The sequence below is a fragment of the Micromonospora sp. NPDC003944 genome, from assembly GCF_053605225.1.
Genome location: NZ_JBSGIV010000048.1, coordinates 1 through 55,447, shown reverse-complemented (window position 1 = coordinate 55,447; position 55,447 = coordinate 1). Strand labels below are relative to the sequence as shown.

The 55,447-nt window shown below is 71.0% G+C and carries 46 protein-coding genes; 24 read left to right on the top strand and 22 right to left on the bottom strand.

Going from position 1 to position 55,447, the window contains the following annotated elements:
• Positions 1–41: 41 nt before the first annotated feature.
• Entirely contained in the window at positions 42–1,625 is a 1,584-nt protein-coding gene (cimA, locus tag ACWER9_RS22565) for a citramalate synthase (protein WP_452303714.1), read from the bottom strand.
• Between the two features lie 318 nt (positions 1,626–1,943).
• Between cimA and ACWER9_RS22560 the strand changes: the two genes are divergently transcribed.
• The 4 genes from ACWER9_RS22560 (at position 1,944) to ACWER9_RS22545 (ending at position 4,067) form a co-directional block, all read left to right on the top strand.
• A complete protein-coding gene (locus ACWER9_RS22560; protein ID WP_452303713.1) occupies positions 1,944–2,120 on the top strand; it encodes a hypothetical protein in 177 nt (58 codons plus the stop codon).
• Between the two features lie 2 nt (positions 2,121–2,122).
• A complete protein-coding gene (locus tag ACWER9_RS22555) occupies positions 2,123–2,653 on the top strand; it encodes a carboxymuconolactone decarboxylase family protein (protein WP_452303712.1) in 531 nt (176 codons plus the stop codon).
• 129 nt (positions 2,654–2,782) lie between these two features.
• Positions 2,783–3,241 (top strand): PRC-barrel domain containing protein, encoded by a 459-nt coding sequence (locus ACWER9_RS22550; protein ID WP_452303711.1) that lies wholly within the window; start codon positions 2,783–2,785, stop codon positions 3,239–3,241.
• A gap of 55 nt (positions 3,242–3,296) precedes the next feature.
• Entirely contained in the window at positions 3,297–4,067 is a 771-nt protein-coding gene (locus tag ACWER9_RS22545; protein ID WP_452303710.1) for a tyrosine-protein phosphatase, read from the top strand.
• Positions 4,068–4,118: 51 nt separating this feature from the next.
• Here the strand turns inward: ACWER9_RS22545 and ACWER9_RS22540 are convergent, their stop codons facing one another.
• Positions 4,119–5,216, bottom strand: coding sequence for a branched-chain amino acid aminotransferase (locus tag ACWER9_RS22540; RefSeq protein ID WP_452303709.1), 1,098 nt, complete (start codon positions 5,214–5,216; stop codon positions 4,119–4,121).
• A 161-nt stretch (positions 5,217–5,377) separates the two neighbouring features.
• The gene (locus tag ACWER9_RS22535) at positions 5,378–6,409 is read right to left on the bottom strand and encodes a 3-isopropylmalate dehydrogenase (RefSeq protein WP_452303708.1); all 1,032 of its coding nucleotides are present in this window, start codon (positions 6,407–6,409) and stop codon (positions 5,378–5,380) included.
• Positions 6,410–6,637: 228 nt separating this feature from the next.
• Between ACWER9_RS22535 and ACWER9_RS22530 the strand changes: the two genes are divergently transcribed.
• Positions 6,638–7,480, top strand: a complete 843-nt coding sequence (locus tag ACWER9_RS22530; RefSeq protein WP_452303707.1) for an FAD:protein FMN transferase — start codon at positions 6,638–6,640, stop codon at positions 7,478–7,480.
• A gap of 309 nt (positions 7,481–7,789) precedes the next feature.
• Positions 7,790–8,146 carry a hypothetical protein gene (locus tag ACWER9_RS22525; RefSeq protein WP_238671028.1) on the top strand — a complete coding sequence of 119 codons (357 nt, stop codon included), beginning with the start codon at positions 7,790–7,792 and terminating at the stop codon, positions 8,144–8,146.
• Between the two features lie 76 nt (positions 8,147–8,222).
• Here ACWER9_RS22525 and serA read toward each other — a convergent pair whose 3' ends face one another.
• From serA to ACWER9_RS22500, 5 genes are all read right to left on the bottom strand, one after another.
• On the bottom strand, positions 8,223–9,821 hold the full coding sequence (gene serA / locus ACWER9_RS22520) for a phosphoglycerate dehydrogenase (protein ID WP_452303706.1): 1,599 nt from the start codon (positions 9,819–9,821) through the stop codon (positions 8,223–8,225).
• A 389-nt stretch (positions 9,822–10,210) separates the two neighbouring features.
• Entirely contained in the window at positions 10,211–11,224 is a 1,014-nt protein-coding gene (gene ilvC / locus ACWER9_RS22515; RefSeq protein WP_357351788.1) for a ketol-acid reductoisomerase, read from the bottom strand.
• Positions 11,225–11,317: 93 nt separating this feature from the next.
• Positions 11,318–11,833, bottom strand: a complete 516-nt coding sequence (ilvN, locus tag ACWER9_RS22510; protein ID WP_124815780.1) for an acetolactate synthase small subunit — start codon at positions 11,831–11,833, stop codon at positions 11,318–11,320.
• A gap of 117 nt (positions 11,834–11,950) precedes the next feature.
• Positions 11,951–13,831: an acetolactate synthase large subunit gene (locus ACWER9_RS22505; RefSeq protein WP_452303705.1), complete on the bottom strand. Its 1,881-nt coding sequence runs from the start codon at positions 13,829–13,831 to the stop codon at positions 11,951–11,953.
• A gap of 188 nt (positions 13,832–14,019) precedes the next feature.
• On the bottom strand, positions 14,020–16,374 hold the full coding sequence (locus ACWER9_RS22500) for a putative bifunctional diguanylate cyclase/phosphodiesterase (RefSeq protein ID WP_452303715.1): 2,355 nt from the start codon (positions 16,372–16,374) through the stop codon (positions 14,020–14,022).
• A gap of 129 nt (positions 16,375–16,503) precedes the next feature.
• Between ACWER9_RS22500 and ilvD the strand changes: the two genes are divergently transcribed.
• The 4 genes from ilvD to ACWER9_RS22480 all read left to right on the top strand — a co-directional run bounded on the left by ilvD (position 16,504) and on the right by ACWER9_RS22480 (position 21,707).
• Positions 16,504–18,351 carry a dihydroxy-acid dehydratase gene (ilvD, locus tag ACWER9_RS22495; protein ID WP_452303704.1) on the top strand — a complete coding sequence of 616 codons (1,848 nt, stop codon included), beginning with the start codon at positions 16,504–16,506 and terminating at the stop codon, positions 18,349–18,351.
• 501 nt (positions 18,352–18,852) lie between these two features.
• On the top strand, positions 18,853–20,184 hold the full coding sequence (locus ACWER9_RS22490) for an AAA family ATPase (protein WP_452303703.1): 1,332 nt from the start codon (positions 18,853–18,855) through the stop codon (positions 20,182–20,184).
• Entirely contained in the window at positions 20,165–20,770 is a 606-nt protein-coding gene (locus ACWER9_RS22485; RefSeq protein WP_452303702.1) for an RloB family protein, read from the top strand. The genes ACWER9_RS22490 and ACWER9_RS22485 overlap by 20 nt, the downstream gene beginning before the upstream one ends.
• Before the next feature lie 103 nt (positions 20,771–20,873).
• On the top strand, positions 20,874–21,707 hold the full coding sequence (locus tag ACWER9_RS22480; RefSeq protein WP_452303701.1) for a hypothetical protein: 834 nt from the start codon (positions 20,874–20,876) through the stop codon (positions 21,705–21,707).
• Positions 21,708–21,798: 91 nt separating this feature from the next.
• Here ACWER9_RS22480 and ACWER9_RS22475 read toward each other — a convergent pair whose 3' ends face one another.
• Entirely contained in the window at positions 21,799–22,611 is an 813-nt protein-coding gene (locus ACWER9_RS22475; RefSeq protein ID WP_452303700.1) for a DUF4352 domain-containing protein, read from the bottom strand.
• Between the two features lie 494 nt (positions 22,612–23,105).
• Here ACWER9_RS22475 and ACWER9_RS22470 point away from each other — a divergent pair, with 494 nt between their 5' ends.
• Entirely contained in the window at positions 23,106–24,500 is a 1,395-nt protein-coding gene (locus ACWER9_RS22470) for a stress response protein (protein WP_452303699.1), read from the top strand.
• A gap of 90 nt (positions 24,501–24,590) precedes the next feature.
• On the opposite strand, the gene ACWER9_RS22465 is transcribed toward ACWER9_RS22470, so the two are convergent.
• Both ACWER9_RS22465 and ACWER9_RS22460 read right to left on the bottom strand, forming a co-directional pair.
• Positions 24,591–25,406 carry a DUF3152 domain-containing protein gene (locus ACWER9_RS22465; protein WP_452303698.1) on the bottom strand — a complete coding sequence of 272 codons (816 nt, stop codon included), beginning with the start codon at positions 25,404–25,406 and terminating at the stop codon, positions 24,591–24,593.
• Positions 25,407–25,571: 165 nt separating this feature from the next.
• On the bottom strand, positions 25,572–26,762 hold the full coding sequence (locus ACWER9_RS22460) for an ROK family transcriptional regulator (protein ID WP_452303697.1): 1,191 nt from the start codon (positions 26,760–26,762) through the stop codon (positions 25,572–25,574).
• A gap of 164 nt (positions 26,763–26,926) precedes the next feature.
• Here ACWER9_RS22460 and ACWER9_RS22455 point away from each other — a divergent pair, with 164 nt between their 5' ends.
• The 6 genes from ACWER9_RS22455 to ACWER9_RS22430 are packed head-to-tail and all read left to right on the top strand — an operon-like array spanning position 26,927 to position 31,926.
• A complete protein-coding gene (locus tag ACWER9_RS22455) occupies positions 26,927–27,655 on the top strand; it encodes an amino acid ABC transporter ATP-binding protein (protein ID WP_425774200.1) in 729 nt (242 codons plus the stop codon).
• A 19-nt stretch (positions 27,656–27,674) separates the two neighbouring features.
• Positions 27,675–28,643, top strand: coding sequence for a glutamate ABC transporter substrate-binding protein (locus ACWER9_RS22450; protein WP_452303696.1), 969 nt, complete (start codon positions 27,675–27,677; stop codon positions 28,641–28,643).
• 16 nt (positions 28,644–28,659) lie between these two features.
• Complete coding sequence (locus ACWER9_RS22445; RefSeq protein ID WP_357351818.1) at positions 28,660–29,304, top strand: amino acid ABC transporter permease; 645 nt, start codon at positions 28,660–28,662, stop codon at positions 29,302–29,304.
• The gene (locus ACWER9_RS22440) at positions 29,301–30,170 is read left to right on the top strand and encodes an amino acid ABC transporter permease (protein ID WP_452303695.1); all 870 of its coding nucleotides are present in this window, start codon (positions 29,301–29,303) and stop codon (positions 30,168–30,170) included. The genes ACWER9_RS22445 and ACWER9_RS22440 overlap by 4 nt, the downstream gene beginning before the upstream one ends.
• Entirely contained in the window at positions 30,167–31,186 is a 1,020-nt protein-coding gene (locus ACWER9_RS22435; protein WP_452303694.1) for an asparaginase, read from the top strand. Before ACWER9_RS22440 ends, ACWER9_RS22435 begins: the two co-directional genes overlap by 4 nt.
• On the top strand, positions 31,183–31,926 hold the full coding sequence (locus ACWER9_RS22430; RefSeq protein WP_452303693.1) for a copper homeostasis protein CutC: 744 nt from the start codon (positions 31,183–31,185) through the stop codon (positions 31,924–31,926). The genes ACWER9_RS22435 and ACWER9_RS22430 overlap by 4 nt, the downstream gene beginning before the upstream one ends.
• Positions 31,927–32,036: 110 nt before the next feature.
• Here the strand turns inward: ACWER9_RS22430 and ACWER9_RS22425 are convergent, their stop codons facing one another.
• Both ACWER9_RS22425 and ACWER9_RS22420 read right to left on the bottom strand, forming a co-directional pair.
• The gene (locus ACWER9_RS22425; RefSeq protein ID WP_452303692.1) at positions 32,037–32,591 is read right to left on the bottom strand and encodes a hypothetical protein; all 555 of its coding nucleotides are present in this window, start codon (positions 32,589–32,591) and stop codon (positions 32,037–32,039) included.
• Between the two features lie 218 nt (positions 32,592–32,809).
• Positions 32,810–35,254: a glycoside hydrolase family 2 protein gene (locus tag ACWER9_RS22420; RefSeq protein WP_452303691.1), complete on the bottom strand. Its 2,445-nt coding sequence runs from the start codon at positions 35,252–35,254 to the stop codon at positions 32,810–32,812.
• 112 nt (positions 35,255–35,366) lie between these two features.
• Here ACWER9_RS22420 and ACWER9_RS22415 point away from each other — a divergent pair, with 112 nt between their 5' ends.
• Positions 35,367–36,386 carry a LacI family DNA-binding transcriptional regulator gene (locus ACWER9_RS22415; protein ID WP_452303690.1) on the top strand — a complete coding sequence of 340 codons (1,020 nt, stop codon included), beginning with the start codon at positions 35,367–35,369 and terminating at the stop codon, positions 36,384–36,386.
• A 6-nt stretch (positions 36,387–36,392) separates the two neighbouring features.
• Here ACWER9_RS22415 and ACWER9_RS22410 read toward each other — a convergent pair whose 3' ends face one another.
• Positions 36,393–38,756: an EAL domain-containing protein gene (locus tag ACWER9_RS22410; protein WP_452303689.1), complete on the bottom strand. Its 2,364-nt coding sequence runs from the start codon at positions 38,754–38,756 to the stop codon at positions 36,393–36,395.
• Between the two features lie 217 nt (positions 38,757–38,973).
• Here ACWER9_RS22410 and ACWER9_RS22405 point away from each other — a divergent pair, with 217 nt between their 5' ends.
• Positions 38,974–39,366 (top strand): PH domain-containing protein, encoded by a 393-nt coding sequence (locus tag ACWER9_RS22405; protein ID WP_452303688.1) that lies wholly within the window; start codon positions 38,974–38,976, stop codon positions 39,364–39,366.
• On the opposite strand, the gene ACWER9_RS22400 is transcribed toward ACWER9_RS22405, so the two are convergent.
• Positions 39,360–40,286: a 2-hydroxyacid dehydrogenase gene (locus tag ACWER9_RS22400; RefSeq protein ID WP_452303687.1), complete on the bottom strand. Its 927-nt coding sequence runs from the start codon at positions 40,284–40,286 to the stop codon at positions 39,360–39,362. The two genes, ACWER9_RS22405 and ACWER9_RS22400, sit on opposite strands and share 7 nt — an antisense overlap.
• Positions 40,287–40,470: 184 nt before the next feature.
• Here ACWER9_RS22400 and ACWER9_RS22395 point away from each other — a divergent pair, with 184 nt between their 5' ends.
• From ACWER9_RS22395 to ACWER9_RS22385, 3 genes are all read left to right on the top strand, one after another.
• Complete coding sequence (locus ACWER9_RS22395) at positions 40,471–42,288, top strand: SpoIIE family protein phosphatase (protein ID WP_452303686.1); 1,818 nt, start codon at positions 40,471–40,473, stop codon at positions 42,286–42,288.
• Positions 42,289–42,369: 81 nt separating this feature from the next.
• Positions 42,370–43,542 carry a PQQ-dependent sugar dehydrogenase gene (locus tag ACWER9_RS22390; protein WP_452303685.1) on the top strand — a complete coding sequence of 391 codons (1,173 nt, stop codon included), beginning with the start codon at positions 42,370–42,372 and terminating at the stop codon, positions 43,540–43,542.
• A 59-nt stretch (positions 43,543–43,601) separates the two neighbouring features.
• Positions 43,602–45,224, top strand: a complete 1,623-nt coding sequence (locus ACWER9_RS22385; RefSeq protein WP_452303684.1) for a metallophosphoesterase — start codon at positions 43,602–43,604, stop codon at positions 45,222–45,224.
• Positions 45,225–45,270: 46 nt separating this feature from the next.
• On the opposite strand, the gene ACWER9_RS22380 is transcribed toward ACWER9_RS22385, so the two are convergent.
• The gene (locus ACWER9_RS22380; RefSeq protein ID WP_452303683.1) at positions 45,271–47,628 is read right to left on the bottom strand and encodes a transketolase-like TK C-terminal-containing protein; all 2,358 of its coding nucleotides are present in this window, start codon (positions 47,626–47,628) and stop codon (positions 45,271–45,273) included.
• A 122-nt stretch (positions 47,629–47,750) separates the two neighbouring features.
• Positions 47,751–49,250 (bottom strand): Asp-tRNA(Asn)/Glu-tRNA(Gln) amidotransferase subunit GatB, encoded by a 1,500-nt coding sequence (gatB, locus tag ACWER9_RS22375; RefSeq protein WP_452303682.1) that lies wholly within the window; start codon positions 49,248–49,250, stop codon positions 47,751–47,753.
• Positions 49,251–49,442: 192 nt separating this feature from the next.
• Here gatB and ACWER9_RS22370 point away from each other — a divergent pair, with 192 nt between their 5' ends.
• Positions 49,443–49,616, top strand: a complete 174-nt coding sequence (locus ACWER9_RS22370) for a hypothetical protein (RefSeq protein WP_452303681.1) — start codon at positions 49,443–49,445, stop codon at positions 49,614–49,616.
• Entirely contained in the window at positions 49,613–50,206 is a 594-nt protein-coding gene (locus ACWER9_RS22365) for a hypothetical protein (protein WP_452303680.1), read from the top strand. The genes ACWER9_RS22370 and ACWER9_RS22365 overlap by 4 nt, the downstream gene beginning before the upstream one ends.
• On the opposite strand, the gene ACWER9_RS22360 is transcribed toward ACWER9_RS22365, so the two are convergent.
• The 5 genes from ACWER9_RS22360 to ACWER9_RS22340 form a co-directional block, all read right to left on the bottom strand.
• Positions 50,191–50,820: a hypothetical protein gene (locus tag ACWER9_RS22360; protein WP_452303679.1), complete on the bottom strand. Its 630-nt coding sequence runs from the start codon at positions 50,818–50,820 to the stop codon at positions 50,191–50,193. The two genes, ACWER9_RS22365 and ACWER9_RS22360, sit on opposite strands and share 16 nt — an antisense overlap.
• The gene (locus tag ACWER9_RS22355; RefSeq protein WP_452303678.1) at positions 50,820–52,211 is read right to left on the bottom strand and encodes an AAA family ATPase; all 1,392 of its coding nucleotides are present in this window, start codon (positions 52,209–52,211) and stop codon (positions 50,820–50,822) included. The genes ACWER9_RS22360 and ACWER9_RS22355 overlap by 1 nt, the downstream gene beginning before the upstream one ends.
• 11 nt (positions 52,212–52,222) lie before the next feature.
• Positions 52,223–53,698 (bottom strand): Asp-tRNA(Asn)/Glu-tRNA(Gln) amidotransferase subunit GatA, encoded by a 1,476-nt coding sequence (gene gatA / locus ACWER9_RS22350; protein ID WP_452303677.1) that lies wholly within the window; start codon positions 53,696–53,698, stop codon positions 52,223–52,225.
• Between the two features lie 156 nt (positions 53,699–53,854).
• Positions 53,855–54,160, bottom strand: a complete 306-nt coding sequence (gatC, locus tag ACWER9_RS22345) for an Asp-tRNA(Asn)/Glu-tRNA(Gln) amidotransferase subunit GatC (protein ID WP_355498578.1) — start codon at positions 54,158–54,160, stop codon at positions 53,855–53,857.
• A 145-nt stretch (positions 54,161–54,305) separates the two neighbouring features.
• Positions 54,306–55,447, bottom strand: a 1,142-nt coding sequence (locus tag ACWER9_RS22340; protein WP_452303676.1) for an EAL domain-containing protein, incomplete at its 5' end; no start/stop codon positions are given.

Below are 55,447 nucleotides of genomic sequence, written 5' to 3'. Positions count from 1 at the left end.
CGGGGGGCGGGGGGCGGGGGGCGGGAGGGAAGGTGCGGGGGTTAGACCGGGGTGGGGGCTAGGCCGTAGGTTAGGGCGTCCACCAGGGCGTGCCAGCTGGCCTCGACCACGTTGGGGTGGACGCCTACCGTGGTCCAGTCCCGGCCGTTGCCGTTCGAGGTTTCCAGCAGGACCCGGGTGACCGCGCCGGTGCCGTGGCTGCCCTCCAGGATGCGCACCTTGTAGTCGGCCAGTTCGAAGTCGCGCAGCTGCGGGTAGTGCCGCTCCAACCCCACCCGCAGCGCCTCGTCGAGCGCGTTGACCGGGCCGTTGCCCTCGGCGGTGGCGATCACGCGTTCCCCACGTACCCGGATCTTGACGGTCGCCTCGGAGACCACCGCACCGTCCTCGCGGTGCTCGACCAGCACCCGGTACGACTCCAGGGTGAACGGACGGGCCGGGCCGCCCTCCGGCAGCTCGGATCGGACCAGCAACTCGAAGGACGCGTCGGCGGCCTCGAAGGACCAGCCACCCGCCTCCAGCTCCTTGACCCGCTTGGTGACCCGGGTCAGGGCGTCCGGCCTGCCGGCCAGGTCCAGGCCGAGCTCGCGACTCTTGAGCTCGACGCTGGCCCGACCGGCCATCTCGGTGACCAGGATCCGCATGTCGTTGCCCACCACCGACGGGTCCACGTGGTTGTAGAGCAACGGGTCGACCTTGATCGCGCTCGCGTGCAGCCCCGCCTTGTGGGCGAAGGCGGCGGCCCCGGCGTACGCCTGGTGGGTGTCGGGGGCGATGTTGGCGATCTCGGCGATGGCGTGCGAGACCCGCACCATCTGCGCCAGGCAGCCCTCCGGTAGGACGGGCATGCCGAGCTTGAGTTGCAGGTTGGCGACCACCGCGAAGAGGTCGGCGTTGCCCGGACGTTCGCCGTACCCGTTGGCGGTGCCCTGCACGTGGCGGACGCCCGCCTCCACGGCGGCGATGGTGTTGGCCACCGCGCAGGCGGTGTCGTTCTGGGCGTGCATGCCGAGCAGCCCGGCGTCGATCCCCAGCCGCTCGGTCAGGTCGAGGATCACGGCGGTCACCTGGGAGGGCAGCATGCCGCCGTTGGTGTCGCAGAGCACCATCCGCTCGGCGCCGGCGGCGAGCGCGGTCTGCACCACCGCGGCGCCGTACGCGGGGTCGTGCCGGTAGCCGTCGAAGAAGTGTTCGCCGTCGACGAAGACCCGCCGGCCCTCGCGGACGAGGTGGTCGACGGTGTCGTGGATCATCGCCAGGTTCTCCGCGCCGGTGGTGCGCAGGGCGCGTTCGACGTGCCGGGTGTCGGCCTTGGCGACAAGTGCCACCGCCGGGGTCTGCGCGTCCAGCAGGGCCCGCACCTGGGGGTCGTCCGCGACCGGGACGCCGGCCTTGCGGGTGGCGCCGAACGCGACGAGTACGGCGTGCCGCAGGTCCAACTCGGTGCGGGCGCGGCGGAAGAACTCGGTGTCCTTGGGGACCGCGCCCGGCCAGCCACCCTCGATGAAGCCGACGCCGAACTCGTCGAGCAGCCGGGCCACGGCCAGCTTGTCGACCACCGAGTAGGTGAGCCCCTCGCGCTGGGCGCCGTCGCGCAGTGTGGTGTCGAAGACCTGGAACGTCATCAGGATCCTTTCTCGGAGCAACAAAAAGACCTCCCGCGGGATGCGGGAGGTCTGCGCGCTCGGCAGAGGGGAGAGCCGGCGCGCTAGGTCGCAATAATCAGGGCGGTGCTGGTCACGATGGCCACTCTGCCACCCCTCACCGGCTTTTGGGAGGATCAATCCACATGACGGGACAGTTACTGAGGGTTCGTTCACCCCGAACCGCCGCTCGTGATCGGCTTCACAAGCCCACCAGGCCACTGATCAGCAGCACCAGCCATGCGGAAGCATCTGCAACGGATCCGATGACGGCCACCGCGCCGTCGCCAAGGAGGACCTGTGCTCACCGTCAGTGACCGCTTACCTGAGCACAGGCCCACCGCCTGCGTATCGTCGGGCGCCAACAACACGTCCAGGACGATCGACCACGTGTCCCACGAGGGCAAGTGGCGTGTGGTCTTCGTCGGGCCGATGAGCTGCACCGCCATCAGCCCGACGGAGATCGCCGGGGTCTGACCATGGGTCTGGACGCGATCACGGCAGCGCTGCCCGAGTACGCCAGGGACATCGCGCTCAACCTGAACTCCACCATCGGCGCCTCGCCGTTGACCCCGGCGCAGACCTGGGGCACCGCCCTGGCCTGCGCGGTGGCCGCCCGCAACCCGGTGGTGCTGCGCGAGATCGCGGACGAGGCACTCGGGCACCTCGGGCCGGAGGGTGTCGAGGCAGCCAAGGGCGCCGCGGCGATCATGGCGATGAACAACGTCTACTACCGGGCCAAGCACCTCATCGGCGACGAGCGGTACGCCTCGATGCCGGCCCGCCTGCGGATGCGGATCATCGCGAGGCCGGGCGTGGACAAGGGCGACTTCGAACTGTGGTGCTTCGCCGTGTCGGCGATCGCCGGCTGCGGCGTGTGCCTGGAGTTGCACGACAGGAAGCTACGCGCCAGCGGTTTCACCCGGGAGCAGCTGCACGACGCCCTGCGGATCTCCGCCGTGGTGCACGCCGCGGCGGTCACCCTGGACGCCGAGGCCGCGCTGGCCTGAGCGCGGTACGCCCCGGACAGGCCGATGCCGCACCTCGCGGGCGTCGGGCGGCTCGCCGTTTCCGGCCCCCGACGCTCGGGTAGCTCCTACGGGACATCAGGTGATCGGTGACAGTCAGGAGTGAACGGCATGGACAGGATCGATCCGCACGCCACTCACGCCGGGCCGGACCCGCTGCACGGCGGTGACCAGGGCTCGGTTCCCGGAGGGGCGCCGGCCGGCACGTTCGACCCCTGGCGCTACCGCGACCAGGCCGGCGTGGCCGACGCCGATCTGGTCGGCTACAAGGTCGAGGCCACCGACGGCGGAGTCGGCAAGATCGACAGCGCGAGCCACGAGGTGGGTGGCAGCTACCTCGTCGTGGACACCGGGCCCTGGATCTTCGGCAAGAAGGTGATGCTGCCGGCCGGCACCGTCAACCAGGTCGACCACGATCAGCGCACCGTCTCCGTCGACCGGACGAGGGACCAGATCAAGGCCGCCCCGGAGTACGACGAGACGAGCCACAGCGACCCGACCTACCGGGACCAGTTGGGTGGCTACTACGACGAGACGTACGGCGCGCTCCCACCCGGCACGGCACGGTGACTGTTCGACCCGACGGCCGGTGGGGCACCGCCCCACCGGCCGTTACCGTGTGACCGTGGACGCCACCGAGGACAATCGCCAGCTCTCGCTCCCCGCCACCTTCAACTTCCGCGACGTCGGCGGCTACGTCGGCCACGACGACCGCCCCGTTCGCCGGGGCCGGCTCTACCGCTCCGACTCACTGCACCGCCTCACCGAACAGGACCGGGACGCGTTCGCCGCGATCGGGATCCGCACCGTCGTCGACCTCCGTCGCCCCACCGAGGTGGAGCGGGACGGCCGGGTGCCGGCGTACCAGGGGCTGACCTACCGGAACATCCACCCGGAGCACGACGACTGGACGAAGACGCCGCACGAGGAGGGCGCCAGCCTGGCCCGGTACCTCGCCGACAGGTACGCCGACCTGGCCCAGACCGGCACCGCCGGGCTGGCCGAGGCGGTCGGGCTGATCGCCGACTCCGCCAACGCCCCGGTGGTGGTGCACTGCGTCGCCGGCAAGGACCGCACCGGCATCGTCTGCGCGCTGACCCTCGCCGTGCTCGGCGTCGACGACGACGACACCACCGCGGACTACGCGTTGAGCAGTGCGGCGTCGGCCCGGTACAGCGCCTGGCTGGCCACCGTCATGCCGAACGGGGCGGAGGTGCCGGCGCCGTTCCTGAGCTCCCCCGCCGAGGCGATGCAGATCTTCCTGGACGAGCTGCGCGCCGGGCACGGCTCGGTGGAGGCGTACCTGCGCCACGCCGGGGTGACCGACGAGCAGCTCGCCGCGCTCCGCGACCACCTGCTCGACGAGCCCGGCACGGCGAAGCCCACCGACACGTAGGACCGACTGCGCCGGCCCGTCCGGGTGGACTGGCCGGCGCGGTCACCGAGGTCAGAAGACCCGCTGCACCCAACCGTGCGGGTCGGCCGCCTTGCCCCGCTGGATGTCGACCAACTGCTGACGCAGAGCCATGGTGACCTGGCCGGGCTCGCCGCCACCGATCAGGAACTCACCCTCGGGGGAACGGACCCCACCGATCGGGGTGACCACCGCGGCGGTGCCGCAGGCGAAGACCTCCCGGAGGCGACCGCTGGCGGCGTCGGCCTGCCAGTCGGCGAAGCTGACCGGTCGCTCCTCGACCCGGTGACCGGCCGCGCCGGCCAGCGCGAGAACGGCGTCCCGGGTGATGCCCGGCAGGATCGTGCCGGTCAGCGGTGGGGTGACCACAGTGCCGTCGTCGTAGACGAAGAACACGTTCATGCCGCCCAGTTCGTCGACGAACCGGCGCTCCACCGCGTCCAGGAAGACGACCTGGTCGCAGCCGGCCTCGATGGCCTCCGCCTGGGCCGCCAACGAGGCGGCGTAGTTGCCGCCGCACTTGGCGGCGCCGGTGCCACCGGGCGCGGCCCGGGTGTAGTCCGGGGAGACCCAGACGGTGACCGGCTTGACCCCACCGCTGAAGTACGACCCGGCCGGTGAGGCGATCACCATGTAGAGGTACTCGTTCGCCGGGCGGACGCCGAGGAAGACCTCGCTTGCGAACATGAAGGGCCGCAGGTAGAGGCTGCCGTCCTCGTCGGTGGGGATCCACTCCCGGTCGATCTCGATGAGCTTGTGCAGCGAGTCGACGAACACCTCCGGCGGCAGCACCGGCATCGCCATCCGCTGCGCGGAGGTGGCGAAGCGGGCCGCGTTGGCGTCCGGCCGGAACATCGTCACGCCACCGTCGGCCGTCCGGTACGCCTTGAGCCCTTCGAAGATCTCCTGCGCGTAGTGCAGCACCGCGCTGGCCGGGTCCATCGGGATCGGGCCACGCGCCTCCACCCGGGCGTCGTACCAGCCCTTGCCGTCGGCGTAGCGGACGGTGACCATGTGGTCGGTGAAGACCCGGCCGAAGCCGGGGTTGGTCAGCAGCGCGGCCCGATCGGCGGCGGATACCGGCGCGGCATTCGGACGGATCTCGAAGTCGAGCATGTCACCACCGCTCATCGCGCTGACCTCCCTGGGGAACAACGGCATGCGGGACCGCACACCGACATGGCTGTACCAGAAACCTACCCCGAACGGTCGTTAAGCGGGTAGCGCCGGGTGGGCCGGACGGACTGCCCGGCCACGCCGACGTCGGGCCGGTCGCCGTTCGGGACGAGACGTCAGGCTACGGCGTGAGCGGCGAGCCGGTCGCCGACCTCTTCGGTACGCAGCGTCACACCCGGGACCCGGCTGGCCAGCTCGGCGGCGACCGCCGCGTTGACCCGGGCGGCGGACTCGCTGTGCCCGAGCTGCTCCAGCAGCAACGCGGCGGAGAGCACCGCGGCGACCGGGTCGGCGATGCCCTGCCCGGCGATGTCCGGCGCGGAGCCGTGCACCGGCTCGAACATCGAGGGGTACGCCCCCTCGGGGTTGATGCAGCCACTGGCCGCCAGCCCGATGCCGCCGGTGACGGCCGCGGCGATGTCGGTGAGGATGTCGCCGAAGAGGTTGTCGGTGACCACCACGTCGTAGCGCTGCGGCTGGGTGACCAGGAACATGGCCGCCGCGTCGACGTGCTGGTACTCGGTGGCGACGTCCGGGTGCTCGGCGGCGACCGCGTCGAACGTGCGAGCCCAGAGCGACCCGGCGTGGGTGAGCACGTTGGTCTTGTGCACGAGGGTGACCTTGCGCCGCTCCCGGCGGCCGGCGCGGGCGAACGCGTCGCGGATCACCCGCTCCACGCCGTGCCGGGTGTTCAGGCTCTCCTCGGTGGCGACCTCGGCCGGGGTGTCCCGGTGCAGGGAACCACCGGCGCCGGCGTAGAGCCCCTCGGTGCCCTCGCGCACCACCACGAGGTCGACCTCGCCCGGCTTCACGGTGTTCAGCGGGCCGGAAACCCCGGGCCAGAGGCGGGACGGGCGCAGGTTGACGTACTGGTCGAAGGCGAAGCGGAGCTTGAGCAGCAGCCCCCGCTCCAGCACACCCGGCGGGACCGTCGGGTCGCCGACCGCACCGAGCAGGATGGCGTCGTGCCCGGCCAGCTCGGTCAGCACCGAGTCGGGCAGCACCTCGCCGGTACGGTGCCAGCGGGCGGCACCGAGGTCGTACTCGGTGGCCTGCACGTCGGGCAGCACCGCGTCGAGGACCTTGCGCGCCTGCGCGACCACCTCGGGCCCGATGCCGTCCCCGGCCACCACCGCGATCCGCGCCACGACCGCACTCCTCTGCTCAACGGTTCCGTCCGGGCAACGGTACGTCGCCGTCCCGCCTCCCGGTACGGAGCGTCCATCATCTGGGAAGCGCGGATGCACAGCACCCTCTCAGCTGGGACTCATGGGGCGGTCATCTCCGCTGCCTACCGTAGTGGTCGGTGGGTCGCGGGGGCCCGCCGACCAACGGAGTCGCGCGGACGCGGCGCCACGTGCGAGGGGGCAGATGCGATGCGCATCGACGAGCAGCCACGGACCCGCTGGCCGGACCCGTCCGCGTTCCGCAACCGCCGGCCGGACCTCCGACTCGGCAGCCGCCGGCACCGGATCGACCCGACCGCCGCCACCGAGGGCCGGATCGCGGTGCAGCACACCGTACGCACCGCGACCGCGGAGTACACCCTGCTGCTCAACGCCCCCGAGAGGCTCGGCCGCCGGGGTGTGGGCGAGGCTCTGCGGGACAGCGTCGCCGAGCTGCGCGCCATCGACCTCACCTACGGCCCCAACCGACCGGAGAGCCTCGTCTCCCGGCTGCGGCGGGGCGAGATCAGCCCGGACTCGTACCCCCCGCTCGCCGACCTGGTAGACCGCTGCGCGGCGATGCGCGCGGCCACCGACGGGTGGTTCGACGCGTGGGCGGTGCCCGGCGGCTTCGACCCCGGCGGGCTGCTCGGCGGTTGGGCGGTGGAACGGGCCGCCGAGCGACTCCGGGCCGCCGGCATCCACGACTACGCCGTGCTCGCCGGCGCCGACCTCGTCGTCCGGGGCCGCGCGCCGCACGGGGGCCCCTGGCGGGTGGCGGTGCACCACCCGACCGCACCCGAGCGCGCGCCACTGGTGCTGGAGATGACCGCCGGCGCGATCGGCACCTCCGGAGTGACCGGGCGCCAGGGGCATGTGGTGGACCCGCACACCGGCGAGCCGGCCAACCACCTCGTCGCCGCCACCGTCGTGGGCCCCGACCTGACGTTCGCCGACGCCTACGCCACCGCGCTCTACGCCGCCGGAGCCACAGGCCTGACGTGGTTTCGGGGAAACTCCGACTATCGCGCGCTCTTCGCACACCGTCGCTGAGCGGAGCGCCGCCGCGATCGGCCCCCACGGTCTCGGCAACGACCGTGGGGGCCGGTCAGCGACGAGTGCGCGTGGCTCGCACAACCGAGGGGTGCGGACCGGTCGGGCCGGACGTCGACCGCGCCACCCGAAGACGGGTCGGCGCCGCGAACTCGGCCAGTGACCGCAGTGCGTACGCTAGCGAATCGACGCAACTCGACGCAAGAGTCTCCACACCGGACCGTCTCGAACGGAGACTGTGGCGATCGGTGGTTGACCGGCGGCGAGGCAGTTTCGACATGGTGAACGGCGGATGGCACGCTATCCGCCGTGAGTTTCGATCTGAGCGTGTGGGCCCTGGAGGACGGGGCGACGCCCGAGGACGTGCGGACAGCGGTCAACGGTTGCCGGCAGGGACGGCACGTGGACCGCTACCCCGACCCGCGGGTGGTCAGCTTCTACCGGGCGATCACCGCCTCCTATCCGGACCGTCACCCCGGCCCGAACAGTCCGTGGGCGGTGGCGCCGCTGCACGCGGCCCACGACCACGTCGAGTTGAACCTGCACCCGACCTGCGCGGACCAGGTGCTCCTCGACATCGAGCGGCTGGCCGGCGAGCACGGGCTGATGTTGTTCGACCCGCAGGACGGCTCGGTCTACCCGCCGCCGGCGCGACTGCACGGCTGACCTGACCGGCGGCGCGGACAGGACATGACGAGGGGCCCGGCGAATCGCCAGGCCCCCCTCGGTGTTTGGTCGTCTCCTACTCGTCGCGCAGGTCGGCGGCGCTTGCCGCCGTGGCGCCGATCGACTCGGCGGCCGACGTGAGCAGGTCGGCGCCGAGCGCCTGGTCGACGGTGAGCGTCATCAGCGTCTCGCCACCCGCCTCCCGACGAGCCACCTGCATGGCGGCGATGTTGATGCCCGACTCGCCGAGCAGGGTACCGACGGTGCCGACGACGCCGGGCCGGTCGGCGTAGCGCAGGAAGAGCAGGATGCCCTCCGCGCCGATCTCCACGTCGAAGCCGTCCACCTCGGTCAGCTTCAGGATGTCCCGCGCACCGGAGTGGGTGACCGTGCCGGAGACACTTACCGTCCGACCGTCGGGCAGCGCGCCGCGCACCGTGACCAGGGTCGGCTGCTCGGCCGTCTCGGCCAGGGTGGCGAGGGTGACCTCGACGCCACGCTCGGCCGCCAGGTGCGGGGCGTTGACGTAGGTGACCTGCTCCTCGACCACGGAGCTGAACAGGCCCTTGGTGGCGGCGAGCTTGAGCACCGACACGTCGTGGCTGACGATCTCGCCGCGTACCTCGACCGTGACGCTTGCGGCGACCCCGCCGGCGACCGCGGTGAAGGCCCGGCCCAGCTTCTCCGCCAACGGCAGCAGCGGCCGGACGTCCTCGGCGACCACACCGCCGGCCTGCACGTTTACCGCGTCCGGCACGAACTCGCCCTGCAACGCCAGCTTCACGCTCTTGGCCACGGCGAGACCGGCCTTGTCCTGCGCCTCGTGGGTGGAGGCACCCAGGTGCGGGGTGGCCACCACGTTGTCGAAGGCGAACAGCGGCGACGAGGTGCACGGCTCCTTGCTGTACACGTCGACGCCGGCCCCGGCGACCCGACCCTCGGCGATCGCGTCGGCGAGCGCCTGCTCGTCGACGAGCCCACCCCGGGCGGCGTTGACGATGCGGACGCCGGGCTTGACGATCGCCAGCTCCTTCTCGCCGATCAGGCCCACCGTCTCCGGCGTCTTCGGCAGGTGGATGGAGATGAAGTCGCTCTCCCGCAGCAGCTCCTCCAACCCGACCAGGCGGACGCCGAGCTGCGCCGCACGGGCCGGCTGGATGTACGGGTCGTACGCGATCAGCCGGGTGCCGAACGCGGCGATGCGAGACGCGAAGAGCACCCCGATGCGACCGAGCCCGACCACGCCGACGGTCTTGCCCTGCACCTCGACGCCTGTGTACTTCGACCGCTTCCACTCCCCCGCCTTGAGGGCGGAGCTGGCGCTCGCGGTGTTGCGGGCGACGGCGAGCAGCAGCGCGACGGCCTGCTCGGCAGCGGAGACGATGTTCGAGGTGGGCGCGTTGACCACCATGACGCCCCGAGCGGTGGCGGCCGGCACCTCGACGTTGTCCAGCCCGACACCCGCGCGGGCGACCACCTTGAGTCGCGGTGCGGCGGCGACCGCCTCGGCGTCGATCTGGGTCGCGCTGCGCACGATGACGGCGTCGGCCTCGGAGAGCGCCGAGAGCAGGGCCGGACGGTCGGTGCCGTCGACGTGACGGACGTCGAAGTCGTGGGCGAGCACCTCGATGGCGGCGGGGGCGAGTTCTTCGGCGATCAGTACGACAGGATTCATCGGTCCTCGTAGAGGTCGTGTTTGCGATCGGCCCGGGCCGCGAGGCGCCGCACTGCGCCCTGCGCTGATCCGTGCCGTGGCCGTCAGGTGCCGGCTGCTGCACCTACAGGCGATCGTAGGGGCCTCGCTCGTCGGCGTGTTCCGGTCTTCGGGGTGAGTGCCCTCACAGCGCGGCCATCAGCCGTTCACCGCACAGAAACGCGCCCCTCCCCGCGACCTTGCACTTCCTGTCGCGAACTAAGGGGCACTGTCCGACACATCGACATGCGGAAGTGCAAGATCCACGGGGGCGTGGGTGAAGGCCAGGGTGGGGGCATGTTGACAGCCCCGGGTTGCGCTGGGGAGAGCGCGACCCGGGGCCGTCGGAGAGGGAGCGTTTCGGCGCGCCGTCAGGCCGTCTCGGTGATCGGGCGGTCGACCCAGCTCATCATGCCGCGCAGCTTCTTGCCGGTCTCCTCGATCGGGTGCGCCGCGCCCTCGGCCTGCCACTTGGTGAAGTTGGGCCGGCCGGCCTCGTCCTCGGCGACCCACTCGCGGGCGAACTCGCCGGACTGGATCTCACCAAGAATCTTGCGCATCTCGTCCTTGACCCGGGAGTCGATGATGCGCGAGCCACGGGAGAGGTCGCCGTACTCGGCGGTGTCGGAGATGCTGTAGCGCATCTTCGCGATGCCGCCCTCGTACATGAGGTCGACGATCAGCTTCAGCTCGTGCAGGCACTCGAAGTAGGCGACCTCCGGGGCGTAGCCCGCCTCGGTGAGCACCTCGAACCCGGTCTGCACAAGCGCCGAGGCACCGCCGCAGAGCACCGCCTGCTCGCCGAAGAGGTCGGTCTCGGTCTCCTCGGTGAAGGTGGTCTTGATCGCGCCGGCCCGGGTGCCGCCGATCCCCTTGGCGTACGCGAGGGCGAGCGCGAGCGCGTTGCCGCTGGCATCCTGCTCGACGGCGACGAGGCAGGGCACGCCCTTGCCGTCGCTGTACTGGCGGCGGACCAGGTGGCCGGGGCCCTTGGGCGCGACCATCGCCACGTCTACCTCGGCCGGCGGCTTGATCAGGCCGTACCGGATGTTGAAGCCGTGGCCGAAGAAGAGCGCCTTGCCCGCGGTGAGGTTCGGCTCGATCGACTCGGTGTAGAGCTTGCGCTGTGCGGTGTCCGGCGCGAGCACCATGATCACGTCGGCCTCGGCGGCGGCCTGCGCCGGCGTGAGCACCCGCAGGCCCTGCTCCTCGGCCTTGGGACGGCTCTTCGAGCCCTCCGGCAGACCGATCACCACGTCGACGCCCGAGTCACGCAGCGACAGCGCGTGGGCGTGACCCTGGCTGCCGTAGCCGATCACCGCGACCTTCCGGGCCTGGATCAGGCCGAGGTCGGCGTTGTCGTCGTAGTACACCTCAACGCTCATGAGAACTTCCCTTTCGTACGACGGCCGGGGCGGCCCGTCGTGGTCTGTGCGGATGGATTCGCCGGCGGCCCGCCGGGGCCGACCGGCGGGGGGTCAGGCAGCCCTCAGTGCGGGACCGGCGGTGATCGAACGCGAACCGCGCCCGATGGCCACCAAGCCGGACTGGACCATTTCCTTGATACCGAAGGACTCGAGGTCGCGCAGGAGCGCGTCGAGCTTGTCCGGGGTGCCGGTGGCCTCGATGGTCAGCGTGTCCGGTGCGACGTCGACCACCCGGGCGCGGAACAGGTTGACCGTCTCCAGCACCTGCGACCGCGCGGAGCGGTCGGCGCGAACCTTCACCAGCAGCAACTCCCGGGCGACCGAGACCTGCGGGTCCAGTTCAACGATCTTGAGTACGTTGACAAGCTTGTTCAGCTGCTTGGTGACCTGCTCCAGCGGGGACGACTCCGCGTTGACCACGATGGTGATCCGGGAGACGTCCGGGTTCTCGGTCTCGCCCACCGCGAGGCTGTCGATGTTGAACCCGCGCCGGGAGAACAGGCCGGAGACCCGGGCGAGTACGCCGGGCTTGTTCTCCACGAGCACGGACAGGGTGTGCATGGTCACTGCTTCTCCTTTGGCATGCCCTCACGGCCCTCGCTGCGCTCGGTGCATTCGTTCATGACGGCGTCTCCTTCGTCATGCCCTCACGGCCCTCGCTGCGCTCGGTGCATTCGTTCATGACTAGATGTCATCCTCGTCGAAGACCGGGCGGACGCCACGGGCGAACATGATCTCGTCGTTGCTGGTGCCGGCGGCGACCATCGGCCAGACCATCGCGTCCTTGCCGACCACGAAGTCGATCACCACGGGCGCATCGTTGATCTCCATGGCGGCGGCGATGGTCTTGTCCACGTCGGCCGCGTTCTCGCAGCGCAGCCCGACGCAGCCCAGGGCCTCGGCCAGCTTCACGAAGTCGGGAATCCGGTGCTTGTGGGTGCCCAGCTCGGTGTTCGAGTAGCGCTCGTTGTAGAAGAGCGTCTGCCACTGCCGGACCATGCCGAGATTGCCGTTGTTGATGACGGCGATCTTGACCGGGATGCCCTCCAAGGCGCAGGTGGCCAACTCCTGGTTGGTCATCTGGAAGCAGCCGTCGCCGTCCACCGCCCAGACCACCGTGTCCGGCTTGCCGACCTTGGCGCCCATCGCCGCCGGCACCGCGTAACCCATCGTGCCGAGGCCGCCGGAGTTCAGCCAGGTGTTCGGCTTCTCGTACGAGATGAACTGCGACGCCCACATCTGGTGCTGACCAACCCCGGCCACGAAGATCGCGTCGGAGCCGACGATCTCGCCCAACCGCTTGATCACGTACTGCGGGGAGAGGGTCCCGTCGGCCGGCTCGTCGTAGCCCAGCGGGTAACGGTTGCGCAGGTCGTCGAGCTGCGTCCACCAGTCACCGAGGTCGGCGGTGCGCCCCGCCGACCGCTCCACGGTGACCGCGGCGATCAGCTCGTCGATGACGTGCTTGGCGTCGCCGACGATCGGCACGTCCACGTGCCGGTTCTTGCCGATCTCGGCGGGGTCGATGTCCGCGTGGACGACTGCCGCGTCCGGGGCGAACGAGTCGAGCTTGCCGGTGACCCGGTCGTCGAAGCGCGCGCCCAGCGCGACGATCAGATCCGCCTTCTGCAGGCCGTAGACCGCGGCGACGGTGCCGTGCATGCCGGGCATCCCCAGGTGCTGCTGGTGCGAGTCGGGGAACGCCCCGAGCGCCATCAACGTGGTGACGACCGGGATGCCGGTCAGCTCGGCCAGCCGGCGCAGCCCGTCGGTGGCACCGGCCTTGAGCACCCCGCCGCCCACGTAGAGCACGGGCCGCCGGGCGCCGGCCATCAGCCGCGCCGCCTCCCGGATCTGCTTGCCGTGCGGGTGCAGGGTCGGCCGGTAGCCGGGCAGGTCCAGGGTGGGCGGCCAGGAGAAGGTGGTCGGCGCCTGGAGCACGTCCTTGGGGATGTCGACGAGCACCGGGCCGGGCCTCCCGCTGCTGGCCAGGTGGAACGCCTCGGCCAGCACCCGGGGAATCTCCTCGGCGTTCTGGACGAGGAAGTTGTGCTTGGTGATCGGCAGGGTGATGCCCTGGATGTCCGCCTCCTGGAAGGCGTCGGTGCCAATCGACGGGCGGGCCACCTGGCCGGTGATCGCCACCATCGCCACCGAGTCCATGTACGCGTCGGCGATCGGGGTGACCAGGTTCGTCGCGCCCGGACCGGAGGTGGCGATGCAGACGCCGACCTTCCCGGTTGCCTGCGCGTAGCCGGTCGCCGCGTGCCCCGCGCCCTGCTCGTGCCGCACCAGGATGTGCCGGACCGTGGAGTCGTAGAGCGGGTCGTACGCCGGCAGGATCGCGCCGCCCGGGATGCCGAAGACGACGTCGACGTCGAGCGCCTCGAGGGACCGCACGAGTGAGCCGGCCCCGGAGACCTGGGTTGCGGCGACGGGTCGTACCGCCGGGGCGGCCGGGGTGGCCGGGCGCGCGGCGGCCTGGTCGACGTCGAGGGTCGGGTCGGCTGCCGCGCGGGCCCGGCGGGCGGTGTGGGCGAGGGTCTCGGGCGTGGGTCTCGTCATGGCGGTTCTGGCCTTCGGCTGGAGTGGCTGGTGGCTAGTCAAGCGATGCGACGCGGGCGGGGCCCGCCTCGCCAGGTTCCGATGGCAATAAAAACGGCCCTCGTGCAGATGCACGGGGCCAGCGCACTCTCGGTGAGGGAGAGTGCGCTCAGGTAAGTACTCGCAGCGACCGGTACGACGACATGCGGCTAAGCCTGACGCATCTCACGCGATGAGTCAACTGATCCCACATGTTGGTTGACGGAGGCCGGCGAGTCGGCCGGCGACGCGCCATCGACAGACGGGTTGAGCTGCCCGGACCCGCCCGAAGGGCGACGTGGCGCGGGCACCGGAGCGGGACGCGCGCCGGGCGACGTGGCGGCCTCCAGCATCGCCTCCAGGTGCTCGGCGGGCACCCCCCAGCCGAACAGCGCGCCCTGGCCGAACCGGCAACCGGCGGCCACCACCGCGGCCAACTCGGTCGGGTTCGTCACCCCCTCGGCGATCACCTCCAGCCCCAGCTGGTGGCCCAGTCGCATGACGATGTCGACCATCGGGGCGAACGCGGGCCCGTCCTGGCCGACCGGGCGGACCGGTTCGTGTTCGGCGACCAGACTGTGGTCGATCTTGAGAATGTCGATCGGCAGTCGGCGCAGCTGCCCCAGCGAGGAGTAGCCGGCCCCGAAGTCGTCGAGTGCGATCCGCACGCCGGTCAACCGCAACGCGGTGAGCCGCCGGATCAGCTCGTCCAGGTCGGTGGCGACCGCGTGCTCGGTGACCTCCAGCACCAGCCGCTGCGGCGGCACGTGGTGGGCGCGCAGCGCCTCGGCGACCTGGACCACGTACGCCGGGGCGTGCAGCTCGCGCGGGGAGACGTTCACCGACACCCAGACGTCGTGCCCGTCCGCGAGCCACCGGGAGAGCTGATAGCAGGCCTGGTGCAGCACCCAGGCGCCGAGCGGGGCGATCATGCCGCACTCCTCGGCGAGCGGGATGAACTCGTCCGGACGGACGTTGCCCAGCTCGGGGTGGTGCCAGCGGAGCAGCGCCTCAGCGCCGACCGGCCGCACCGACGGCAGCGACGCCACCGGCTGGAACGCCAACCGCAGCTCGTCGCGGTCGATCGCCCCGCGCAGCTCGTGCTCCACCGTCGTACGTCGGCGCAGCAGTTGGTCGTACGCGGCGTCGTACCGCTCGATCCGGTTCTTACCCCGCTGCTTGGCGTAGCGCAGTGCCAGGTCGGCGTGGCGCAGCAGCAACTCCACGTCCGGCTCGTCGGCCCAGTCGGCCACCCCGATGCTCACCGACAGGAAGACCGGACCCTCCGGCTGGTCGTACGGCCGGTTGATCACCCCGAGGAGCCGCTCGGCGACCCGGTCCGCCTCGACCGGCCGGCCCTGCATGAGAACGGCGAACTCGTCGCCACCCAGCCGGGCGGCCACGTCGCCGGGGCGCAGGTTGCCGCGCAGCCGCCGACCCACCTCGGCCAGCACGGCGTCGCCCACGTCGTGGCCCCGCATGTCGTTGACGTTCTTGAAGCCGTCCAGGTCGAGGCCGAGCAGCACACACGGGTTGCGGTCCGCGGCGTTGCGGTGCAGCGCGCGCAGCAGCCCGCGCCGGTTGGCCAACGACGTCAGCGGGTCGGTGTGCGCCAGCTCACGGAAGTGCGCCTCCCGCTCGGCCAGCCGGCCCGCGTACCCCCGGACGTCGCGCAGCGTGAGGTACTGCCGGGCCACCAGGGCGAAACCCTCCACGCTGCCGGCCACGATGCCCGCCGCGGTGAACCGGCCGTCCTGGGCGAGGTGGTACATCGCCGAGGCGGCCATCGCGAGCATCGGGGCGACCGCGTACTCCCCGTCGCTGCCGACCAGGTCCAGGTCGATCTGCCCCGGTCGGTCGGCCCGGTAGACGGTGAGCGCGACGGTCAGCAGGCCGGCGGCGAGCACCGCCGCGCCGGTCAGCGCCATCGTCGGCCCGGCCTGGCAGAGGCCCGCGCTGAGACCCAGCCCACCGCAGGTGACCGCGCTGATGCCGGCGCCCAGCGCGGCGAGCCGTCGACGTGGCGTGGCGGCCCGGAAGACGACGATCACGACGAGCCCGGCACCGAGCGCGGCGCTCACCGTGGCAAGCAGAATCGCCGGGCAGGCCATCGGGGTGGCGGCACCGAGCAACCGGGTGGGCTCGGAGAAGAGCACCCAACCGACGAACCACAGGGCCGCCGCCATGACCAACCCGTCCAGGGCGAGTCGGGCCGTGCCCGCCGCGGTGGCGGCCACTCCGGGCAGCCGGAGCAGACCGGCCGCGAAGGCCAAGCCGCTCACCGCCGTGCCGATCGCCACAGTTGTCGCCCAACCGGTGCGCTGCCCCTGCTCGTGGGCCCAGTGGTCGTTCGCGCTGAGCACGGCGACAAGCCCGGCCAGGAGGCTGAGCAGGGCACCCCCGGCGGCCCCCGCGAGCAGCAGGTGCGCTGGTCGACGCGGCCCCGTCCGCCGCCGGGCGACGACGGTCAGCAGCGCGGCGGCCACCGCGGCGACGAGCCCGCTGAGCGCCGCGACAGCGACCATGGCCGGTGGAAAATGCACGCCTCCAAGAGTGCCGGATGGGCGCACGCAATGGGGGGCTGAGTGTGCATCTGTTGGGACACGGCAGATACGGGGGTGGGCCGGCGCGTCGACGGTGTCATGCTGGTATGCATGCCTGAGCTGCGGTCGAGGACTTCCACACACGGTCGGACGATGGCCGGCGCCCGGGCCCTCTGGCGGGCCACCGGGATGACCGACGACGATTTCGGCAAGCCGATCGTCGCCATCGCCAACAGTTTCACCCAGTTCGTGCCTGGTCACGTACACCTCAAGGACATGGGTGGCCTGGTCGCCGACGCGGTCGCCGAGGCCGGTGGAGTGGGCCGGGAGTTCAACACCATCGCGGTCGACGACGGCATCGCGATGGGCCACGGCGGCATGCTCTACTCGCTGCCCAGCCGTGAGCTGATCGCCGACGCGGTCGAATACATGGTCAACGCGCACTGCGCGGACGCCCTGGTCTGCATCTCCAACTGCGACAAGATCACGCCCGGGATGCTGCTGGCCGCGCTGCGGCTCAACATCCCGACGGTCTTCGTCTCCGGCGGCCCGATGGAGGCCGGCAAGACGATGGCGATCGAGGGCGTCGTGCACAGCAAGATCGACCTGATCGACGCGATGATCGCCTCCTCGAACGAGGCGGTCACCGACGAGCAGCTCGGCGAGATCGAGCGCTCCGCCTGCCCGACCTGCGGCTCCTGCTCCGGCATGTTCACCGCCAACTCGATGAACTGCCTGACCGAGGCCATCGGGCTCGCGCTGCCCGGCAACGGTTCGACGCTCGCCACCCACGCCGCACGCCGGTCGCTCTTCGTCGAGGCCGGGCGGACCATCGTGGAGATCTCCAAGCGGTGGTACGACGGCGACGACGACTCGGTGCTGCCGCGTACTGTCGCCTCCAAGGCAGCCTTCGAGAACGCGGTCGCCCTGGACGTGGCGATGGGCGGCTCCACCAACACCGTGCTGCACCTGCTCGCCGCCGCCCGAGAGGCGGAGATGGACTTCGGCGTCACCGACATCGACGCGATCTCCCGGCGGGTGCCGTGCCTGGCCAAGGTCGCGCCGAACTCGCCGAACTACCACATGGAGGACGTGCACCGGGCCGGTGGCATCCCGGCGATCCTCGGTGAACTGGACCGGGCCGGGCAGCTCAACCGGGACGTGCACGCCGTGCACTCCCCCTCGCTGGCACAGTGGTTGACCGACTGGGACGTGCGCGGCGGCTCCCCCACCCCGACGGCTGTCGAGCTGTTCCACGCCGCCCCCGGCGGGGTGCGCACCGTCGAGCCGTTCTCCACCACCAACCGGTGGTCGTCGCTCGACACCGACGCGGCAGGCGGCTGCATCCGGGACCGCGAGCACGCCTACTCCGCCGACGGCGGGCTGGCCATCCTGCACGGCAACCTGGCTCCCGAGGGCAGCGTGGTGAAGACCGCAGGCGTGCCGGACGACTGCCTGACCTTCCGCGGTCCGGCGAAGGTCTACGAGTCGCAGGACGACGCGGTGACCGCGATCCTCGCCAAGCAGGTCGTCGCCGGGGACGTGGTGGTCATCCGGTACGAGGGGCCCAAGGGCGGCCCCGGCATGCAGGAGATGCTCTACCCCACCTCGTTCCTGAAGGGGCGCGGGCTGGGTCGCTCCTGTGCGCTGCTCACCGACGGGCGTTTCTCCGGTGGCACCTCCGGGCTCTCGATCGGGCACGTCTCGCCCGAGGCGGCCTCCGGCGGGCTGATCGCCCTGGTCCGCGACGGCGACGAGGTCGTCATCGACATTCCGAGCCGGTCGATCGAGCTGAACGTGCCCGCCGAGGAGCTGGAGGCACGGCGGGTGGCCGAGGAGAAGCGCGACAGGCCGTACACCCCGACCGACCGGCAGCGCCCGGTGTCGGCGGCGCTGCGCGCGTACGCCTCGATGGCCACCTCGGCCAGCGACGGCGCCTACCGTCGCGTCCCGGAGTGACCACCGGGGCCTGACCGACGATCCTCGTTCCGTCCGAAGGCCAGGCAGGTCGGGAGCTGCGGCGAGGAGGCGTACGCCGTCGTCGTGCCGGTGCACGGTGCCGCAGGCACGGGTGGAGCGCACGGTGATCAGCGCGATGACGGAGGTACGCGACGCCGCCCGCGCCGCGACACTCGCTCGCCGCTCCGGTACGCCTGCCCGGTCGGCCCGAGCACGTCGTCGTCGGCGACGAACCGGTCGCCGTATGGGGTGCACCCGCATGGCCCGGCCCTCGCCTTCCCCTTGCCGCCTGGCCAGCTACGTACGAGCAACCGCCACCTTCCGCTGAGGCTTCGGTGGTGGCTCGGGAGTCCTCGGACACCCACCCGTCTCGGGCTGCGCTCCACAGCTGCGGCCAATCGGCCCGCAACATGGCTCGCTCGCGCCGGCTTGGGTGGCCTTTTCGTGGTTTACTCGCAGGAACGAGCTTGTAACCGCCCACCAGGCAGGGCCTGACGACCAATGTTGCTGAGTTTCCGCTTCGCCAACCATCGCTCGTTCCGCGACGAGCATCAGCTCAACCTGACGCCGGTCTACAGCGATGCCAACGAGACCGACGAATCGGCTCCGAACGCGCTGCAGGTCGTCGGCATCTTCGGTGCCAACGCGTCCGGCAAGTCGAACTGCCTCGGCGCCTTGGCGTCCATGCGGGAGATGGTCGTGGAGTCGGACCGGGCGGTCGAACCGGGCGTGGGCTTGTCCCGAGAGCCGTTCCGGCTTGATCCGGAGAGCCGCACGCAACCCTCCCGGTACGTGGTGGACCTTGTGCTCGCCGGAGTCAGGCATACCTACGGCTTCCAGATCGACGACGACGGGGTGCGGGAGGAATGGCTCTACCACTATCCGTTGGGGCGTCGGCGGCGCGTGTTCGAGCGCGACGGCGATGTCTTCGCGTGGGGTGAGGAGTCCGGGCGGCGTAGCGATCTGGAGCAGATTGCCGGGATCACCGCGCCGACAGCTCTCTTTCTCAGCACGGTCGCCCGCTTCGGTCACAGCCGGCCCGAGCCCGATCCGACCAACCCGCAGCCACTGCACGAAACCTACAGGTGGTTCTTCCTGGCGGGCCAACGCACCGATCCCAATTCCGGGCTGACCGCCCTCGACGCCGGCGGCAGGTTCGACACCGAACATGGTCGCCGGCTGGTCGTCGGTCTTCTACAGGCCGCAGACGTGGGGATCGTCGACATGGTCGTCTCCTTCGGGCCGGACGACGAAGGGTCGGCGTGGTCCGATTCGCCCGCCCGGGGGATGCGCGAGCGGGTGAGGAGGGCCGCAGCGTGGGCGCTGCGTCCGCCACGCGTTCAGTTCGCGCACCAGGGCCCACACGGCACCGTGCTGCTCGGCCTACAGGACCAGTCAGCCGGAACCCGGCAACTATTGACGCTGGGCCTGCACGCCGCTGCGATGCTGCACTCGGGCGCAACAATGCTGATCGACGAGATCGACGCCAGTCTGCACCCGATCCTGACCGCGAAACTCATCAGCCTGTTCCGTAGCCCCAAGGCGAACCCCCTGGGCAGTCAGCTCATCTTCACCAGCCACGACGCCGCACTGCTGGGCACGCTGGACGCGGAGGAAATCTTGCGGCGCGACGAGATCTGGTTCGTGGAGAAGGATGACGAGGGTGCCTCCTCCCTGTATCCGCTGACCGACTTCAAGCCGCGCAAGGAGGGCGAGAACCGCCAACGGCGATACCTCAATGGCAACTACGGAGCGGTTCCGGACCTTTCGACGTATCTGTTCGAGCAGGCGCTCGCGGCACGAGGACCGGTGGATGGCGAAGCGACAGACTGACCAGCAGCAGCGCAACGGTCGGACGAGAATCGGCACCACCCGCGAAACCGACCTTCGTCGCAGGGTCTCCGTCAGGGAGCAGCGACAGACCATCCTCGCAGTCACCAACGGTGCAGCGACTGAACGGGTCTACCTCGAAGGGCTCCGGCATGAGCCGTGGCTGGTGCACCGCCTCGTCGTGGCGGTGGAGAAAGGCTCGCCCATCGACGCGGTCCGAGGCGCGGCTCGACGGCGTGACGCCAACGACTTCGATCAGGCGTACGTCGTCTGCGACGTCGACCACTACCCACCGGAGCTCTCAGAGCGAGAAGCGCAACGACATGCCGTGACTCTTCTCTGGTCGAAACCCTGCTTCGAAGTCTGGCTCATCCTGCACCTGGACTCGTGCACCCGTTATCTGGAAGACGCCGAGAGGGCGGCTGCCCTGCTTCGCAAGTATCTTCCCCACTGGAACAAGACCAGACCCGACTTCACCGACTTCCGCAACGGCATCGAGGCCGCCATCGGACGAGCCCAGACGCTTCCCCCTCCGCCTGCGGCAAACCCGTCCACCGCGGTGTGGCGGCTGGCGCTGGCTCTTCGTTAACAGGGGCAGTGCTCGGGCCAAAGGCGGTATCCCCGGATGGACGACGTGGGCTAGCGTGTCGTCGGTCTACTGGGGATCGCCCCAGATTCCTACGGGGGAAGGCATGTACGTGTCTCTGTGGAAGAAGCCCGCACTGGTGGCGGCCTCGGCGCTCACCGCGATCGCTGTCTCCGCCTGCGGCGTGACGTCCGGCGCGTCCGAGGCGCCGAAGCAGGCGAGCGCGCTGGAACTGATGGCCAGTGACATGAAGGGGTCGTTGCAGAAGACGGTCGAGGTCACCGACAAGACCGACTCGGTGACCGTGACGATGACGGGCACGATGGGTGGCCAGAAGATCTCGATGCAGGGCTTCCTGGACCTGGCCGACCCGGCCAAGGCCGAGATGAAGATGACGAACCCGGATGGCACCACGGCCGTCGTTCGAATGATCGGCGCGGTGTTCTACGTCGAGATGCCCGCGGAGAAGCGCGAGGGCCTGGGCGGGAAGCGCTGGATGAAGATGGACCTGACCGGCCTGAGCGAGATGGCGGGCACGAGCTTCAGCAAGCAGTTCGAGGACGCCGACCCGGTCAACCAGGTCAAGACGCTGCTCGCCCTCGAGGGCACGACGGTCGTCGGGCAGGAGACGGTGAACGGGGTGCCGACGGTCCACTACACCGTCACCACCCCCGTGGCGACCTACCTCAAGCAGATCGACGCCATGCGCCGTGAGTCCACCGAGGAGACGCTTGCCGCGCAGGGCGTCAAGGAACTGAAGATCGACCTGTGGGTCGACGAGCAGTACCGGCCGCGTCGGGCCGGCCTGTTGATGGGCAAGATGGGCGACATGGTGATCGACTACACCGACTACGGCAAGGCGGTGACCATCGAGACGCCACCGCCGGCCGAGACCGCCGATTTCGCCGAGATGCTGAAGGGCCTGACCGCTACCCGCTGATCAGTTGCGCAAGGCCAGCTGGTTGCCCCAGCGCCGTAACGACGAGGCCCCCGGCGTGCGCCGGGGGCCTCGCTCTTCACTCAGGTGACATTTACAGGGTCACGACGGCATCCTCGGCGAGGGTGAACAGCCCGGCGTCCAGGGTGATCGTCTTGAGCTTGGTGCCCTTCGGAACGTCGAAGAAGACGTTCGCGGTCACCGAGTTGCCCGGATTGATCTCATCGAGGAAACCCTGTCCGTCATCATTGCCGTAGATCCCGGCCTCGCCGTCAACCTCGTACTTTCGGCCACTCCCGTCCTGCGCGGAGATACTGCCGTCGGCGTGGAAGCTGTGCGCCTTCTTAGTAACGTTCTTGACCGTCACGCTGACTCTGCAGAACGCGCCCTGCGCCTTGGTGTTGAGGAACTCACTGCCCACCTTCGCGATCCCACATTTCACGCTCTTGACGGTGAACTCGAAATCACCGCCGCGCACCTTGTCGCCGATGCTGGCCGCTTTGGGCTTCGTTTCTGCGGGAGTCGCCGAAGTCTTGGCCGGTGTGGGTACGACCGCCTCGTCTGCCAGCGGCGCCGGGCTCGCAGCGGCGCTGTTCGTGGCGACGGGCGCATCACTGCCAACGGCGGCGGCGTCAACCTTCTTGTCATCGGCGGTAAGACTGACCACCATGGCGCTGCCACAGCAGAGCACCACGATGGCGCCGATCCCGATGAGAGTGGGCAACAGCCAGGACGCCCGCTTCTTCGGGGTAGGCGTTGGCGGGTACTGGTTGGGCGGAGGCGGAGACTGACCTACCGACGGCGGCGGGAACTGCCCAGCGTGCACCTGCGAGAACTGAGCCGTCGGCGGCATCGGCGGCTGGCCAACGGGCGACTGATTCTGGTTGGGCTCATTGGGGGCCGTCATCGAGTGGTGTCTCCCAGTTCGTTGATTGGCGCTACCGGCGCAAGAAGCGGAGTGATTTGCACAGTGCCATAGGTGCCGCAGGAACCAGCCCTCCGGTCGGTCCGGAATCAAACGACGAGGCAGCTCGGGAAAGCACCCGCTTCGGTGAGTTGATTGTCAGCCGTTTAGACATTCGCCGAACTCCGTGCAGCAGAGACCGCAGCGCGTCCCAGTGACGCCCTGCTCGGACATGCAACGTAACGACACCTCTTCAACGCCGATCCGGCACAGCCGGCAGACACGGTGGCGGCGCAGTCAACTACCAGACAAAAACGCGGCAAGAGACCGAACCTACGAGTCAAATTCCTCTCTCCGACGGCCGGCTATGGCCGGCCGGGTCGCCTGCCATTCGACTGGGTCAACTCTTTCGGTTCGTACGCGTCGACGGTCACGCCACTTATCACCCCGGCGCGCGAGTAACTTCTCGTACCACCGCCTTCACGAGGAGTTATCCCATGGCTGAGGAGACCTGGCTTGCTGCCCGCCTGATTCCCACATCGGGCATCAACGGAGCGGACGAACAAGAACGTCGGGCAACCTCTGCCTTACTTGCAGTCATGAGCGCGGTCCGGGAGTTCGGACGCGTCCTGACCCAGTCCTTCGGTGCGCCGGCCGGGACTGTGCAGACCTTCATCGAGGTCCCCTTCAATATCGGTAACCAGCAGTACTTCCCTGATGGCCTCATCCGCGTCACTCGGGGACAGCGACAATGGACCGCGCTGGTGGAGGTGAAGACCGGGAGCAACGCGCTGAAGCCTGAGCAATTGGAGGCTTACCTGGACATCGCCCGGGAACAGGGCTTCGACGCTCTCATCACTATCTCCAACGAGATCGCCCCCGTCCCGGGTCAGCACCCGACCGCCGTCGACCGACGGAAGTTGCGCAAGATCGCGTTGTACCACCTGCCCTGGACGGAGATCCTGACCCAGGCCGTGATTCAGAAGGAATATCGCGGTGTCGCCGATCCGGACCAGGCATGGGTCTTGGGTGAATTGATCAGGTACCTAGAGCACCCGCGTTCCGGAGCACTGGAGTTCAGCGACATGGGGCCGACATGGGTGCAGGTACGCGAGGGGGTGTCGGCTGGGACCCTCAGGGCCACCGACAGTGGCGCGGCAGAGGTGGCCGGCCGCTTCGACGCCTTGATCCGCTACGCCTGCCTGCGACTCGGCCGGCAGTTGGGCACTGACGTCACTCCCGCGCTGAGCCGACGTGACCTCGCCGATCCCACCGCGCGCACACAGGCTCTGGTCAGCCAACTCGTTACCACCGGAACCCTGGCCGGCGGCATCAGAATTCCAGGTGCGGTCGGCCCTCTCCAGGTCATGGCGGATCTGCGTGCGGGTCAGATCGTCTGCCACGTCGATGTCGACGCCCCTCGCACCGGCAGGTCCACCACAAGGGTGAACTGGCTAGTCCGACAACTGAGGGACGCGCCGGAGACAGTACGGATCGAAGCGTTCGCGATGCACGCCCGAGGGACTGGTGCGACGGATCTCCTACGCCGAGTCCGAGTCGAGCCGACGGTTCTCATCAGCGATCCCAGCCGCGAGCTACGAGCGTTCCGGGTCGCCCAGAGTGCAGTGGCGGGATCGAAACGCGGCAGCGGACGGGGCGCATTCATCGACTCGGTGCTGCATGCGATCGACGACTTCTACGAGCAGATCATCCAGAACCTGAAGCCGTGGATGCCCACGGCGCCGCGTCTCCGTACGCCAGAGGACATCATGCCTGTGCAGCCGGTCGCCGTGAGCCTCGTGTCCACCGCCATGTCCTCCCAGGACAACCCGGAGTTCGGGTCCACACCAGCGGTCGGTGGTCCTGATAGTGGGGGCCAGTCGGACGATTGAGTTCGGAGACGTTCAGCAACCGAAGTGAACGAATGTGACAGCCGCCCCGACGATCTCGATCTGAGTAGAGATCGGGGCCCGATCCACGAATCAGGACGGCGCCCACGGTCCGCTGACGAACTGGCCGTTGGCAGCGAACGGACTGACGTTGGGCAGGCACCCGCCCAGGCCCATCGTCTGGGTCATCATGACCGGCGCCGGCCTGCCGCGACCGCCGCACTTCATGTGGTTGAAGCCGAGGAAGTGGCCGAACTCGTGATTGATCACGCCGGCGTGGTACTCGTCGATGCTGACCGGATATCCCGGTGAGCCCTGGAGCCAGCGGCGCAGATTGATCATGATGGTCTTGCCGTACTTGCAGGAGTAGACGCCCTCGGTGTCGACGCCGCTCGCGCCGCAGAGCCGGTCCACTGTCCTCGGTGTCGCGAGCCGTACGTCGACGTCGAACGTTGAGGTGCCGACCCGCTGGAAGGACCAGGACGCCCGGTTCAGGTCTACCGCGGCGTTGGTCACTGGGTGCTGAGCCGAGGTGGCCCACCCGTTCGGAGCGGCAAGCACCTCCTCGATGCTCGCGGCGAACCGGGCCGGCTTCCAGGCGGGGATGTCACCCCAGGCGATGCCCTTCTCCACCGAGACGCTGTAGCGCACCCGCTTCTTGCCCTTGCCGATCACGCGACCGTTTCCGGTGGCGGTGGTGAAGGTGCCAGTGGCCCTGGTGGGGATCTGCTCGTCGCCCGGGATCCTCGCGGTGGGGCTGGAGGTCGGACCCGGCGTGGAACTTTGCGCAGTAGGGCCGGAGCGTGGGAGTTCGGCCTGCCCGGATGCGGGTGCCGTCGGGCCGCAGGCTGCGGTCGTCAACACCACTGCTATCGACATCGGCACCAGCAGCCGTCCGTTGATCCGCACGTCGAAACCTCCAGGAGCGATCACGGGTCGGTGAGGAACACCGGGAGGCTACGTGACTTCAGGTAAGGAAATTGTGAGGACGACCGGCAGCAGGACACGGTCAATACGGTGCATTTCCGGCGCGTTGTACAGGGTTGATGACGCTGGGTATCAGGGCAGGCGAGGTCAGGCGGCCGCGACGACGTGGTCGATCACCAGGTGGGCGGCGCCGGTGATGCCGGTGTCCTGGCCGGCGGCGACCCGTTCGATGAGCAGTGTCTGGGTGGCCAGGGGGAGGCACCGCTCGTAGAGGGTGGCCCGCATGCTGGCCAGCAGCGGCTCACAGTCGGCGAGCCGACCACCGATGGCCACCACCTGCGGGTTGAAGAAGTTGACCACCACGGCCAGGATCTCGCCGACGGCCCGGCCGGCCTGCCGGGCGAGGGCGGTGGCCTGCCGGTCACCGTCGTCGATCAGGCGGATCACCCCGGTCAGGTCGGAGACCGGTACGCCCTGACCGCGGAGCGCGGTGACAAGCGCGGCGCCGCTGGCGACCGCCTCCAGGCAACCGGCGTTGCCGCAGGTGCACGGAGGCGCGGGGTCGGCCACCACCCGGCAGTGGCTGATGTCCCCGGCCGAGCCCTGTGCGCCCCGGTGCAACCGTCCACTGGAGATGACGCCGGAGCCGATCCCGGTGCCCGCCTTGATGTAGACGGCGTGGTCCAACTCGGGGTGCGCGGTGCGGTGCGCGCCGAGCGCCATCAGGTTGGCGTCGTTGTCCACGATGACCGGCACGTCGACTCGGCCGGCGCAGAACGCGGCGACGTCGAAGCCGTTCCAGCCGGGCATCCGCGACGGGCTGACGATCCGCCCGGTGGCGTGCTGCACCGGACCGGGGATCCCGATGCCGATGCCCCGGAGCGCGCCGACCGCCGCGCCACCCGCCAGCGCCGAGCCACCCGCCACCGGATCGCTGGCGACAAGCGTGGCGACCTCGGTCAGCAGCGCGCCGAGCACCGCCTCCGGGCCGTCCTCGATGCGGACCGGCAGGGTGCGGGCCCGGACCACCCGCCCCGATAGGTCCAGTGCGCCGACCCGGGCGTGGTGCGCGCCGAGGTCGATGGCACCGACCACGGCCCCGCCGGTGGGAACGGCGAGCTGGCGGGGCCGCCGGCCACCCCGGGACCGCCCGGCGCCGGTCTCCTCCAGCAACCCCTGGCTGATCAACGCCTCGACCCGCTGGGAGACCGTCGAGGGAGACAGCCCGGAGAGGCGGGACAGGTCGGCTCGACTGACGGCGGCTCCGGTGGCCACCCAGCGCAGCAGCTCGCGGGGGCCGCCCCGGAGGACATCGCGTGGCGCGTCGTCAATCGTCACGTCAGGTTCTTAGCACCCGCAGTTAGTTCAAGCAACCTGTTGACTTAGTTTCCTGGCTACCTTTAGATGGCGCTGTTGGTTCGATATGAACCTAACTTAGTTTGCGCATCGAATGAAGTGGGAGCAGCCCGGTGGCAGCGGAGACGACGGGTGAGGACCGACCGATGGTGTCGGTACGCGGCCTGCACAAGTGGTTCGGTCCGCTGCACGTGCTCAAGGACATCGACCTCACGGTGGCCGCCGGCGAGGTGGTCGTCGTGGTCGGGCCCTCCGGCTCCGGCAAGTCGACCCTGTGCCGCTGCCTCAACCGGCTGGAGACAGCCGGGCAGGGCAGCATCGAGATCGACGGTGAGCCGCTGCCCGCCGAGGGCCGCGCGTTGGCCCGGCTACGCGCCGATGTGGGCATGGTCTTCCAGTCCTTCAACCTCTTCGGCCACAAGACGGTGCTGGACAACATCACCCTCGGCCCGACCCGGGTCCGCCGGATCCCCCGACCCGAGGCACGGCAGCAGGCGATGACCCTGCTGGAGCGCGTCGGCATCGCCGACAAGGCGAACCACCATCCGGCCCAACTCTCCGGCGGGCAGCAGCAGCGGGCCGCGATCGCCCGGGCCCTGGCGATGCAGCCGAAGGTGCTGCTCTTCGACGAGCCGACCTCGGCCCTCGACCCGGAGATGGTCAACGAGGTGCTCGACGTGATGGTCTCCCTGGCCGCCGAGGGGATGACCATGATCGTGGTGACCCACGAGATGGGCTTCGCCCGTCGCGCCGCCGACCGGGTGGTCTTCATGGACGACGGCCGGATCGTCGAATCCGGCGCTCCCGACGACTTCTTCGCAGCCCCGCGCACCGAGCGGGCCCGCGACTTCCTATCCAAGATCCTCCAGCACTAGCCCCCATTGGGAGGGTGTCATGTCAGTCCTCAAGATGAGCTTCACCGGGCGGCGGTCGCTCGCCCTCGCCGCCACCGCGGTGGCGGTGACCCTCGCCGCCGCCGGCTGCGGCGGTGACAGCGGTGGCAGCACGCCGGCGCTGCCCGGCAACCCCGGCCTGGGCGGCGACGGCGTGGTGGCCCAGTCGGTGTACGACGCCGCCCCGGTCGCCACCGACGCGGACATCCCGGCCGGTTCCACGATGGAGGCGATCCGCAAGCGCGGCTACCTGAACATCGGTGGTTCCCTGGACGCACCGCTGCTCGCCCAGCAGAACCCGGTCAGCGGCACCATCGAGGGCTTCGACGCCGACATGGCGAAGCTGCTGGCGAAGTACATCATCGGCAAGCCCGAGGTGAAGACGACGACGATCGGCACCCAGACCCGGGAGGCCATGCTCCAGGCGAAGTCGGTCGACGCCGTCTTCCAGACATACACGATCACCCCGCAGCGGGCCAGCCAGGTCGCCTTCGCCGGGCCGTACCTCACCTCCGGCCTCGCCGTCGGGGTGCGCAAGGACGAGACCTCGATCAAGAGCGTCAAGGACCTCGCCGGCAAGACCGTGATCGTCGGGGCGAACACCCCCGCCGTCACCGCGCTGCCCTCCGCCGCTCCCGGCTCGAAGCAGATCGCCTTCGGCACCGACCCGCAGGCCCTGCAGGCGCTGCTGCAGAAGCGCGGCGACGCGTACGTGCAGGACTTCACGCTGCTCGCCTCGGGCGCCAAGGCCAACCCGGGGATGAAGGTGGTGGGCGAGCCGTTCACCACGGAGGCGTACGGCATCGGCCTCAACAAGGAGGACGCGCAGTTCAAGGAGTTCGTCAACAACTGGCTGAAGAAGATCCAGGCCGACGGCACGTGGGCGAAGGTCTGGGAGGGCACCCTCGGCTCGGTGGTGGAGGGTGGGGCGCCCACCCCGCCCGCCCTCGGCTCCGCCGACGGCTCCTGAGCAGCCTCTCGTACCGATGGAAGCCCTCACCGCCCACCTGAGCGCGCTTGGCCACGGCCTGGTCACGACCGTCGAACTGACAGTCGTGACCACCGTCGGCGCGATGCTGCTGGGCATCTTCGTGGCCACCCTGCGGATCGCCCCCGTTCCGCTGCTGCGCGCCATCGGCACCGCGTACGTCGAGGTGTTCCAGAACCTGCCGCTGCTGGCCCTGCTGGTGCTCTTCGTGTTCGCGCTGCCCACCATCGGCATCACGTTCCCGCTGTTCACCTCCGCCGCGATCGTCATCGCGGTGTACGAGGGGGCGTACCTGGCCGAGGCGATCCGCGCCGGGATCAACACGGTGGGTGTGGGCCAGGCCGAGGCGGCCCGCGCCATCGGGCTCACCTTCGGCCAGTCCCTGCGGCACGTGATCCTGCCGCAGGGACTCCGGGCGGTGATCCAGCCGATCGGCAACATCTGCATCGCGCTGCTGATGAACACCTCGCTTGCCGCCGCCGTCGGCGTGGTCGAGCTGACCCAGGCGGCGAACAACGTGAACCTCGTCGAGGCGCAACCGATCGCTGTCTTCACCGGCGCGGGCCTCGCCTACATGCTGCTGGCGCTGATCATCGGTCAGGTCACCGGCCTGCTGGAACGAAGGCTGGCGATCGTCAGATGAACAAGACGCAACAGATCCTCTTCGACGAGCCCGGCCCCCGCGCCCGACGGCGGATCCGGATCGCCACCGTGCTGGGCGCCGTTCTCCTGGCCGGCGTCCTGGTCGCGGCCGTCCACAGGTTCGCCAGCCACGGCGAGCTTGCCGCCGCCCGGTGGGAGCCGTTCACCACCTGGCCCATCTGGCGGTACCTGCTCAACGGCCTGTGGGCCACGCTGCGCGCCGCCGCCGCGACCGCCGTGCTCAGTGCCGCGCTCGGACTGCTCCTGGCCCTCGGCCGACTGTCGACGCACCGACCGCTGCGCTGGCTGGCCGGCGCGTACGTGGAGATCTTCCGGACCGTCCCCACCCTGCTGCTGATCTACGTGACGTTGTTCGCCCTGCCACAGTACGGGCTGAACTTCCCGCTGTTCTGGAAGCTCGTGGTGCCGCTCGTGGTCTCCAACTCGGCGGCGTTCGCGGAGATCTTCAGGTCCGGCATCCTGGCCCTGGACCGTGGCCAGACCGAGGCCGGCCTCGCGGTCGGGCTGCGCCGCGGGCAGGTGATGGCGCTCGTGGTCCTGCCGCAGGCGCTGCTCCAACTCGCCCCGTCCCTGGTCAGCCAACTGGTCGGACTACTCAAGGACACCTCGCTCGGCTTCGTGGTCAGCTACACCGAACTGCTCTACAGCGGGCAGGTGCTCGCCTCGTACACCCACCTGCTGATCCAGACGTTCCTGGTGGTGGCGCTGATCTACCTGGTGGTCAACGCCTCGCTGTCGAAGTTCGCCCGCGTACTCCAGGCCCGTAACGGCCGCTTCGGCGGCCGGCGCGGACGGCGGACCGCCGACCTGCCCCCGCCGCTTCTCGAAGGGAACACACCCCGGTGACCATCTTCCGCTACGCCGAGCTGGCCCGGGTGGTGCGCAACGGCTTCGTGGAGAGCCGGCACTACGGCAGCGTCGTGGTGCTCGCGCCGGACGGAAGGATCGCCCTCGCCGCAGGCGTACCCGACGAGCCGGTGCTCCCCCGCTCCACCCTCAAGCCGGTGCAGGCACTCGCCTGCCGGATCGCGGCGGGCGACGAACTGACCGGCCCGGCGCTGGCCCTCGCCGCCGGCAGCCACACCGGCGACGACCGACACGTCGAGGTGGTTCGGGCGATGCTTGCCGGTGCGGGCCTGACCGAGGACGCGCTCGGCTGCCCGGTCGACTGGCCCGAGGACGAACCGACCAGGGACCGGCTGATCCGGGCCGGCGGACAGCGCGACCGGATCCGGATGAACTGCTCCGGCAAGCACGCCGCGATGCTTGTCGCCTGCGTCGCCCGGTCCTGGAGCACCCACGACTACCTCGATCCGCAGCACCCGCTCCAGCGGGAAACGGCCGCCGCCGTGGCCCGCCTGGCCGGCACGCCGATCGCGCACCACGCGGTCGACGGCTGCGGCGCGCCGCTGTTCGGCCTGCCGCTGACCGGCCTGGCCCGCACCTTCCAGGCGCTGGTCACCGCGCCCGCCGGGAGCGACGAGGCGCTTGTCGCGCACGCCATGCGCCACTACCCGGAGTACGTCGGCGGCTGGCACGGGCACCCCAACACCGACCTGATGCGGGCGCTACCCGGCGTCCTCGCCAAGGGCGGCGCCGAGGGCGTCCTCGCGGTGGCCGCGCCCGACGGTCACGCGGTGGCCGTGAAGGCGATCGACGGTTCCCCCCGGGCCACCACCGCCATCGCCCTCGCCGCCCTGGACGCCGTCGGCGTACCGGTCGGTGGGGCCGACGCGCTGCGCCAGGTGCCGGTGCTCGGCGGCGGTCAACCAGTCGGCGCCGTCACGGCCGTCATCGACTGGACCACATCATCGTCTCGGACCGAAGCGGCATCGCCTCGCACGAAGAAGGAAGAGTCATGAGCACATTCGAGATCTGCATCGACAGCGTCGAGGGGGCCGTCGCCGCCGAGGAGGCCGGCGCCGACCGGGTGGAGCTGTGCTCCGCGCTCTTCGACGGCGGGTTGACCCCCAGCCTGGGCACCATCGAGACGACCCTGCGGGCGGTCAGCCGGATCCGGGTGCACGTGATCGTCCGTCCCCGGGCCGGCGACTTCATCTACTCGCCGTTCGAGCTCGAGGCGATGGAGCGCGACGTGCGGGCCGCGGTGGCGGCCGGTGCGCACGGCATCGTGATCGGCGCGCTGACCGCCGAGGGTGACGTCGACGTGCCGACCACCCGCCGGCTGATCGACGCCGCTGGCGACACCAGCATCACCTTCCACCGGGCCTTCGACATGACCCGCGACCCGCACGCGGCGCTGGAGCAGCTCATCGAGCTGGGCGTCCAGCGGGTGCTCACCTCGGGTCAGGAGGTCAGCGTGCTGGAGGGTGCTCCGCTCATCGCCGATCTGGTGCGCCGGGCCGCCGGCCGAATCGTCATCATGCCGGGCGGTGGCATCACCCCGCGCAACATCGCCCGGATCGTCGAGGCGACCGGCGCCGACGAGTACCACTTCGCGGCCCTGGTCAGCTCGGACAGCCCCGCCGTGCACCGCAACCCGGCGCCGCTGATGGGCGGCAGCCTCAACCGCCCCGAGTACGAGCGCTCGGGCACCTCGGGCACCCTGGTCGGCCAGGTGCTGGCCGCCGCCCGCGCCTGACCGCCGGCTCGTGCCCCGACCGTGATGATCGTGCTCGATCCATGACGTAATGGCCTCCTACGCCGGGGAGGCCACTACGTCCATGGTCGAGCACGATCATGGGAGGTCAGCTAACCGGTGGCGAGGTTGATGGCGACGCCGATCGGAATGGACGCCGCGAGCCCCACGACCAACCACCAGAGCTGCTCCCGCCTGGCCCTCCGCTGCGCCGACTGAAGGCCGCCCTGGATCTGGGTCAGGGTGTTCGCCATCATCATCAGGTCCTGGTCACCGCCGGTCCGCTCGCCCGTGAGCGACCGCCGCATGCCGTGGCGGCGGAGCCGGCTCGTCGTCGACAACGTCAGCTGATCCCTGCGAACGCGACGCGACGGGAACCGAACCGACCCGGGACCCCGGAAGTCGTCGCCAGCGTCGCCGTAGTCACCGTCGTCCTCCGGATCCTCGCGCGGCTCGATGCTGAGGTAGACGCCGGCCCGATGCAGGCGCGGCCAGCGCCGCGTCTGGCGGTCCTCCCACCAGAGGCCACCGCCGGCGGCCAGCAGAACGAGGTTCACGACGATCGCGCCGATCGCCCACCCGTCCGGGACGAAGAAGCCGACGGCACCGACGGGGACGGCCGCCAGGATGAACGCCTTCGCCGCAGCCGTGCCCCTGATCCCCCGCATGCCTGTCATTGAACCGGCCCTGCCCGGTAGCCAGGGTCCGTGCTATCCGAAACGCGACAGAACGACCCTCGCCCGCGTCCCCGCAGCTTCGCTCCGAGCACCCCTCGATCTTGCACTTCCTGCGCCGACACAACAGGCATCCCACCCATATCGACAACAGAAACCGCAAGATCGGCGAGAGGGGGCGGCGAGGGCGCGGGGGGAGGGGGCGCGGGGGGTTAGGGCAGGTCGTTTATGCAGCGGAGCGCTGGGCGGGTGACTAGTGCTGTTGGGTTCAGCGGTCTGGCCGCGTGGACGGTGAACGTCGTGGACTCGCCTGGCAGCAGTGTGATGAGGGCGGTGTCCACGGTGGCCGAGGCGTCCAGGCGGTCCGGGAAGAGCGTCAGGTCGCGCAGAACCGTGCGGGCCGTCACCCGTACCCGCTGCCCGCCGTCGACATGCTCGACCATCGCGTCCCAGGCCGCCGTCGGCCAGTCGATCTCCCGGTCCTCGGCGAAGAACCATAGGGCCCGCTCCGCGGTGGCACCGGCCTCCGCGACGAGCAACTCCCGGCGGCCGTCGTCCGGCCGCGCCAGGTCCGCCGGCAGCGCCAGCACCACCGAGGAGTACGCCGGGACGTCGAGGTCGACCGAGGTCTTCGCCCTCGGCTCCCGGGTGAGGGTGAACCGGGTGACCGCGGCTGGCGCGGTCCACGCCTCGGCGGTCTCGTTGACCGCGACAAGCGCCAGACCACCGTCGCGGGGCTGCACGGTGAGGAGTCGGTCGGCGTACGCGTGGCGCAGCGCGTACCACAGGGGTTTGCGGCGGCCGTCGCCGTCGACGGCCGACCAGGAGGTCACCGGCCAGCAGTCGTTGAGCTGCCAGACGATGGTGCCCGCGCAGACGTCCCGGTGAGAGCGGAAGTGCTCCACCCCGAGCTGGATCGCCCGGGCCTGGTTGAGCTGCGTCAGGTAGTGCCAGTCGTCGAAGTCGGCCGGGGTGGGCAGGTGCGCGTCGAGGCCGCGCTGGAGCTTGGCGTCACCGCCGGTCGCCTTCTGGTGGTGCGCCATGCCCGGTGAGTCGTGCGCCAGGGGTTCGTCACTGAGCGCCCGCCGCAGCGTGGCGTACGCCGGTGGGGCCTGGTAGCCGAACTCGGCGACGAAGCGTGGGACGTACTCCCGGTACTTCGTGTAGTCGTCGGTGTTCCACACGTCCCAGATGTGGGTGGTGCCGTGCGCCGGGTCGTTGGGGTGGATCGCCTCGCTGCCCGACCACGGGCTGCCCGGCCAGTACGGGCGGGTCGGGTCCAGCTCGTCGACGATCCGGGGCAGCACGTCGAGGTAGTAGCCGCGCCCCCAGGTGCGCCCGGCGAGGGCCTGCTGCCAGTCCCAGTCGTGCCAGCCCCAGATGTTCTCGTTGTTGCCGGTCCAGAGCACCAGCGACGGGTACGGCGCGAGCCGGGTCACCTGCTCGGCGGCCTCGGCGGCCACCTCGGTGCCGAACGGCTCCTCCTCCGGGTACGCGGCGCAGGCGAAGAGGAAGTCCTGTTGGACGAGGAGCCCCCGCTCGTCGGCGAGGTCGTAGAAGTCCGCCGACTCGTACCGGCCGCCGCCCCAGACCCGCAGCAGGTTGACGTTGGCGCCGGCTGCCTGGTCGAACCGTTCGGCCAGCCGGGCCCGGGTGATCCGGGTGGGGAACGCGTCGTCCGGGATCCAGTTGACCCCGCGGACGACTACCGGCACGTCGTTCACCGACAACGAGAACGGGGTGCCGTGCTCGTCGGGTGTGGTGTCCAGCCGTACCGAGCGGAAGCCGATCCGGTGCGACCACCTGTCAAGCGTGTCGCCGTCCGGTGCGTGCACCGTCACCTCGATCGGGTGGCGCGCCTGGTCGCCGTACCCCCGGGGCCACCACAGCGCGGGCTCGCGGACGGTGAGGGTCAGCACGGCCGTGCGCTGCCCGGCCGGGACGACCACCTCGGCGCGGGCGCCGGCCACGGCGGCGCGGACGGTCAGCGGGACGTCCGCGACCCGCTCGATGTCGACGTGCACCTCGACCCGGCCGTCCCGACCGTCCATGGTGACGAGTGGACGGACGGTGGCCAGCCTCGCGGTCGACCACGCGTGCAGGCTGATCTCCTGCCAGATGCCGGCGGTGACCAGGGTCGGCCCCCAGTCCCAGCCGAAGTTGCAGGCCATCTTGCGGATGAAGTGGAACGGCTCCGGGTAGGCGTTAGGCCGGTCACCGAGCCGCTCCTGCTGCGCCTCGGCGTAGCGGTACGCGGAGTCGAACCGCACCGTCAGGTCGTTGTCGCCGTCGCGCAGCATCGGTCGGACGTCGAACCGGTAACCGCGGTGCATGTTCGCGGTGCGGCCGACCTCGACACCGTTGAGGGTGATCGTGGCGACGGTGTCCAGGCCGGCGCAGACCAGGTCGACGCGGTCGTCGTCGCCCGCCCGGTGCACGACTGTGGTCCGGTAGACCCAGTCGGTGCGCCCGATCCAGGCCACCGACCGCTCGTTGTCGTCCAGGTAGGGATCGTCGATCAGCCCGGCGGCGAGCAGGTCGGTGTGCACGCAGCCCGGCACGGTCGCCGGCACGGATCGGCCGGCGACCTCCTCGGGCACCTGCGCTCCGGGGGCCGCCCGCAGGGTCCAACCGTCGTAGAGTGCCTGTCGGCTCACGATGTCACCGCACCTTCTGCATCGAGAGATGCCAACTGAACCGGATAAGCTGAGCCACCGTAAAGTTTCGTAATCCGGGCTGTCAACGGCCAGCGAACGAAGGAGCACGCCGGTGAAGCGGCCGACCATCGCCGACGTCGCCCGACGCGCCGGGGTCTCCAAGGGCGCCGTGTCGTACGCGCTGAACGGGCAGCCCGGCGTCTCCGAGGCCACCCGGCAGCGCATCCTGGCCATCGCCACGGAGATCGGGTTCAGCCGCAGCAGCGCCGCGCGCGCCCTCTCGGCCGCCACCGCCGGTGCGATCGGTCTGGCCCTGTGCCGACCGGCCCGGACCCTCGGCGTCGAGCCGTTCTTCATGGCGCTGATCAGTGGCGTCGAGGCCGAACTCTCGGCCCGTTCGTACGCGCTGACCCTCCAGGTGGTGGCCGACCCGGACGCCGAGATCGCGGTCTACCGGCGCTGGTGGGGTGAGCGACGGGTGGACGGCGTGCTCGTCTGCGACCTGCGCACCGACGACCGTCGCATCCCCGCACTCGAACAACTGCACCTGCCGGCGGTGGTGATCGGCGGCCCCGGCGGCACCGGTGAGCTGGCGAGTCTCTGGTCCGACGACGCCGCCGCGCTGACCGAGACGGTGGAGTATCTGGTCGCGCTCGGGCACCGGCGGATCGCCCGCGTCGCCGGCCTGCCCGACCTGCGGCACACCGAGATCCGCACCGACGCCTTCGCGGCGATCGACAAGCGGCTCGGCCTCGTCGACGCGGTCACCGTCTGGTCCGACTACACCGGTGAGGAGGGTGGCCGGGCCACCCGCCGGTTGCTCAGCTCGGTCACCCGGCCGACCGCCGTGATCTACGACAACGACGTGATGGCCATCGCCGGGCTCTCCGTCGCCCAGGAGATGGGCCTGACCGTGCCCGGTGACCTGTCCATCGTGGCCTGGGACGACTCGCCGCTGTGCCGCCTGGTGCACCCGCCGCTTACCGCGCTGGGCAGGGACATCGCGGCGTACGGCGCGCACGCCGCCCGGCACCTGCTCGCCGTCGTCGACGGGCAGCCGCCCAGCCGGGTGCAGGACGAGACGCCGCACCTCACACCGCGCGGCAGCACCGCGCCACCCCGCAGCAGATGAACCGGTTCAGCGGGATGCGGAGGGAAACTCCTCGAAGTACGCCTCCACCCGCTCGGCCGTCGCCGGGCGGGCCAGCGCGAACCCCTGCCCGTACCGGCAACCACCCCGGCGGGCCCCCTCAAGCTGGGTCGACGACTCCAACTCCTCGGCGACGATCTCGACACCCAGCCGCTCGCCCACGTTGACCACCACGTCGATGAGCGGCGGCTGCCCGTCCGGCCGTGCGCCCACCAACTCCGGACCCACCTTGAGCAGGTCGATCGGCAGGCGGCGAAGCTGGGCCAGCGAGGCGTGCTCGGCCCGGAAGTCGTCCAACGCGGTGCGTACGCCGAGCGACCGGAGCCCGGCCAGCCGAGCCACCACTGTCGGCAGGTCGACGGCGACCCTCGGCTCGCTCACCTCCACCACCAGTCGCTCCGGCGGCACCCCGTACGCGGCAAGCACGGCAGCGAGCCGCTGGACGAAGTCGGGAGTGGTCAGCTCCCGGGTCGTGACGTTGACCGCCATCCACAGCTCCCGGACGCCCACCGACCAGTCGGACAACTGCCGGCAGGATCGGTCCAGCACCCACCACTCCAACTCGCCGACCAGGTCCAGGTCCTCGGCGACCGGCAGCAACTCGTCCGGGAGCACCGTGCCGAGCACCGGGCTGCGCCAGCGCAACAACGCCTCCGCGCCCACCGGCTGCCCGTCGGCCAGGTCGACCACCGGCTGGTAGACGAGGTCGAGTTCGCCGCGCGCCACCGCACCGGGCAGCTCACGCTCCAGGTCGAGCCGGCGCACCAACTGCTCTTCGAGGAACGCGTCGTACCACTCCACCCGGTCCCGGCCCAGCTGCACGGCACGCCGCCGGGCCAACTCGGCCTGCCGGAGCACGTCCGCCGGCCCGACGCCGCTCACCTCGGCCAACCCGATGCTCGTCTGCACCCGCAGCATCGCCCCGGCCAGCCGGTAGGGCGGGCTGAGCGCGTTCAGCAGTCGGGTGCCCAGCGCGTACGCCAACACCGGACCGGCGGTGGTGACCACCGCGAAGCTGGTACCCGTGCACCCGGTGACCAGGTCGCCGGGTGCGATGACCGCGCGGGCGCGGTGCACCGCCTCGGCCAGCACGTCCTCCCGGACCGTCGGACCGACCCCCTCGGTGCCGTGCAGGTCCACGAGCAGCAGCGCGCCGGCCGGCGCCGGAACGTCGCCGATCACGGCAAGCGCGTCAAGCAGGGCAGCCCGGTCGCCGGTGGTGCCGCTCGCCGCCACCGTGGGCCGCCGGTTGAGCCCCGCCCACGCCGGCGTGTGGTCGGGCGACCAGGCCGAGCCCACCCCGATGGTCGCGCCCTCCGGCGCGCCGGGGCCTCGCTCGGCCTGCGGCGGGCCCAGCCACCGTGCCGAAGCCGCCCGACGGTGCCGCAGGGACCGGCCGGTCGGTCGGCGATGGGCGGCCCGCCGACCGGACGTGGGCACGTCGCCCGCCCGCAGCAACTCCCGCAGCACCAGGGGCGGCACCGCCGCCAGGGCCAACAGCACGCTCGTCCGGTCCGGTGCACGGCCGGCGCCCAGGTGCAGACCCGACGCCAGCAGCAGCACCGCCGCGGGAAGCACCGAACGGGGCCAGGCCGCGGCGACCGGCTCCGCCGGCTCCACCTCGTTCACCGCGTCGGCCGCACCGACCGCGACGAGCAACATCCCCCACACCAACGGGGGTACGGCCAGCAGGGCCACCCGCCCGGTCGGTGCGGACGGCAACGTGGCCAGCAGCACCAACCCGCCGAGGGTGAGCAGGACGCCGCCCCGGCAGAGCGCCGCACCCGAGCGTCGCGCCGGCCCGGCGAACGCGTTCAGCGCGGCCATGCCCAAGCCGCCGAGCGTCAACGCGACGACAAGCCGAACGGGGACCGGCAGGCCGTCCGGGGGCAGCAGCAGCCAGCCGGCGAGGGCCAGACCGACGGCCGGGCCGGTCGCCTCGACGAGCACGCGCAGCCGGACCGAGGCCGCCGGCCGCGAGCGGCCGGGGAGCCGATGCAGACCGGCAGTCGCGAGGGCCGCCACGACCAGCGACCCGACCAGCACGGCGAAGGTGTGCCCGACGCCGGTCAGGGGCAGCGCGACGGCGGTGAGACCGGCCGCCACCACCGCCGCGTCGAGCAGCACACCCGCCGCACGCGGTGTCGGATCGGTGCCACGCCGGGTGGCGAGCCGGGAGAGTCGCAGCCCGGCGAGGGTGGCGCCGGCGCCGGCGGCCAGCGCGATCACCACCGGGATCGGCGCCAGATCGGCGGCACCGGCGAGGAGGAGCAGCGCCACCGCCAGGGAGGTGGCGGCCTCGGGTGCCGCACGGCGGGGGACGAGAACGCGGAACGGGTACGCGAGGAGCACGGCGGTCGCCTTCGTGAGGGGGCACGGGGGCGGTGCGGCGGTGCGGGACATCGGACGCTGCGAGTCCGCTACCCACGATTGGCAACGATGGACGGCCGAATTGGTTACTTGGCGGTCACTCAGGGGAGACAACGACCTGTGTCACTGTACGGCGTACCGCACGCTGCCGGCACCGCCCGCCGCGAGCCGAAACGACCGGGAGTGGGATCATCGGAGGGTGAGTAAGCCCGACACGGTCCGCTTCCGGTACAACCAAGCCATCCTGGTGGCCGCGATCATCGCCTTCGTCGGCGCCCTGCCGCTGGCCAACGCCCGGGCCTACCTGCTGCCGGTGCTGCTCGTCCCGCTCGCCGTCGCGGTGTGGGCCTGGCGGGCCGGCACCGACGCCGACGCACGGGAGGTGCGGATACGGGCGTTGGCCGGTCAGCGTCGGATCGACTGGGACCGGGTCCTCGAGCTGACCACCGACAAGCGCGGGCGCGCGGTCGCCCGGCTCGACGACGGCCGTCAGGTCACCCTGCCGGCCGTGCGGGGGGCGGACCTGCCCCGACTGGTCGCGGCGACCGGCCAGACGCTGCCGGACGCGCCGGCGGACGCGCCGGGTCAGTAGCCGTCGACCACCGTGTTGATCAGCGGTTGCCCGGAGGCGAACCGGCGGACCTGATCGCCGACCAGCCGGTAGGCCCGCGGCAACAACCCGCGCACCGACCCGCCGACGTGCGGGGTGAGCAGCACGTTCGGCATGGCCCAGAGCGGGGAGTCGGCGGGCAGCGGCTCCGGGTCGGTGACGTCCAACGCGGCCGAGATCCTGCCGGTGCCCAGCTCCGCGACGAGCGCCTCGGTGTGCGCCACCGGGCCCCGGGCAGCGTTGACCAACAGCGCCCCGTCCGGCATCGCGGCCAGGAACTTCTCGTCGATCAGGCCACGGGTCCGGTCGGTGAGCGGCACGATCACCACCACCACGTCCGCCTCGGGCAGCAGCCGCGGCAACTCCTCGACGGCGTGCACCCCCTGCTCCGGGCGGGCCGTCCTCGCGACCAGGGTGAAGCTCACCTCGAACGGGGCGAGCCGGTCGCGCACGGCGGCGCCGATCGAGCCGGCCCCGACGATGAGCACCCGCTTGCCGCTCAGCTCGTCGGTCGGGGTGTGCTCCGCGTACGCCCACCGCCGCTCGGCCTGCGCCCGGACGAACGCCGGGAACGCCCGCAGTTGGGCGAGGATCGCGGTGACGACCCACTCGGCAGTGGCGGGGTCGTGCACGCCCCGGGCGTCGCAGAGCGCGACACCCTCAGGCGTACGACCGGCCCAGGCGTCGGCCCCGGCGGAGAGCAACTGCACCACCGCCAGGTCGGGCAGCTCCCCCGCAAGCGCCGTCGAGTCCGAGCCGCCCAGGAACGGCGGCACCCAGAAACGGACCCCGGCCGGGTCGGACGGCATCCGGTCGGCGTGCTCGAAGACCTCCACGCGCACGTCCGGGGGCAGCTCGCCCAGGAGGTTCGGACCGGCCTGGTGCGGAATCCATACCTTCACGGACGCCGACGATAGTCTCTGCCGTCGCGGCCGGTGCGGGCACGGCGGCGAACCCGGGTCCCGGGTATGGCGCACGAGGCCGGGGCGGGCGAGACTCAGCACACAGATGTTCGGCACACGCCCGCGCGAGGTATAAGGAAGGGTCGGAGGACCTGTCGGCCTCCGCCCGGCAGACAGGTGCACGATGACCGAGGGCTCCCCCGCCACCAACCGGCGTCCCGTCGCCCCACCCGCGGCGCTCGGCGACCCGCAGCGATTGCGCGCGCTCGCCGACACCGGGCTCGACGCCACCCCGGACGAGGCGTTCGACAGGTTCGCCCGGCTGGTCAGCGACCTGCTTGACGTGCCGGTCGCGCTGGTCTCCCTGGTCTCCGCCGACCGGCAGTTCTTTCCGGGCGCGGTCGGGTTGCCGGAGCCCTGGTCGCAGCGGCGGCAGACCCCGCTGAGCCACTCGTTCTGTCAGCACGTGGTCGACATCGAGGCGCCGATGGTGCTGCCGGACGCCCGGCTCTACCCCCGGGTCCGGGACAACCTGGCCATCGACGACCTCGGGGTGGTCGCGTACGCCGGGATGCCACTCACCGACCTCTCCGGCCGGGTGCTCGGCTCGCTCTGCGCCATCGACAGCAAACCCCGGGCGTGGACCACCGCACAGCTGCGCACCCTCGCCGACCTGGCCGCCGCCTGCTCGTCGGAGTTGCGACTGCGGATCGCGCTCGACGGCGCACAGGAGGCGCAGCGGCGGGCCGTCCTGGCCCACCAGCGGCTGGAGCTGCTGGCCGGGGTGAGCGAGACGTTGGCCGGCACCCTGGACGTGGCCACCACACTGCGCCGGCTCGCCGCCACCATGGTGCCGCTGCTCGCCGACTGGTGCCTGCTCACCCTCGTCGGGCCGACCGGCCAGGCCCGCGAGGTGGTCTCGATGCACCGGGACCCGGCCCGTACGGCGGACGTCGACAGGTTCGGCCAGTTGCTACGCACCGGGCTGAGCGCCGAGTCGGTCATCCGGTCGGTGCTCCGGACCGGTAAACCCCAACTCGGCAGCGTGGCATCCCTTGCCGACGTGACGAGGGGCACCACCAACCCGGAGATGACGGCCATCGCGGACCGGCTGGGCATCGCCTCCTACCTGAGCGTGCCGGTGCGCGGCGTCGGCGGCACGGTGTTGGGGGCGATCACGCTCGTCAACGGCGCTCAGCGTCAGCCGTTCGACGACCGCGACCTGCTCACCGCTGTCGACATCGGCCGCCGGGCCGGGCAGGCCGTCGGCAACAGCTCGATGTACGGCGAGCAGCGACACGTCGCCGAGGTCCTGCAACACAGCATGCTTCCGCAGCTGCCGGCGGTGGCGCAGCTGGAGCTGACGGCGCGCTACCAGCCGGCGGCCGACCGGGTTCAGGTGGGCGGTGACTGGTACGACGCCTTCGTGCAGCCCGACGGCGACGTGATCGCCGCGATCGGGGACGTGGCCGGGCACGACATCGAGGCGGCGGCGACCATGGGTCAGCTGCGCAATCTGGTGCGCGGCAACGCCTTCAGCCGGCCGGACGACGTCGGGGCGCTGCTGACCAACCTGGACGACGCGATCCGTGGCCTGCGACTGGCGACCGCCGCCACCGCGACGCTGGTCCGGATCCGTCCGCCGCGCGCCGGTGTACACGCGGTGACCTGGGCCAACGCAGGGCACCCGGCGGCCCTGGTGATCCGCGCCGGTGGGGCGGTCGAGGCCCTCGAGGCGACGCCGGAGCCGCTGCTCGGCCTGCTCCGCCGGACGACGCGGACCAGCCGGTCGACAAGGCTGGCCACCGGCGACACGCTGCTGCTCTACACCGACGGGCTGATCGAACGGCGGGACCGCTCCATCGACGACGGGTTGTCCGAGCTGGCGGCCCGCCTGACCGGCACCGACACGCTGCCCCTGGACGAGCTGTGCGACAGGCTGCTCGGCCCGATCCCGCACCGGGAGGACGACACCGCGCTGCTTGCCGTGCGGGCGCGCTGACCGGTGCGACCGTCGGGTCGTCGGCATCCGTTGGATCTCGACGGCCCCGGCGGGGCCACGCGGCGGGCTACCCTGGGCCGGGTGAGAGCCCGTCCCCCGCACCCTCGCATCCACCGCCTCCGGGTGGCCCTCGCGGCGTCCTGCGCGGCGCTGCTGTTCACTGCCGGTTGCAGCTTCGGCGAGCCGGACCCGGACCCAGCCGGCGAACCGCCGAACCTGCCCACCCCGTCCGCGCCGGCGAGCCCCGGCGGCGCCGGCCAGCAGGCGGTGGCGACAGTGCTCGCCAAGGGCCTGCGGGTGCCGTGGGCCATCGCCTTCCTGCCGGACGGCGGCGCGCTGGTCACCGAACGGGACAACGGCCGGATCCTGCAGGTCGGGCCGGAGTCCGGGCCGGACGGGCTGCGGGTCCGCCCGGTGCAGACGATCCCCGACGTGGCGGCGGCCGGCGAGGGCGGCCTGCTCGGCATCGCGGTCTCCCCCGACTACGCCCGGGACCGGACGGTCTTCGTCTACTACACCGCCGAGCGGGACAACCGGGTCGCCCGGTTGCAGCTCGGCGGGCAGCTCACCCCGATCCTCACCGGCATCCCCAAGGCCAACGTGCACAACGGTGGTGGGCTCGGCTTCGGCCCGGACAAGCAGCTCTACGTCAGCACCGGTGACGCCGGCCAGCGCCCCCTCTCGCAGGACGTGAAGAGCCTCGGCGGCAAGATCCTCCGGATCACCCCGGACGGCAAGCCGGCCGCCGGCAACCCGTATCCCAACTCCCCGGTCTGGTCCCTCGGGCACCGCAACGTGCAGGGTTTCACCTGGGACGCCGCGAAGCGGATGTACGCCGTCGAGTTCGGTCAGAACACCTGGGACGAGATCAACCAGATCACCAAGGGCGGCAACTACGGCTGGCCGGAGGTCGAGGGCCAGGCCGGTGACAAGCGGTTCACCGACCCGATCGTGCAGTGGGCGACGTCGGACGCGTCCTGCTCCGGTCTGGCCGCCACGGACCGGCTGCTGGTCACCGGCTGCCTGCGCGGCAAGCGCCTCTGGGTGATGGAGCTGACCGACACCGGCACGCTGCTCGGCCGGCCCAGTGAGCTGCTCACCAACCGCTACGGTCGGCTGCGGGCGGTGGCCGCGGCACCGGACGGGTCGCTCTGGGTCAGCACCTCGAACCACGACGGGCGGGGCAACCCGGCGGGCGACGACGACCGGCTCCTGCGGGTGGTCTTCGCGGGCGGTGACGGCGGGCGCAGCTGATTCGTCACCATCCGTTCAGGTTTGCCAAGATCTTTCGACGGGCAGGTCAGACTTTCACCATGGATGGGCAACGCGACGAGCGGCACGACGACGCCGAGGACCGGGACGACCCGGTGACCGGCGGCGACCGGCCACGCCCGACGGGTTGGCGGGTCGCTGCCGCCGGCCCGCTGCGCCGCCTCGGGCTGGTCGTCGCCGTCCTCACCGTGGCCCTGGCCGGGGCGGTCCTCGGGGTGCTTGCCGGCGGCCAGGTGAGCACCGACATCGGCCCGTTCCGGGCCAACCTCAGCATCTCCCCCGCCCGCGACGGCGGCACCACCGTCGACATCCCGCCGCTCGGCGCGCTGCTGCTCGACAGCCACAACGGGCCCACCCACCTCACCGTACGGCTGGGCGCGCTCGACCAGGGGCGCACCGAGGCGCTGATCGACGACCCGGCCAGCATCAGCCGGGCCAGCCAGAGCGCCGTGGAGGACGTCCGCTCCGGGGTGATGCGCCTCGGCCTGCGTACCCTCGGCGCGTCGGTGCTTGTCACCCTGGTCCTGGCCGGGCTGATCTTCCGCAACGTCCGGCGCACCGCCTGGGCGGGCGGGCTGGCGCTGCTTGTCACCGCCGGCAGCCTCGGCACGGCGGCGGCCACCCTTCGCCCCCAGGCCATCGAGGAACCACGCTACGAGGGGTTGCTCGTCAACGCGCCGGCCATCGTCGGTGACGCCCGGCGGATCGCCAACGACTACACCAAGTACGCGGAGCAGTTGCAGCGCCTGGTCGGCAACGTCAGCCAGCTCTACACCACCGTCTCGGCGCTCCCGCTGTTGGAGCCGACCCCGGGCACCACGCGGGTGCTGCACGTCTCCGACATGCACCTCAACCCGACCGGCTGGCAACTGATCCGGACGGTCGTCGAGCAGTTCGGCATCGACGTGGTGATCGACACCGGCGACATCACCGACTGGGGCAGCGAGCCGGAGGCCTCCTTCGTCGCCTCGATCGGCCTGCTGAAGAAGCCGTACGTCTTCATCCGGGGCAACCACGACTCCGGCAAGACCGCCGCCGCGGTGGCCCGCCAGCCGAACGCGATCGTCCTGAACAACACGACCACGACCGTCGCCGGGCTGACCATCGCCGGCATCGGCGACCCGCGCTTCACCCCGGACAAGAACACCTCCCCCGCCGGCAGCGGGCTGACCCAGCAGGTGGCCGACCAGGTGATCGGGGCCGGCAACCAACTCGCCGCGACGGTGCGCAGCTCACCGCGACCGGTCAACATCGCCCTCGTGCACGACCCGGCGTCGGCCGGGCCGCTCTCCGGCACCTGCCCGCTGGTGCTGGCCGGGCACACCCACTCCCGGCAGGTCTCCAAGCTGCCGCAGGCACCCGGGCAGCAGCCCACCACTCTGATGGTGGAGGGCTCCACCGGCGGCGCCGGGCTGCGCGGCCTGGAGGGCGAGAAGCCCACTCCGCTCTCGATGAGTGTTCTCTACTTCGACCAGCAGAAGCTGCTCCAGGCGTACGACACCATCACCGTGGGTGGCACCGGGCAGGCCCAAGTCAACCTGGAACGACGCCTGGTGGAGAACCCGACCGCGGGTGTCTCCGGCACACCCACGCCCACGCCGACCGGCGGCGTACCCGGCACCCCCGCACCCACACCCACGCCCACGCCCACACCGACCGGCTGAGCCGACGCCGACGCACCCCAGCAGGCCGGGCGGGCGCGCGGGCGGGTCAGCGCAGGGCGATGGCGGCCAGGGCCGCGTTGACGATGCTGCCGGGCAGCAGGTCGTGCAACTCGTACAGCTCGGCGACGCTTCCGGACTGGCCGAACTCGTCCACCCCGAGCGGCACCGCCGGCGCGCCGACCGCCGACCCGAGCCAGGCCATCGCGTGCGACGCGGCGTCGTGCACGGTCACCACCGGCACCCGGTCGGCGAACGCGGACCGCAGCGCCCCCGGCACGCTGGGCACGGTGGCCGTCCGGACGCCCTGGCGCAGGGTGCGCTGCCAGGCCCGGTAGAGCCGGTCCAGCGAGGTCACGTCCACCACGTGCGCGGCGATGCCCTCGTCGGCCAACTCTGCCGCGGCGGCCAGCACCTCGGGCAGCACCGCGCCCGAGGCAGCCAACTGCACCACCGGGGCGTCGACCAGGTGCGGATACGCCTGGTGCGCGTCGACGAGCCGGTACGCCCCGGCGACGACCTGCCGGCGCAGCACCGCGTCGCCGAGCCGCGCCCGAGCCGCCTCGAACGGCGTCTGGTCCAGCGGTCGGGTGCTCAACCGGAAGTAGTACGCGCCGTCCTCGGCGGGCGCGGCGGTCGTGGCCGGGGCCGACCCGCCGGCGATCTGCCCGAGCGCGTCGCAGAGCAGCCAGTCGAGGCTCGCCGCGTACGCCGGCTCGACGAACGTCACCCCAGGCAGTTCCAGGCCGACCGACGCGGTGATCGTGGACTGGTGCGCGCCGCCCTCCGGGGCGAGGGTGATGCCGGACGGGGTGCCGGCCACCACGAACCGGGAGCCGGAGTACGTGCCGTACAGGAACGCGTCGAGGCCCCGCAGCACGAACGGGTCGTAGACCGTGCCCACCGGCAGCAGCGGCTGCCCGGACAGGTCCCAGGAGAGCCCGAGCTGACCGAGCAGCAGGAACAGGTTCATCTCCGAGATGCCCAGTTCGATGTGCTGCCCGGCCGGGCTCTGGATCCAGCGCAGCATCCGGTCCTCGGTCCAGGATCGCTGCTCGGTCGGGGCGAACACCCCGGTCTTGTTGATGAACCCGGCCAGGTTGGTGGAGGTGGCCACGTCCGGTGCGGTCGTGACCAGATAGCGGCCCACCTCCCGGTCCCGCGCCAGGTCCACGAGCACCCGACCGAAGACCTCCTGGGTGGAGATCGGCTTGTTGGCGCGTACCCCCGTGCTCTCCGGGACGGTGACCCCCAGCGCACGCTCGCGCGGCGCGCGGGACAGCGCCTCCCGGCGGGCGCCGGCGGTGATCCCGGCGGGTGACGCCGGGTCGAGGCGGTCCCACTCGGTCTCGGCGGTCAGGCCCTGCGCGGCGCGCAGCGTGTCGACCTGCTCCGAGCTGAGCAGCGCGGAATGGTTGCGCGGATTGCCGGCGATGGGCAACCCCCAACCCTTCACGGTGTACGCGAAGACGACGCTGGGCCGGTCGGTGACCGCGTCGCACTGGGCGTACGCGTCGAGCATCGCCTGGAGGTCGTGCCCGCCCAGGTCGGTGACGAGCGGGCCGAGGTCCTCGTCGGTGACGCCTTCCACGAAGGCGCCCACCTCGGCCGGCGCGCCGTCCAGGAACTGCTTGCGCAGCGCCGGCCCGGCAAGCCCGAACAGCGACTGGTACTGCTCATTGGGCATCGCGTCGATCCAGTCGCGCAGCGCCTCACCACCCGGCCGGGCGTACGCCTCGGCGAGCCGGCGACCGTACTTGACCTCCACGACGTGCCAGCCGGCCGCCTCGAACTGCCCCCGCCACTGGTTGATCCGGATGCCGGGGACCACCCGGTCCAGCGACTGGCGGTTGAAGTCGACGAGCCACATGACGGTGCCCAGCCCGGTTGTCGCCGGGTCGGCCACCGCCTCCCAGATGTTGCCCTCGTCGAGTTCGGCGTCACCGATCAGCGCCACGAACCGGGAGTGCGGCCGGGCCCCGAAGTGCGCGTCGACGTACCGCCGGGTGGCGGCGGCGAAGAGCGGCGCCGCCGCGCCCAGGCCCACCGACCCGGTGGAGAAGTCCACCTCGTCGGGGTCCTTGGTGCGCGACGGGTACGACTGGAGGCCACCACGGGCCCGCAGCCGGGGCAGGTAGGAGCGGTCCAGGTTGCCGAGCAGGTACTGGATGGCGTGGAACACCGGGGAGGCGTGCGGCTTGACGGCGACCCGGTCCTCGGCGTCCAGGTGCGCGAACCAGAGCGCGGTCATCGCCGTGACCAGGGAAGCGCTGGATGCCTGGTGACCGCCGACCTTCACACCGTCGCCGGTGGCCCGGTCGTGGTTTGCGGCGTCCACGATCCGGGTGGCGAGCCAGAGCACCCGCCGCTGGATCTCGTCGAGGACATCGAGGTCGTGCTGGGTCACGGTGGCTCCATCCAGGCGTCGCCGGTGACGCCCTCGCGAGGGGTGCGGGGTGGCCGCATGGTCGGCAGGGGATGACGGAAGGCCGCCGCCGGGTCGCGGCGGCGGCCTGCTCCGGGTGGGTCTCAGCCCTGGACGCCGAGGCGCTCCAGGATCAGCTCCCGCAGGGTCTTCGCGTCGGCCTGACCCCGGGTGGTCTTCATGACCGCGCCGACGAGCGCGCCGACCGCCGCGACCTTTCCGCTGCGGATCTTGTCGGCGATGCCCGGGTTGGCCGCGATGGCCTCGTCCACGGCGGCGGTGAGCGCGCCGGTGTCCGACACGACCTCCAGGCCCCGGCTGGTCATGATCTCGGTGGGCGAGCCCTCACCGTCGACCACGCCCTCCAGCACCGTACGGGCCATCTTGTCGTTGAGCTTGCCGGCGTCGACAAGCCCCTGTAGCTCCGCGACCTGGGCGGGGGTGGCACCGATCTGGGCCAGCTCCACACCGCTCTCGTTGGCCCGGCGGGACAGCTCACCCAGCCACCACTTGCGGGCCGCAGCCGGGGTGGTGCCGGCGGCGACGGTCGCCTCGATCAGCTCGACCGCGCCCGCGTTCAACACCGACTGCATGTCCAGGTCGGAGAGGCCCCACTGCTCCTGGAGGCGACGCCGGTGCATCCGGGGCAGCTCCGGCAGGGCGGCCTTCAGCTCGGCGACCCAGGCCGGGTCCGGGGCGATCGGCACCAGATCCGGTTCGGGGAAGTACCGGTAGTCGGTCGCGGTCTCCTTGGAGCGACCCGGCGTGGTGTCGCCGGTGTCCTCGTGGAAGTGGCGGGTCTCCTGGGTGATCCGACCGCCCGCGTCGAGGACGGACGCCTGCCGCAGCATCTCCGAGCGGACCGCCCGCTCCACCGAGCGCAGCGAGTTGACGTTCTTCGTCTCGGTACGGGTGCCCCACTCCGCGCCCGGCAGGTTGAGCGAGGTGTTCACGTCGCAGCGCAACGAACCCTCCTCCATCCGCACGTCCGAGACGCCCAGGGTGCGGATCACGTCCCGCAGCTCGGCGACGTACGCCCGGGCCACCTCGGGGGCCAGCGCGCCGGTGCCGGTGATCGGCTTGGTGACGATCTCGACGAGCGGGATGCCGGCCCGGTTGTAGTCGACGAGCGACTCGGTCGCGCCGTGGATGCGGCCGGTGGCACCACCGACGTGCAGCGTCTTGCCGGTGTCCTCCTCGAGGTGCACCCGCTCGATCTCGATCCGCACCGTCTCGCCGTTGACCTCGACGTCCAGGTAACCGTCGACGCAGATCGGCTCGTCGTACTGGCTGATCTGGAAGTTCTTCGGCATGTCCGGGTAGAAGTAGTTCTTCCGGGCGAACCGGCACCACTCGGCGATCGAGCAGTTCAACGCCAGGCCGATCCGGATGATCGCCTCGATCGCCGCCTTGTTGGCCACCGGCAGCGACCCGGGCAGGCCCAGACACACCGGGCAGACCCGGGTGTTCGGCTCGCCACCGAAGTCGGTCGGGCAGCCGCACCACATCTTGGTGTTCGTGCCCAGCTCGACGTGGGTCTCCAGGCCGATCACCGGTTCGAAGCGCGCGACGACCTCGTCGTACGCGGGCAGTGTCGTGGTCATGAGACGCTCCAGGCGCGATCCGGACAGAACCTGTCCAGCCTAATGGGGTTGTCCGATCAATCCTCGGGCGGGTTTCGTCGGGGGCGCGTGGCGTCGTCGACGACAGGGTAGTGAACGACGATGACGAATACGGGGAGAACGCCAGGAGCGCGGGTCCGGCCGGTGATCGTCGCTGTGGTAGCGGTGTGGGCGGTGGCCGTTGTGGTCACACTGATCAGCTGGTTCGCCGCCGGAGAGGACCGGAACCCGGACTCGGCCGCCGCGTTGGTGCTCTGTGTGGCGGGGCCCGGGGTGGTGGCGGTGACGATCGCGTACGTCCTGGTGCGTCTGCTGAACCGGCGGCGTGCGGAGCGGGAGCGGCGGTGACCGGGACGAACACCGCGGGCGACCCGACGGAGAATGAGCGGGCCGGACCGGTCACGGAGGCCAGGCGGCGCTCAGGCCGGATGACCAAGGCCGCGGTGGTGCTGTTGGCGGCCACCGGCCCCGCCACGTTCGCCGTCGGGCTGCTGATCGCCAGCGGAGAGCGGGGTGCCGACGACCCGCTGATCCGGCTGCTGCTCCTCCTGGTGACTGCGACGCTGGGCGTCGCCGCCATCCTGCTGATCAACGCGTGGATGACGAGAAGCTCTTTTGTGTCCCACGGCACCGACCCGGCCAGCCGGCGGCGGGTGAAGGCGGCACTGCGCGACGGGTCGACCACCGACCTGCAGGTCGACGCGCTGGCCCGCAAGGAGGCCGAGCAGCAGGTACGTCGACAGTGGGTGTTCTGGGCCCTCGGTGTGGTCCTGACGTTGCAGATACTGAACGCCATCAGCACCGACCGGACGTCCACCCGCTGGACAGGTGGGCTGGGCGCGCTGGTCTGGGCTGTGCTGCTCTACCAGCACTGGCGCACCACCCAACGGGCCCGCCGCTACCTCGCCGGCCCGACCTCAGGTTACGCCGAGCGGTAACCCAAGCGCACCAGCGCATCACATGTGTCACTCCACCACTGTTGGTACGCGGGCACCCCCTGAAGACGAGCCAGCGAGACCAACTCGCCAAGTTGGCCGTAGTGGTCGGTGGTTGAGCGGCTCACACGGCCCATCACGCTGTTGAGTGCGCTCTTAGGATCGGCCACTCGCTCCACAAGTCGCGGCTGTGCAGGAAGCCCCATCTCGGCATCGGTCCACCTGACGCCGAGAGCGCTTCGCAGTGCATCACCATCCGCGAGAAGCCACGCCTCCGTCTCGCGCACCGGAACCACTGCTACCAGTTGTTCCGCACGCTCCCCCCACACCTCACGCAGCGGTCGCAGCCACTCCGCGGCAGTCCGCTCGGCGTTGGCGCCCTGATCATGATGAAAGAAGATCAGGGAGAAGCTTGCCGGATTCTGCTCGACGAGCCCGATGACATCAGCTATCGAGCACGGGCCTTTTCGGTCGCGTAACGGCTGGACGTCAGCGACCTCGACCGCGTCCTCGAATTCGGTCGAGCAGATCTCGGTCAACGCCCTGACAAGCAACCTCGGAAGAAACTGATCATCGGTGACGCCCTCGGAGACCAACGCGGAGGTCAGATAACGCATCAGTTGTCCAACTCCGCCATGACCTCGAACTCGGCAATCTCCCTCGGGCTCACCACGCTTCCGACATCAAACGCGTCGTCGATCGTAAGCTGCTGAGCCCCGGCAATCGATCTCCACCGACTGACCCGACTACGGGCCTGGCCGCGTTGGACGCGACTGACAACGTCCATGAAGACGGCGTCGGTCCGCGTCCGGGCCTGGGCGGATTCCAACGCCCGCAGGATCGCCGGCGAGTGACTGCTCAGGATGAGCTGGGTCAGAGCAGCGCCCTCAGTTCTGGCGTCGATGGCCTGTTCGACGAGGTTCCGGAGGTACCTGACGAACTGCGCCAGCCGTTGCGGAAAGATGCCGTTCTCAGGCTCTTCGAAACAGATGAGACCGGCGCCCCTCGGGTCGTACAGTGCCGCCAGGAGGGCGATCGCCCGGAGGGTGCCGTCCGAGGCCACCCTGGCTGAGAACGGCGCTTCCTCTCGGGTCAGCACTTCCACCTGCCGCTGCCGGCGGGCTTCATCCTCAGCGAGGCGAACCCGGATGACACCCGGGATGACGGCGGCCAGGTCGGCGGAGAGGTCATTAAGCGCCCCGTCCGGCCTGTCGCCACTGCCGGTCTCATCCGCCAACCGCCGCAGCGTGTTGGCCAGGTGACCTCCGTTAGCGGCGAGGCTGTCGGGGTCATCGTAGGAATCAGGGGCGCGGAGCGCGCTGGGATCCAGGTGCAGCAGACGCCACGACTGCATCTCTCGCTTGAGCGCGTACAGCAGCGGGAAGTCCGTCGCCGTGGTCAGGCTGGACAGAACGGTTGCAGTGGCAGCCGTCGCGGGAAGGCGACGCTTACGCCCCTGATTGCCCTGCTGCCTGATGCTGAAGACAGGCCGGTTCTGCTCGTCCTGCTCCGTCTCCAAAGGATCGGCACCAGTGCGGTAGGCCGCCAACCGCTTACGCTGCTCGGCGTCGAACCGGGCGACCCAGGTGTCGTCGGCCCGCCGGATTCTCCGAACCGCCTCACGGACGACATACGGCCGCTGCGTCCCGCTGTGACCAGTCGACCTGAGTTCAAGCGTCAACTCGTAGCGAAGTCGCGAATGATTGACTTCGGCCGTGTCGCCGAACGCGTCGGTGACCGATCTGTCCAGCAGCACTTCCACCGCGAACGACATCACCTCGACCGAGGATCCGTCGGTGTGCTTGTGAAACAGGTCCACGATGTCGCCACGCATGTGTTGGGCGGCTTCGAGGACAGGGTCGCCGGCCAGTCGACCGAGGAACTGGATGGCGTCGAACAGGTTCGACTTGCCTGCCGCATTCCGTCCGATGATCACAAGGAAGGGCGGGATGTCCAACGAGAAATCACGGAAAGACTTGAATCCGTCAATCTCGATCCGCGTCAGCATCCCGCCCGCCCTCACAACGCCGGTGGGGTGAATGTGCCGATCGCGGACTCCAACGCGGCGGCAACCCGGTACATCCGGTCGTCGGCCATCGTCGGGGCCATCACCTGCAGACCGACCGGCAGCCCCTCGGAGAGCCCACAGGGCACCGAGATGCCCGGCCCGCCGTACAGGTTCGTCGGAATCGTGTACAGGTCGGCCAGGTACATCTGGTACGGGTCGGCGGTCCGCGCGCCGATCGGGAACGCCACCGACGGGGTGGTCGGCGAGATCAGCGCGTCGACCCGCTCGAACGCGGCGGTGAAGTCCCGGGTGATGAGCGTCCGGACCTTCTGCGCCTGCCCGTAGTACGCGTCGTAGTAACCCGACGACAGCGCGTACGTGCCGATCATGATGCGGCGCTTGACCTCCGGGCCGAAGCCGGCCTCCCGGGTCAGCGACATGACCTCCTCCAGCGACCGGTTGCCGTCGTCGCCGACCCGCAGGCCGAACCGCACTCCGTCGAACCGGGCCAGGTTAGAGGAGCACTCACTCGGGGCGATCAGGTAGTACGCCGGCAGCGCGTACGCGAACGTCGGGCAGGAGATCTCCACGACCTCGGCGCCCATCTTGGTCAGCGCGTCCACCGACTCGCGGAAGGCTGCCATCACACCCGGCTCGGCACCGTCGCCGACGAACTCACTCACGATGCCCAGCCGCACACCGGTCAGGTCGCCGGTCGCGCCGAGCTTCGCCGCCGCCACCACGTCCGGCACCGGCTGCGGGATCGAGGTGGAGTCACGCGGGTCGTGCCCGGCGATCACCTGGTGCAGCAGGGCCGCGTCGAGCACGTTCCGGGCACACGGGCCGGGAGTGTCAAGCGAGGAGGAGAAGGCGACGAGCCCGTACCGGGAGGTGCCGCCGTAGGTGGGCTTCGCACCCACCGTGCCGGTGACCGCGCCGGGCTGGCGGATCGAGCCGCCGGTGTCCGAGCCGATCGCCAGTGGCGCCTCGTAGGCGGCCAGCGCGGCGGCGCTGCCGCCACCCGAGCCACCCGGGATCCGGCTCAGGTCCCACGGGTTGTGCGTGGGGCCGTACGCCGAGTACTCGGTGGAGGAGCCCATCGCGAACTCGTCCATGTTGGTCTTGCCGAGCATCACCGTGCCGGCCTCCCGCAGCCGCTGCACGATCGTCGCGTCGTACGGCGGGCGCCAACCCTCCAGGATCTTCGACCCCACGGTGGTCGGCACGCCCCGGGTCGCGAGCACGTCCTTGACCGCGACCGGCACACCCGCGAGCGGGCCCAACTCCTCGCCGGCGGCCCGGCGCTCGTCCACCGCGCGGGCAGCGGCGAGCGCGCCGTCGGTGTCGACGTGCAGGAAGGCGTGCACCCGGTCGTCGACCGCCGCGATCCGATCCAGGTGCGCCTGGGTCACCTCGACGGCGGACGTCTCGCCCCCAGCGACCAGAGCCGCGATCTCCGTCGCAGTCATCCCAATCAGATCGCTCATGCCGTCACTCCGCTCCGCTCCGCGACGCCATGAGACACCACGGCGCTGAACTGCCGATTCGCTCGCTGACGCTCGCTCATGCCGTCACTCCGCTCCGCTCCGCGACGCCATGAGACACCACGGCGCTGAACTGCCGATTCGCTCGCTGACGCTCGCTCATGAGGCCACATCCTCGCTCAGGATCCGCGGCACGCGGAACCGCTGGTCCTCGACGTCGGGAGCGCCCGACAACGCTTCCTCCGGAGTCAGGCACGGCGTGACGACGTCCTCGCGGAAGATGTTCGTCAGCGGCACCGAGTGCGAGGTCGGCGGGATGTCCGCGGCGGCGACCTCGCCGACCTGGGCGACCGCCTGGAGGATCACGTCGAGCTGGCCGGCGAACGTGTCCAGCTCCTCCTCGGTGACGGCGAGCCGCGACAGGCGCGCCAGGTGCGCGACCTCCTCGCGGGAGATGGCGGCCATCCGTGCCCCCTTCTGAATTCCTGCTGGTCGGGCGGTGTGTCGACCGCGCGACGGCTGAAGCGTGACACGCGGTGACCGGAGCGAGTCTATTGTTCCGCTCCGGTGCCGCGTCCCCGACTCCCCCTCCGGCGGCCCTCGTGCCGGGTCAGCGGGTGGGGCGGCGAGCGACATCCGGCTGCGGGTGCCCGCCGGTCGGGCGGACCGGCCGGTACCGGGCCAGCCAGGTCACCAACTCCTCGGCCGGCATCGGCCGGGCGTAGAACCAGCCCTGAGCGGCGTCGCAGCCGGCCGCGTGCAGCATCCGCCAGGTCCGCTCGTCCTCGACACCCTCGGCGACCACCCGCAGCCCCAGAGCGCCGGCCAGCTCGATCATCGACCGGACGATCGCCGCGTCGTCGGCGTCGTCGGCCATGCCGAGGACGAACGAGCGGTCCACCTTCACCTCGGACAGCGGCAGGCGGCGCAGGTGCTGGAGGGAGGAGTAGCCGGTGCCGAAGTCGTCGAGCGCGATGGCCACCCCGATCCGGTGCAGCTGGGAGATGGTGGCCAACACCCGACGCGGGTCGGCCATCAACGCGCCCTCGGTGATCTCGACCTGCAGCCGCTCCGCCGGCACCCCGTACCGGGCCAGCCGGTCGGCGATCTGGTCGGCGATCTCGCCGGTGTGCAGGTCGCGCACGCTCACGTTCAGTGCCGCGCGCAGCCCGATGCCGGCCGCCGACCACTTGGCGAGTTGCTCCACCACGTCGTCGACGACCCGACGGGTGAGCAGTCGCATCACGGCGCTCTGCTCGGCGACCCGGATGAGTTCCTCCGGGTCGACCATGCCCCGCCGGGGGTGCCGCCACCGCAGCAGGGCCTCGACGCCGACCACCTCGCCGGTCGCGATGGCGATCTGCGGCTGGTAGTACATGGTGATGTCCCCGGCGTCGTCGGCCGGCTCGTCGTCCGCGTGCCACCCGGTCGGTTCGATCGGCTGCCCCGGCGCACCCGGGCCGACGTCCCGCCGTACCCCCGAACGCCCCTTGCCCGCCGCGCTCCCGGTCGAGGCCCGCCGGCCGTTCGCGCCACCGGCGGGCCGCTCCCGGAGCGGGCCGGGCCGGGTGCCAGCGAGGGTGGCACGGGCGTTTCGGCCCCGGATCGGGTCGGCGCCGGTGGCGATCCGGTTGATCAACTCGTCGGCGTGCACCAGCCCGGCATCGGTACGTCGGCGGCGGGCCCACCACCTGGCGACTCCCGGCGGCGCCGCGGCGACCACCGGCGCCGGGTCCGCCGCTGGCGCGGGCC

Bases quoted from the DNA above. Each gene is read 5' to 3' on its own strand.
- cimA (WP_452303714.1), bottom strand. From the start codon at position 1,625: ATGACGTTCCAGGTCTTCGACACCACACTGCGCGACGGCGCCCAGCGC.
- ACWER9_RS22555 (WP_452303712.1), top strand. From the start codon at position 2,123: ATGGGTCTGGACGCGATCACGGCAGCGCTGCCCGAGTACGCCAGGGAC.
- ACWER9_RS22550 (WP_452303711.1), top strand. From the start codon at position 2,783: ATGGACAGGATCGATCCGCACGCCACTCACGCCGGGCCGGACCCGCTG.
- ACWER9_RS22540 (WP_452303709.1), bottom strand. From the start codon at position 5,216: ATGAGCGGTGGTGACATGCTCGACTTCGAGATCCGTCCGAATGCCGCG.
- ACWER9_RS22530 (WP_452303707.1), top strand. From the start codon at position 6,638: ATGCGCATCGACGAGCAGCCACGGACCCGCTGGCCGGACCCGTCCGCG.
- serA (WP_452303706.1), bottom strand. From the start codon at position 9,821: ATGAATCCTGTCGTACTGATCGCCGAAGAACTCGCCCCCGCCGCCATC.
- ilvC (WP_357351788.1), bottom strand. From the start codon at position 11,224: ATGAGCGTTGAGGTGTACTACGACGACAACGCCGACCTCGGCCTGATC.
- ACWER9_RS22505 (WP_452303705.1), bottom strand. From the start codon at position 13,831: ATGACGAGACCCACGCCCGAGACCCTCGCCCACACCGCCCGCCGGGCC.
- ACWER9_RS22500 (WP_452303715.1), bottom strand. From the start codon at position 16,374: ATGGTCGCTGTCGCGGCGCTCAGCGGGCTCGTCGCCGCGGTGGCCGCC.
- ilvD (WP_452303704.1), top strand. From the start codon at position 16,504: ATGCCTGAGCTGCGGTCGAGGACTTCCACACACGGTCGGACGATGGCC.
- ACWER9_RS22490 (WP_452303703.1), top strand. From the start codon at position 18,853: ATGTTGCTGAGTTTCCGCTTCGCCAACCATCGCTCGTTCCGCGACGAG.
- ACWER9_RS22485 (WP_452303702.1), top strand. From the start codon at position 20,165: ATGGCGAAGCGACAGACTGACCAGCAGCAGCGCAACGGTCGGACGAGA.
- ACWER9_RS22480 (WP_452303701.1), top strand. From the start codon at position 20,874: ATGTACGTGTCTCTGTGGAAGAAGCCCGCACTGGTGGCGGCCTCGGCG.
- ACWER9_RS22475 (WP_452303700.1), bottom strand. From the start codon at position 22,611: ATGACGGCCCCCAATGAGCCCAACCAGAATCAGTCGCCCGTTGGCCAG.
- ACWER9_RS22470 (WP_452303699.1), top strand. From the start codon at position 23,106: ATGGCTGAGGAGACCTGGCTTGCTGCCCGCCTGATTCCCACATCGGGC.
- ACWER9_RS22455 (WP_425774200.1), top strand. From the start codon at position 26,927: ATGGTGTCGGTACGCGGCCTGCACAAGTGGTTCGGTCCGCTGCACGTG.
- ACWER9_RS22450 (WP_452303696.1), top strand. From the start codon at position 27,675: ATGTCAGTCCTCAAGATGAGCTTCACCGGGCGGCGGTCGCTCGCCCTC.
- ACWER9_RS22445 (WP_357351818.1), top strand. From the start codon at position 28,660: ATGGAAGCCCTCACCGCCCACCTGAGCGCGCTTGGCCACGGCCTGGTC.
- ACWER9_RS22440 (WP_452303695.1), top strand. From the start codon at position 29,301: ATGAACAAGACGCAACAGATCCTCTTCGACGAGCCCGGCCCCCGCGCC.
- ACWER9_RS22430 (WP_452303693.1), top strand. From the start codon at position 31,183: ATGAGCACATTCGAGATCTGCATCGACAGCGTCGAGGGGGCCGTCGCC.
- ACWER9_RS22425 (WP_452303692.1), bottom strand. From the start codon at position 32,591: ATGCGGGGGATCAGGGGCACGGCTGCGGCGAAGGCGTTCATCCTGGCG.
- ACWER9_RS22395 (WP_452303686.1), top strand. From the start codon at position 40,471: ATGACCGAGGGCTCCCCCGCCACCAACCGGCGTCCCGTCGCCCCACCC.
- ACWER9_RS22385 (WP_452303684.1), top strand. From the start codon at position 43,602: ATGGATGGGCAACGCGACGAGCGGCACGACGACGCCGAGGACCGGGAC.
- gatB (WP_452303682.1), bottom strand. From the start codon at position 49,250: ATGACCACGACACTGCCCGCGTACGACGAGGTCGTCGCGCGCTTCGAA.
- ACWER9_RS22360 (WP_452303679.1), bottom strand. From the start codon at position 50,820: ATGCGTTATCTGACCTCCGCGTTGGTCTCCGAGGGCGTCACCGATGAT.
- ACWER9_RS22355 (WP_452303678.1), bottom strand. From the start codon at position 52,211: ATGCTGACGCGGATCGAGATTGACGGATTCAAGTCTTTCCGTGATTTC.
- gatA (WP_452303677.1), bottom strand. From the start codon at position 53,698: ATGAGCGATCTGATTGGGATGACTGCGACGGAGATCGCGGCTCTGGTC.
- gatC (WP_355498578.1), bottom strand. From the start codon at position 54,160: ATGGCCGCCATCTCCCGCGAGGAGGTCGCGCACCTGGCGCGCCTGTCG.